This is a genomic window from Achromobacter sp. JD-1 (assembly GCF_038594925.1).
Lineage (GTDB): Bacteria > Pseudomonadota > Gammaproteobacteria > Burkholderiales > Burkholderiaceae_B > Achromobacter > Achromobacter spanius_C.
The window spans coordinates 1-56,125 of the sequence record NZ_JBCGCS010000005.1; the positions used below are offsets into that span (position 1 = coordinate 1).

52 protein-coding genes and 1 pseudogene (1 of these 53 cut by a window edge) are annotated in these 56,125 nt (G+C 65.4%); 28 read left to right on the top strand and 25 right to left on the bottom strand.

Features of this window, described 5'->3' with window-relative positions; translation table 11 throughout:
• A pseudogene (locus tag WBR68_RS09660) lies at window positions 1-296 on the bottom strand (NADP-dependent malic enzyme); the annotation flags it as partial.
• Between the two features lie 118 nt (window positions 297-414).
• Between WBR68_RS09660 and WBR68_RS09665 the strand changes: the two are divergent.
• The 3 genes from WBR68_RS09665 to WBR68_RS09675 all read left to right on the top strand — a co-directional run bounded on the left by WBR68_RS09665 (window position 415) and on the right by WBR68_RS09675 (window position 3,293).
• Complete coding sequence (locus tag WBR68_RS09665) at window positions 415-1,383, top strand: LysR substrate-binding domain-containing protein (RefSeq protein ID WP_050449903.1); 969 nt, start codon at window positions 415-417, stop codon at window positions 1,381-1,383.
• 41 nt (window positions 1,384-1,424) lie between these two features.
• On the top strand, window positions 1,425-2,249 hold the full coding sequence (locus tag WBR68_RS09670) for an AraC family transcriptional regulator (RefSeq protein ID WP_230694066.1): 825 nt from the start codon (window positions 1,425-1,427) through the stop codon (window positions 2,247-2,249).
• Window positions 2,250-2,381: 132 nt separating this feature from the next.
• Window positions 2,382-3,293, top strand: a complete 912-nt coding sequence (locus WBR68_RS09675; RefSeq protein ID WP_230694067.1) for a DMT family transporter — start codon at window positions 2,382-2,384, stop codon at window positions 3,291-3,293.
• A gap of 31 nt (window positions 3,294-3,324) precedes the next feature.
• Here the strand turns inward: WBR68_RS09675 and WBR68_RS09680 are convergent, their stop codons facing one another.
• Complete coding sequence (locus WBR68_RS09680; RefSeq protein ID WP_127185584.1) at window positions 3,325-3,801, bottom strand: MarR family winged helix-turn-helix transcriptional regulator; 477 nt, start codon at window positions 3,799-3,801, stop codon at window positions 3,325-3,327.
• Window positions 3,802-3,989: 188 nt separating this feature from the next.
• On the opposite strand from WBR68_RS09680, the gene WBR68_RS09685 reads away from it, so the two are divergent.
• Entirely contained in the window at window positions 3,990-5,345 is a 1,356-nt protein-coding gene (locus WBR68_RS09685) for an MATE family efflux transporter (RefSeq protein ID WP_050449923.1), read from the top strand.
• Here the strand turns inward: WBR68_RS09685 and WBR68_RS09690 are convergent.
• The gene (locus WBR68_RS09690; protein ID WP_230694068.1) at window positions 5,266-6,228 is read right to left on the bottom strand and encodes a LysR substrate-binding domain-containing protein; all 963 of its coding nucleotides are present in this window, start codon (window positions 6,226-6,228) and stop codon (window positions 5,266-5,268) included. The two genes, WBR68_RS09685 and WBR68_RS09690, sit on opposite strands and share 80 nt — an antisense overlap.
• Window positions 6,229-6,469: 241 nt before the next feature.
• On the opposite strand from WBR68_RS09690, the gene WBR68_RS09695 reads away from it, so the two are divergent.
• Window positions 6,470-7,240, top strand: a complete 771-nt coding sequence (locus WBR68_RS09695) for a sulfite exporter TauE/SafE family protein (protein ID WP_230694069.1) — start codon at window positions 6,470-6,472, stop codon at window positions 7,238-7,240.
• 7 nt (window positions 7,241-7,247) lie between these two features.
• On the opposite strand, the gene WBR68_RS09700 is transcribed toward WBR68_RS09695, so the two are convergent.
• Together WBR68_RS09700 and WBR68_RS09705 are read right to left on the bottom strand one after the other, a co-directional pair.
• Entirely contained in the window at window positions 7,248-8,069 is an 822-nt protein-coding gene (locus WBR68_RS09700) for an SDR family oxidoreductase (RefSeq protein ID WP_050449897.1), read from the bottom strand.
• Between the two features lie 229 nt (window positions 8,070-8,298).
• On the bottom strand, window positions 8,299-9,186 hold the full coding sequence (locus tag WBR68_RS09705) for a LysR family transcriptional regulator (protein ID WP_230694070.1): 888 nt from the start codon (window positions 9,184-9,186) through the stop codon (window positions 8,299-8,301).
• A 113-nt stretch (window positions 9,187-9,299) separates the two neighbouring features.
• On the opposite strand from WBR68_RS09705, the gene WBR68_RS09710 reads away from it, so the two are divergent.
• The 7 genes from WBR68_RS09710 to WBR68_RS09740 all read left to right on the top strand — a co-directional run bounded on the left by WBR68_RS09710 (window position 9,300) and on the right by WBR68_RS09740 (window position 17,699).
• Window positions 9,300-10,232, top strand: coding sequence for an alpha/beta fold hydrolase (locus WBR68_RS09710; RefSeq protein ID WP_230694071.1), 933 nt, complete (start codon window positions 9,300-9,302; stop codon window positions 10,230-10,232).
• 76 nt (window positions 10,233-10,308) lie between these two features.
• Complete coding sequence (locus WBR68_RS09715; RefSeq protein WP_006221349.1) at window positions 10,309-10,641, top strand: hypothetical protein; 333 nt, start codon at window positions 10,309-10,311, stop codon at window positions 10,639-10,641.
• A gap of 386 nt (window positions 10,642-11,027) precedes the next feature.
• Window positions 11,028-13,799 (top strand): toxin VasX, encoded by a 2,772-nt coding sequence (locus WBR68_RS09720; RefSeq protein WP_230694072.1) that lies wholly within the window; start codon window positions 11,028-11,030, stop codon window positions 13,797-13,799.
• On the top strand, window positions 13,796-14,779 hold the full coding sequence (locus tag WBR68_RS09725; RefSeq protein ID WP_230694073.1) for a hypothetical protein: 984 nt from the start codon (window positions 13,796-13,798) through the stop codon (window positions 14,777-14,779). Before WBR68_RS09720 ends, WBR68_RS09725 begins: the two co-directional genes overlap by 4 nt.
• The gene (locus WBR68_RS09730) at window positions 14,757-15,749 is read left to right on the top strand and encodes a hypothetical protein (protein WP_127185592.1); all 993 of its coding nucleotides are present in this window, start codon (window positions 14,757-14,759) and stop codon (window positions 15,747-15,749) included. The genes WBR68_RS09725 and WBR68_RS09730 overlap by 23 nt, the downstream gene beginning before the upstream one ends.
• Entirely contained in the window at window positions 15,746-16,729 is a 984-nt protein-coding gene (locus WBR68_RS09735; RefSeq protein ID WP_230694074.1) for a hypothetical protein, read from the top strand. Before WBR68_RS09730 ends, WBR68_RS09735 begins: the two co-directional genes overlap by 4 nt.
• On the top strand, window positions 16,707-17,699 hold the full coding sequence (locus tag WBR68_RS09740) for a DUF6708 domain-containing protein (protein ID WP_230694075.1): 993 nt from the start codon (window positions 16,707-16,709) through the stop codon (window positions 17,697-17,699). Before WBR68_RS09735 ends, WBR68_RS09740 begins: the two co-directional genes overlap by 23 nt.
• A gap of 65 nt (window positions 17,700-17,764) precedes the next feature.
• On the opposite strand, the gene WBR68_RS09745 is transcribed toward WBR68_RS09740, so the two are convergent.
• Window positions 17,765-18,307: a GNAT family N-acetyltransferase gene (locus WBR68_RS09745; RefSeq protein WP_230694076.1), complete on the bottom strand. Its 543-nt coding sequence runs from the start codon at window positions 18,305-18,307 to the stop codon at window positions 17,765-17,767.
• Between the two features lie 7 nt (window positions 18,308-18,314).
• A complete protein-coding gene (locus tag WBR68_RS09750) occupies window positions 18,315-18,884 on the bottom strand; it encodes a helix-turn-helix domain-containing protein (protein WP_230694077.1) in 570 nt (189 codons plus the stop codon).
• Window positions 18,885-18,956: 72 nt separating this feature from the next.
• Here WBR68_RS09750 and WBR68_RS09755 point away from each other — a divergent pair, with 72 nt between their 5' ends.
• From WBR68_RS09755 to WBR68_RS09785, 7 genes are all read left to right on the top strand, one after another.
• Window positions 18,957-20,501, top strand: a complete 1,545-nt coding sequence (locus WBR68_RS09755; RefSeq protein WP_230694078.1) for a phospholipase D family protein — start codon at window positions 18,957-18,959, stop codon at window positions 20,499-20,501.
• 114 nt (window positions 20,502-20,615) lie between these two features.
• Window positions 20,616-21,326 (top strand): 2OG-Fe(II) oxygenase, encoded by a 711-nt coding sequence (locus tag WBR68_RS09760; protein WP_230694079.1) that lies wholly within the window; start codon window positions 20,616-20,618, stop codon window positions 21,324-21,326.
• A gap of 10 nt (window positions 21,327-21,336) precedes the next feature.
• Window positions 21,337-21,990, top strand: coding sequence for a DNA oxidative demethylase AlkB (gene alkB / locus WBR68_RS09765; protein WP_230694080.1), 654 nt, complete (start codon window positions 21,337-21,339; stop codon window positions 21,988-21,990).
• 118 nt (window positions 21,991-22,108) lie between these two features.
• Complete coding sequence (locus WBR68_RS09770; RefSeq protein ID WP_050450175.1) at window positions 22,109-22,498, top strand: VOC family protein; 390 nt, start codon at window positions 22,109-22,111, stop codon at window positions 22,496-22,498.
• Between the two features lie 25 nt (window positions 22,499-22,523).
• Window positions 22,524-23,333 carry an AraC family transcriptional regulator gene (locus WBR68_RS09775; RefSeq protein ID WP_127185598.1) on the top strand — a complete coding sequence of 270 codons (810 nt, stop codon included), beginning with the start codon at window positions 22,524-22,526 and terminating at the stop codon, window positions 23,331-23,333.
• Between the two features lie 95 nt (window positions 23,334-23,428).
• A complete protein-coding gene (locus WBR68_RS09780) occupies window positions 23,429-23,797 on the top strand; it encodes a cupin domain-containing protein (protein WP_230694081.1) in 369 nt (122 codons plus the stop codon).
• A 43-nt stretch (window positions 23,798-23,840) separates the two neighbouring features.
• Window positions 23,841-24,587 carry an SDR family oxidoreductase gene (locus tag WBR68_RS09785; protein ID WP_050450172.1) on the top strand — a complete coding sequence of 249 codons (747 nt, stop codon included), beginning with the start codon at window positions 23,841-23,843 and terminating at the stop codon, window positions 24,585-24,587.
• Window positions 24,588-24,735: 148 nt separating this feature from the next.
• Here the strand turns inward: WBR68_RS09785 and WBR68_RS09790 are convergent, their stop codons facing one another.
• Entirely contained in the window at window positions 24,736-25,272 is a 537-nt protein-coding gene (locus tag WBR68_RS09790; protein WP_050450171.1) for an MgtC/SapB family protein, read from the bottom strand.
• Between the two features lie 185 nt (window positions 25,273-25,457).
• Between WBR68_RS09790 and WBR68_RS09795 the strand changes: the two genes are divergently transcribed.
• Window positions 25,458-26,231 (top strand): SDR family oxidoreductase, encoded by a 774-nt coding sequence (locus WBR68_RS09795; protein WP_050450170.1) that lies wholly within the window; start codon window positions 25,458-25,460, stop codon window positions 26,229-26,231.
• Window positions 26,232-26,357: 126 nt separating this feature from the next.
• Here WBR68_RS09795 and WBR68_RS09800 read toward each other — a convergent pair whose 3' ends face one another.
• Entirely contained in the window at window positions 26,358-27,050 is a 693-nt protein-coding gene (locus tag WBR68_RS09800; RefSeq protein WP_230694082.1) for an HAD family hydrolase, read from the bottom strand.
• A 243-nt stretch (window positions 27,051-27,293) separates the two neighbouring features.
• Between WBR68_RS09800 and WBR68_RS09805 the strand changes: the two genes are divergently transcribed.
• Window positions 27,294-27,935, top strand: coding sequence for a 2OG-Fe(II) oxygenase (locus WBR68_RS09805; protein ID WP_230694083.1), 642 nt, complete (start codon window positions 27,294-27,296; stop codon window positions 27,933-27,935).
• A gap of 96 nt (window positions 27,936-28,031) precedes the next feature.
• Here WBR68_RS09805 and WBR68_RS09810 read toward each other — a convergent pair whose 3' ends face one another.
• Window positions 28,032-29,018, bottom strand: coding sequence for a Bug family tripartite tricarboxylate transporter substrate binding protein (locus WBR68_RS09810; protein ID WP_050450167.1), 987 nt, complete (start codon window positions 29,016-29,018; stop codon window positions 28,032-28,034).
• A gap of 88 nt (window positions 29,019-29,106) precedes the next feature.
• Here WBR68_RS09810 and acnA point away from each other — a divergent pair, with 88 nt between their 5' ends.
• The 3 genes from acnA to WBR68_RS09825 are packed head-to-tail and all read left to right on the top strand — an operon-like array spanning window position 29,107 to window position 33,749.
• Entirely contained in the window at window positions 29,107-31,758 is a 2,652-nt protein-coding gene (acnA, locus tag WBR68_RS09815; protein ID WP_230694084.1) for an aconitate hydratase AcnA, read from the top strand.
• Window positions 31,755-32,666 carry a GntR family transcriptional regulator gene (locus WBR68_RS09820; protein ID WP_050450165.1) on the top strand — a complete coding sequence of 304 codons (912 nt, stop codon included), beginning with the start codon at window positions 31,755-31,757 and terminating at the stop codon, window positions 32,664-32,666. Before acnA ends, WBR68_RS09820 begins: the two co-directional genes overlap by 4 nt.
• 27 nt (window positions 32,667-32,693) lie before the next feature.
• Window positions 32,694-33,749, top strand: a complete 1,056-nt coding sequence (locus WBR68_RS09825) for a lactonase family protein (RefSeq protein ID WP_050450164.1) — start codon at window positions 32,694-32,696, stop codon at window positions 33,747-33,749.
• A gap of 83 nt (window positions 33,750-33,832) precedes the next feature.
• On the opposite strand, the gene WBR68_RS09830 is transcribed toward WBR68_RS09825, so the two are convergent.
• From WBR68_RS09830 to WBR68_RS09840, 3 genes are all read right to left on the bottom strand, one after another.
• A complete protein-coding gene (locus WBR68_RS09830; protein ID WP_230694085.1) occupies window positions 33,833-36,310 on the bottom strand; it encodes a TonB-dependent receptor in 2,478 nt (825 codons plus the stop codon).
• Window positions 36,311-36,406: 96 nt separating this feature from the next.
• On the bottom strand, window positions 36,407-37,402 hold the full coding sequence (locus WBR68_RS09835; RefSeq protein ID WP_230694086.1) for a FecR domain-containing protein: 996 nt from the start codon (window positions 37,400-37,402) through the stop codon (window positions 36,407-36,409).
• Window positions 37,399-37,917 carry a sigma-70 family RNA polymerase sigma factor gene (locus WBR68_RS09840; RefSeq protein WP_050450117.1) on the bottom strand — a complete coding sequence of 173 codons (519 nt, stop codon included), beginning with the start codon at window positions 37,915-37,917 and terminating at the stop codon, window positions 37,399-37,401. Before WBR68_RS09840 ends, WBR68_RS09835 begins: the two co-directional genes overlap by 4 nt.
• Window positions 37,918-38,104: 187 nt before the next feature.
• Here WBR68_RS09840 and WBR68_RS09845 point away from each other — a divergent pair, with 187 nt between their 5' ends.
• Window positions 38,105-39,754, top strand: a complete 1,650-nt coding sequence (locus WBR68_RS09845) for an ATP-binding protein (RefSeq protein ID WP_083447573.1) — start codon at window positions 38,105-38,107, stop codon at window positions 39,752-39,754.
• A gap of 16 nt (window positions 39,755-39,770) precedes the next feature.
• Here WBR68_RS09845 and WBR68_RS09850 read toward each other — a convergent pair whose 3' ends face one another.
• The 9 genes from WBR68_RS09850 to WBR68_RS09890 all read right to left on the bottom strand — a co-directional run bounded on the left by WBR68_RS09850 (window position 39,771) and on the right by WBR68_RS09890 (window position 50,549).
• Window positions 39,771-42,329, bottom strand: a complete 2,559-nt coding sequence (locus WBR68_RS09850) for a TonB-dependent siderophore receptor (RefSeq protein ID WP_230694087.1) — start codon at window positions 42,327-42,329, stop codon at window positions 39,771-39,773.
• Window positions 42,330-42,474: 145 nt separating this feature from the next.
• A complete protein-coding gene (locus tag WBR68_RS09855) occupies window positions 42,475-43,491 on the bottom strand; it encodes a FecR domain-containing protein (protein ID WP_230694088.1) in 1,017 nt (338 codons plus the stop codon).
• 46 nt (window positions 43,492-43,537) lie between these two features.
• The gene (locus WBR68_RS09860; protein WP_230694089.1) at window positions 43,538-44,047 is read right to left on the bottom strand and encodes a sigma-70 family RNA polymerase sigma factor; all 510 of its coding nucleotides are present in this window, start codon (window positions 44,045-44,047) and stop codon (window positions 43,538-43,540) included.
• 318 nt (window positions 44,048-44,365) lie between these two features.
• Window positions 44,366-45,028, bottom strand: a complete 663-nt coding sequence (locus WBR68_RS09865; RefSeq protein ID WP_230694090.1) for a hypothetical protein — start codon at window positions 45,026-45,028, stop codon at window positions 44,366-44,368.
• Window positions 45,029-45,064: 36 nt separating this feature from the next.
• A complete protein-coding gene (fhuE, locus tag WBR68_RS09870; RefSeq protein ID WP_230694091.1) occupies window positions 45,065-47,428 on the bottom strand; it encodes a ferric-rhodotorulic acid/ferric-coprogen receptor FhuE in 2,364 nt (787 codons plus the stop codon).
• A gap of 188 nt (window positions 47,429-47,616) precedes the next feature.
• Window positions 47,617-48,654, bottom strand: coding sequence for a FecR family protein (locus WBR68_RS09875; protein WP_230694092.1), 1,038 nt, complete (start codon window positions 48,652-48,654; stop codon window positions 47,617-47,619).
• A gap of 11 nt (window positions 48,655-48,665) precedes the next feature.
• Window positions 48,666-49,169, bottom strand: coding sequence for an RNA polymerase sigma factor (locus WBR68_RS09880; protein WP_050450110.1), 504 nt, complete (start codon window positions 49,167-49,169; stop codon window positions 48,666-48,668).
• A 94-nt stretch (window positions 49,170-49,263) separates the two neighbouring features.
• Window positions 49,264-49,506: a hypothetical protein gene (locus WBR68_RS09885; RefSeq protein WP_050450109.1), complete on the bottom strand. Its 243-nt coding sequence runs from the start codon at window positions 49,504-49,506 to the stop codon at window positions 49,264-49,266.
• Window positions 49,507-49,667: 161 nt separating this feature from the next.
• A complete protein-coding gene (locus tag WBR68_RS09890) occupies window positions 49,668-50,549 on the bottom strand; it encodes a prohibitin family protein (protein ID WP_157055536.1) in 882 nt (293 codons plus the stop codon).
• 409 nt (window positions 50,550-50,958) lie between these two features.
• Here WBR68_RS09890 and WBR68_RS09895 point away from each other — a divergent pair, with 409 nt between their 5' ends.
• Both WBR68_RS09895 and WBR68_RS09900 read left to right on the top strand, forming a co-directional pair.
• Entirely contained in the window at window positions 50,959-52,023 is a 1,065-nt protein-coding gene (locus WBR68_RS09895; protein ID WP_230694093.1) for a M4 family metallopeptidase, read from the top strand.
• Window positions 52,020-52,352, top strand: coding sequence for a protealysin inhibitor emfourin (locus tag WBR68_RS09900; RefSeq protein WP_050450106.1), 333 nt, complete (start codon window positions 52,020-52,022; stop codon window positions 52,350-52,352). The genes WBR68_RS09895 and WBR68_RS09900 overlap by 4 nt, the downstream gene beginning before the upstream one ends.
• Here WBR68_RS09900 and WBR68_RS09905 read toward each other — a convergent pair.
• Window positions 52,349-53,593, bottom strand: a complete 1,245-nt coding sequence (locus WBR68_RS09905; RefSeq protein ID WP_164741295.1) for an MFS transporter — start codon at window positions 53,591-53,593, stop codon at window positions 52,349-52,351. The two genes, WBR68_RS09900 and WBR68_RS09905, sit on opposite strands and share 4 nt — an antisense overlap.
• A gap of 125 nt (window positions 53,594-53,718) precedes the next feature.
• Between WBR68_RS09905 and WBR68_RS09910 the strand changes: the two genes are divergently transcribed.
• Window positions 53,719-54,549 (top strand): AraC family transcriptional regulator, encoded by an 831-nt coding sequence (locus WBR68_RS09910; protein ID WP_050450105.1) that lies wholly within the window; start codon window positions 53,719-53,721, stop codon window positions 54,547-54,549.
• Here WBR68_RS09910 and tam read toward each other — a convergent pair.
• The gene (gene tam / locus WBR68_RS09915; protein ID WP_050450104.1) at window positions 54,521-55,312 is read right to left on the bottom strand and encodes a trans-aconitate 2-methyltransferase; all 792 of its coding nucleotides are present in this window, start codon (window positions 55,310-55,312) and stop codon (window positions 54,521-54,523) included. The two genes, WBR68_RS09910 and tam, sit on opposite strands and share 29 nt — an antisense overlap.
• 160 nt (window positions 55,313-55,472) lie before the next feature.
• On the bottom strand, window positions 55,473-56,125 hold the 3' portion of the coding sequence (locus WBR68_RS09920) for a TerC family protein (protein ID WP_050450119.1). 334 nt of this gene lie beyond the right edge of the window; 653 of the gene's 987 nt are visible here — the last part of the coding sequence; its start codon lies beyond the right edge, outside the window — the gene reads right to left on this strand; it ends in the stop codon at window positions 55,473-55,475.

The window sequence follows — 56,125 nt, forward strand, 5'->3', positions numbered from 1 at the left end:
AACAGCACCGCCTTGCCTTCCATGACCGGCTTGGAGGCCAGCGCGCCGATATTGCCCAGGCCCAGCACCGCCGTGCCATTGGTGATCACGCCCACCAGGTTGCCGCGCGCGGTGTAGCGATAGACATTGGCCGGGTCGGCCACGATTTCTTCGCAGGCCGACGCCACGCCCGGCGAATAGGCCAGCGCCAGATCGCGCTGGTTGACGAGCGGCTTGGAGGCCACCACTGAAATCTTCCCCGGGGTGGGGAACTCGTGATAGTCCAGTGCTGCCTGGCGGTCGGAGGGCGAGTTCATGTGGCGGTAGCCTCGTTGGTAGGGGTGATGTGAATATGGGAAAAATTCTAGGCGGACAGGCATAAGGTGATGATTCGGATTTAATATCGTCCCATTACCTTTACCTTATGACCTGTCTATGACGGCCTTTGACCCGGATGCCGTTATCCGGAAATTGACCTCGCGGCTGAAGATGCGCCACCTGATGCTGCTGCTGCAAATCGAGCAGCACGGATCCCTGACCCGGGTGGCCGAGCACATGGCCACCAGCCAGCCAGCCGTAACGAACGCCCTGGCCGAACTGGAAAGCATGTTCGACGTGCCGCTGTTCGACCGCTCTGTCCGGGGCATGACCCCGACGCCTTTGGGCGCGGTGGTGCTGACGCGCGCGCGCGGGCTGGTCCACGACCTGGGTCATCTGGTGCAGGAAATGGAGGCCGTGGCGGCGGGCCATGCCGCCCATCTGCATATCGGCGTCATTCCGTTTGTGTCGGGCCAGATGCTGTCGGCCGCCATCAGCCGTACCCTGCCGCAAGGGCGGCGCATCACCGCCACCATCCACGAAGGCCAGGGCCCCGCCCTGCTGCGCCAACTGCGCGACCACACGCTGGATATCGTGGTGGGCTGGGCGACGCCGTCGGTGGACCTGAGCAATATCGATTTTGAAGTGCTCTACCACCAGCAACCCCGCCTGATCGCCAGCCGGCGCCTGGCGGCGCGGCTGGGGCGTTCGCGACTGGAATGGAACCGGCTGGCGGACCTGGACTGGATTCTGGGCACGCCGGGCAGCCCCATCCGCGAACAGGTGGCCGACATTTTCCTGCGCGCGGGACTGGCGCCGCCCCCGCCTTCGGTGCAAAGCGATTCGTCCAAGCTGATCGGTGAAATGATCGTCGCCAGCGATCGCGCCGTGTCGATTCTGCCGGCCGATATCGCCGATGAACTGGTGCGGATTGCCGGCGCGGCCATCGTGCCCTATTCGTTTGACTGGACCTTGCCGCCGATCTCGCTGTTTACCCGCGCCGACGGCCTGCGGCGCAATGTGGACGCGCTCTTTGCGTCCGCCCTGCGCGAGGTGTATACCAAGGGAGCCCGGCCCGCGACCTGAACCACGCCCCCTTTCAGCCCACGTTTTCCCGTCCCACGCCCATGCCTTCCGGCCAATTCCTGATGCATCGCAGCGCGCTTGCCGGCGTGCAGGCGGTGGCTGCACGCAGCCGCCACGCCTTTGCCCGGCACACGCATGACCAGTTCGGCATTGGCGTGATGCGCCAGGGCGCGCAGGTGTCGCACAGCGGACGCGGCCAGGTCCGCGCCGGCCCGGGCCACGTCATCACCGTCAACCCAGGCGAGGTGCATGACGGCGTGCCCATCGGCGACACGCCGCGTGCCTGGCAGATGCTGTACCTGGACCCGGACGTGGTGGCGCAGGCGGCAAACGACTTGGCCAAGGATGGCTACGCGGGTGCCTGCTACGAATTCGAACACCCCGCGCAACACCAACCCGCCTTGGCGCGCGACGTTCTGGCGTTGTACTCGCACGCCATTGGCGCCGCCGCGCCCTTGGCCTGTGACGCGCTGTTGCTGCGCATTCTGGTGCAAGCGCGCGGCGACGGCGGCCGCTGGCGCGTGGCAGCGGCAGGCCCTGGCATGCCCGCCGGCATCCGCCACGCGCGCAGCCTGATCGACGATGCCCCCGCCGCCACGCTGTCGCTTGCCGACCTGGCGGCCGCCTGCGGGCTTAGCCGATATCAGACGTTGCGCGCCTTTGCCCGCGCCACCGGCATGACGCCGCACGCGTATCAAATTCAACGGCGCCTGCTGCTGGCGCGCCAATTGATCCGGCGCGGCATGACGCTGGCCGACGCCGCCGCCGCCAGCGGCTTTGCCGACCAAAGCCACATGACGCGGCTGTTCGTTCGCACCTACGGCGTATCGCCTGGCTGCTACGCCATGGCGGCGCGCCCGGCCTGAACCTGGGGGCTGGGGCTGGGCTGGGGCTGCGACTGATTTGAAGCGATACCGGCACTGGCCCGCTGCAATTTCGTTCAAGACCGGCTGCGTCCACGCGTCCTACGCTGCGTGTTTTCCACGCAGGGCACGGCAATGGGCACGCACCAACGAATGTGGGGGTATGGCTTTCTGGCGGCAGCCATGGCGCTGGTGGGCAGCACCGTCATCGCCAGCAAGATCATCGGGGCCGGCATACCGCCCTTTACCGCCACCGCACTGCGGTTCGCCATCGCGCTGCCCTGCTTCGCCTTGTTGATGGCGGCCACCGGCGCGCGCCTGCCGCGTCTGCAAAAGCGCGATTGGCTGCTGCTGGCGGCGCAGGCCATTGCCGGCAGCGTGGGCTATACGACGCTGCTGATCGCCGGCTTGCAGCGCGCCTCGGCGGTGGACGGCGGCATCATCCTGGGCACCTTGCCGCTGGTATCCGCGGCCATCGCCGTGCTGGTGCTGGGCGAACGCCCTGGCAAGGGCACGTGGGCCGCCATCGCGATGGCGGCCGCCGGTGTGTGGCTCATGGCGCACGAGGGCGCGCGCGCGGATCGCACCACGTCGTGGACCGGCAATGCCTTGATGCTGGGCGCCGTGGTGTGCGAAGGGCTGTTCATCCTGCTCAACAAGCGCTTGCGCGTGGCCGTGCCGCCGCTGGCGCTGTCAACCGTGATGGCAGGGTTTGGGCTGGCGTTTTCGGCGCTGGCCAGCGTGGCCGAATCGCCTTGGACGTTGAGCTTATCCGCCGACGCGATGCTGGCGGTGGGCTATTACGCGCTGGTGCCCACGGTGGGCGGATTTCTACTTTGGTACGCGGGCGCAGCGCGGGTGCGCGGGTCGGAAGCAGCGCTGTTCACCGCGCTGGCGCCCGTGTGCGCGGTGCTGTTGGCCACCAGCGTATTGGGCGAAACGGTCAGGCTTGTCCAGGCCGTCGGCATGGCTTGCGTGCTGGGCGGCGTGCTGATGCAGGCGCTGGCCGCGCAGCGTGGCCGCCGGCCGCGAATCAATCGACGCTGAACGCCGAGCCCTGCGCCCTACGCACCCGCCGCTAGCCGCGGCTGAAGGCCAGCGCGAACTCGTCAGAGAAAATATCGGCCAGCGCATGCCGCAACGCAGCGGCGCGCTCAGCGCCGTAGGCCGCTTCAAAACGGCGCTGCGCGTCTTTCCACAGGCGTTTGGACTCGGCCAGCTTGGCGCGGCCAGCCTCGGTCAGCGCCACGCGGCGGCTGCGGCGGTCGTGCTCGTCGCGCGACATTGCCACATAACCGTCGCGTTCCAGCGGCTTCAGGTTGTGGGCCAAGGCCGAGCGGTCCAGCACCAGCGCGCGCGCCAGATCGGTCATGGACGGCGTGCCGGCCCGGGCAATGTGAATCAGGATGGAATGCTGCGACACCTTCAAGCCGCAGGGCGCAAGCACCGTGTCATACAACTGCGACACGCGCCGGGTCGCCTTACGCAAGGCGGCGCCGTTGCAGACCAGCGGGTCCGTGACGGTAGCGAGGGCAGAGGGTTGGACGTCGGACATGGCGGCAGGCAAAGGTCAGAGAAGGTCATTACCCTACTGCCGGGGCGGGCGCGCGTCCAGCCCATTATTGACAGATGCTGGCATATGCACGTAAATTTTATCGCACTCCATTCCAGCCTACGCTCATGTCAGCCAGCCCCCCGTCGCCGTCCCCCGCGGCAAGCGCCGCCAACGCGCGTCTGCAAGCCATGCTTGATGCGCCGATTGCGCCCACGCTGGCCCGCCTGGCCTGGCCCAATATATTGATGATGTCGGCGCAGTCCGCCACCAGCTTGATCGAAACCTGGTTTCTGGCGCGCCTGGGCACGTCAGTGCTGGCTGGCGTGGCGCTGGTGGTGCCGGTGGTGTTCCTGATGGGCAATATGTCGCAAGGCGCCATGGGCGGCGGCATTTCGGCGGCGGTGGCGCGGGCGCTGGGCGGCGGGCGCCAACAGGAAGCAGACCAACTGGTGCTGCACGCCGTGGTACTGAACGCCATCTTGGGCATGCTTTTCTGTGTGCTGATGCTGGCGTTCGGGCCGCAACTGTATCGCGCGCTGGGTGCACAAGGCGAAGCGCTAGACGCGGCGCTGGCGTATTCCAACGTGATCTTCGGCGGCATCGTGTTGATGTGGCTGATGAATGCTTTCGCCAGTGTCATCCGGGGCACCGGCAACATGCTGGTGCCGGGCGCGGTGATCTGTGGCGGGGCCTTGCTGCTGGTCCCCTTGTCGCCCTGCCTGATCTTCGGATGGGGGCCGTTTCCGGCATTGGGCGTGGCGGGCGGCGGCTGGGCGCTGGTCATCTATTACGGCGTGGGCGCGCTGATCCTGGGCATCTACTGCGCCAGCGGCCGCAACCCCGCGCGGCTGGTCGCCAGCCGCCTGCACGGGAACCTGATGCGCAGCATTCTTAGCGTGGGTGCACTGGCAACGCTGAACCCGCTGTTGACCAATGCCCTGGTGGCGCTGACGGCGGCTTTGGTCGGCGCCTATGCCGGCACCGCGGCGGTGGCGGGTTACGGCATCGCCGTGCGCCTGGAATATCTGCTGATGCCCATTGCCTTCGGCCTGGGTGCGCCCATGGTCGCGATGGTGGCGTCCAACATCGGCGCGGGGCGGCCCGAACGCGCCATGCGCATTGCCTTGACCGGCGGCGCCATGGCCTTCGTGCTGGCTGAAACCATCGGGATCGCGGCGGCGTGCTTTCCCGAGGCATGGTTGCGGCTTTTCGGCGCCGAAGACCACATGCTGCAAGCCGGCGCCGACTACCTGCGTACCGTCGGTCCGGTGTATGGATTTTTTGCGCTGGGGTTTTCGATGTACTTCGCCTCGCAAGGCGCGGGGCGCTTGAAGTGGCCCCTGGTGGCCGGATGCCTGCGCCTTGTGACGGCGGTGGGCGCGGGCGCCATCGCGCTGCACTTGACCGGATCGCTGACGGTATTCTTTTTAGTCGCGGCCGTGGCGATGTGTCTGTATGGCCTGATCATTCTGGCCGCGGTCGCTTCCGGCTCGTGGTTCGCGCCGGCGCGTCAGCCCCAGGCCCACCCCGTGGCGCGCTCCTAGGCGGGGCATCACGCAGCGCGTACGCCACCAGTTCGGCGGCATACGCCGGCAGCGCGTCGCGCACGCATAGCACCAGGTCGCGCGCGGCCCAGGCATCAGCCAACGCCACGCGTTGCACGCCCGCTGCCCGCCCCAGGCGCATGGCCGCCACGCGCGGCACGATGGCGATGCCCACGCCCTGCCCCACCATCCGGCACACCGCATCAAAGCCGCGCAAGCGCACCCGGTACGACAAGGTCTTGCCGCCGCGCCGCGCATGATGCGCAATGTGGTCCTGCAAGGCGCTGCCCTCGGTCAGCCCCACGAAGTCCTCGTGCGCCACCTCACTTAGCGTGACAGCCGGCCGCCGCGCCAACGCATGGCCGCGCGGCACGATCACCGCCAGCGGATCATGGCGAAACGTCTGGGTATGCAGGCCGTGCAGGTCGGCCGAGTCCGCCAGCACGCCGATATCGCAGATGCCCGCGCGCAAGGCATCGGCAATATCCAGGCTGGACTTTTCTTCCAGGTCCACCGACACGCGGGGATGGTCACGCAGAAATTCGCCCAGCACGGGCGGCAGGTATTCGCTGAGGGCGGTGGTGTTGCACAGCACGCGCACATGCCCTTTCAGGCCGTGGCCAAAGTGGTCGAGTTCGCCGCGCATGCGGTCGATCTGCGCCAGCACCACGCGCGCATGGTGCGCCAGCGTCTGCCCGGCAGGCGTGAGTTCGACGCCGCGAGGCGCGCGCAGCAAGAGCGGCACGCCCAGTTCCCCTTCCATGCCCCGGATGCGTTCGCTGGCCGAGGCCAGCGTCATATGCGTGCGTCTGGCGCCCGCCGTGATGGAACCCGCTTCCTGCACATGGAGAAAGAGACGAAGGTCGGTCAGGTCGAATCGCATGCGGCCAGCGTAGCACGCCACCCTATGGCACAGCCATAGGATTCCTATGCAATATCCCGATGCCGCTGGGGCCGCGAACCCGCGCAGAATTCGTCTATCGATAACTTCAAACACCCTATCCAATGACGAATCCCACTCCATGCCGGCATTTCAGCGCGCTGCACTCTTGCCGTGCCGAGCACAAGCTATTCGTCGCCACTATCAGGCCAGACCATAGCCTGGGCGCGCACGGGGTGGCGCCATGACGGCGATGGATCTCTTGCCTGGCGGCACCCCGGCAATACTGGCCGCCACCGTAGCCGTGTTCATCCTGGCCGGCGTGGTCAAGGGCGTGGTGGGCTTGGGGCTGCCCACCATTTCGATGGCGATGCTGGCCTTGGTGATGGCGCCCGCGCAAGCCGCCGCCTTGCTGATCGTGCCGTCCTTGGTCACCAACCTGTGGCAGGCGCGGCCCTGGCCCACGCTGCCGCCTACCCTGCGCCGCATCGGCGCCCTGCAGCTTGGTGTCTGCGTGGGCACGCTGGCGGGTGCGATGTGGCTGGGCGCGCCCAGCGGGCGTTGGGCCGGTGTGTGCCTGGGGCTGGCGCTTATCGCCTATGCCGGCTGGGGCCTGTTCGGCTCGCCGCCCAAGGTGCCACGCCGGCACGAACACGTGCTGGGCGCGTTGGTGGGCGCGATCACCGGCGTGATCACGGCGGCCACCGGGGTGTTCGTGATTCCCGCCGTGCCCTTCCTGCAAGCCTTGAACCTGGGCAGGGACGGCTTGATCCAGGCCATGGGCGTGTCATTCACGGTGTCCACCGTGGCGCTGGCGGCGGGCCTGTGGCTCAACGGCGGCTATAGCCCGGCCGCCGCTGGCGCCTCCGTGCTGATGCTGCTGCCCGCGTTGGCCGGCATGGCGCTGGGGCAGTGGCTGCGGGGCAAACTGTCGGCCAGAACGTTCAAGCTTTGCTTCATGATCAGCCTGGCCTTGTTGGGCGGCTGGCAAGTGGCGCAAGGCTTGACGGGGTAGGCCCGCATCATGCCGCCAGACGCCGCTCGTCCACGAAGCCGATGGATACCGACATTTCGCGCCAGCGCGCCAGCTCCTGTTGCACCGACTGGATCTTGCCGCGCGCCTGATCAAAGGCGTCACGCCCCAGGAACAGGTGCAGCGGTGCGTACTGGGCCTCCGCCGCCTGAATCAGCGCCTGCGCCGCTTTGCCCGCGTCGCCGCCATCGTGCGCCTGGATAGCGCGCGCGGCGCGTTCGGGCGAGCCCCCGCCATCACGCGGCGACACGGCCCGCATGGCGCCCGGGTACACCAGCGACACCCGCACGCCCCACGGCGCGGCTTGCGCCGCCAACGCCTCGGTCAAGCCGCACACCGCGAACTTGGCGGCGCTGTACGCCCCCCACTCGGCATGCCTGCCATCAAACCCCAGGATGGACGACACATTGAGCACATGCCCGCTGCCCTGCGCCCGCATGTGCGGCAACACCGCGCGGATCATGTTCAGCGTGCCGAAGACGTTGATGTCGAACGCGGCGCGCACGTCGGCGTCGGACAGTTCGGCCAACGAGCCGGGGCACGCCGCCCGCGCGTTGTTCACCAGCACGTCCACGCGGCCAAAGGCGGCCATCGTGGCGTCCACCGCGCGGCGCACATTGCGTTCGTCCGCCACGTCGACCGTCAGCGGCAGAAACTGGCCTTCCAGCTTGGCCCCCACTGCATCCAGCAATGCATCGCCGTCCCGCGACGTTGCCGCCACCTTGTGCCCCAGGTCCAGCAGCATCCGCACCAATGCCAGGCCCAGGCCCGTTGATGCGCCCGTCACCAACCAGATTTTTTCGGAGTTCATGCGATTCCCTTCCCTTGCTTGTCATGCTTGCGCCCCCCGGCAAGATGCCTGGCGGCCGGCTCGGGGCAACGCCTTCCTGGTCGGAAACATCAGCCCCAAGCCTGAAAGGGATATTAAGAATCGGGCGCAGGCGCGTACAGGCTCGTTCTTGCTGGAAACCTGCCTATTCCTCCGTTGCTGCCACGTCGCGGGGGCAATGCCAAAACCAGCACCGCAGCCAGCAACAACGTCAGCGCAAGAAGCGCCGCCGTTGTCCGGTTTGCCTGACCGCCGCCACCAAGCCTTGCACCGCGGATTCGGCTGAACGCAGATAGGCGTAGAAGCGAGCCGCCGGCAGATCCGGCATGCCGTCTTCGTGCAACAACGCCCGCATGCCCTCGCGCAACTGGCTGCGGGCAACCGGCGCCACCGCAAAGCCCGCCTGCGCCGCGGCCAGGCAGCCCGCCATACTGCCGCTTTCGAACGCCGGCAGCCACGCCTTGCCGGCCTGCGCCAAGGCCGTGATGGCCGCTTCGCGGTACACGCACGGCTCCGGAAACACCGCCAGCGGCACGGGCGCATCGGGGTCCCAGGGCTGATCCTCCCCCCAGGCCCATACCAAATCCTCTTCCCACAGCAGTTCGCCCTCGTCGTGCACGCGCGAACATTGCTTGCCGAAAACCACGTCCAGCTTGCCGCGCGCCTGCAGACGCAGCAGGTCGGCGGTGATACCCACCTTCAGTTCGATCGACGCATCCGGATGCGCCCGATGAAAGGCTTGCAGCACCTGCGCCAGCCAGGCGCCCGCGAAGTCTTCGGACGACCCGATCCGCAAGCGGCCTTTCAACCGCGCGCCGCTCAGCCGGGCGCGCGCTTCGCGTTCCAGATCGACGATGTTGCGGGCGTAGGCGTACAGCGTCTGGCCGGCGGGCGTGAGCTCGAAGCTGCGTGTGGTGCGCGCAAGCAGCGTGGCGCCTGCCAACAATTCCAGACGCTTGATGTGGCCGCTGACCGCTGACGGCGTCAGTGCCAGCGCATCGGCGGCCAGCGCAAACCCGCCGCAATCGACCACCTCGATAAAGGTGCGCAACAAGGTCAGGTCCAGCACCGCGCCTGCCGTGTCGTTGGGGGTGTCCATGGCTAATGTCCGTTAATTCATGAGGTATTGATAATAATCTTCTATTCATCACGAATCATGACAAGCGCAGCCAGTATCGTGACGACATCACCGCAACCGAAGGAACCACCACCATGCCCGCCTACGCCCAGGTACAAACGCCCTTGCTGGATATCGCCTATCTGGAATGGAACCCCGCCGGGTCGCGCACCGCCGTGCTGGTGCACGGCTGGCCAGACAGCCCGGAAAGCTGGACCCTGGTTGCGGAACGCTTGGCCGCCCATGGCTACCGCGTAATGTGCCCCGCGCTGCGCGGCTTCGGCCCGACCCGCTTTCGGCACGCCTGCACGCCGCGCAGCGGTGAGCTGGCTGCGTTGGGACGCGATCTGCTGGACTTCATCGACGCGCTGTCCCTGGATCGCCCCACCCTGGTCGGCCACGATTGGGGCGCGCGCGCCGCCGCCAACGCCTGCGGTCTGCGGCCCGACGTGGCGGCGCAACTGATCTTGCTGTCGGTCGGCTACGGCACCAATGACCCCAATCAGGCGCTGCCGCTCGCACAGGCGCGCAATTATTGGTACCACTGGTACATGGCAACCCCCCGAGGCGCAGCCACCGTACGCGACGACCGCCTGGCCTTTGCCCGCATGATGTGGGACACCTGGTCGCCCGCCGGCTGGTATGCCCCCGCCGATTTCGACGAGGCCGCGCGCGCGTTCGACAACCCTGACTGGGCCGACGTCGTGCTGCATTCCTACCGGCACCGCTGGGGACATGCAGAAGGCGATCCGGTCTACGCGGCCGACACGGCCCAACTCACACCCGCGCCCGTCTTGACGGCGCCAACCCTGGTACTGCACGGGGGCGCCGACGCCTGCAACCACCCCGCCACGTCCGAGGGCAAGGAAGGCTTTTTCAGTGGCGCTTACGAACGCCTAGTGTTGGACGGCGTGGGCCATTTCCCGCAGCGGGAGGCCCCGCAGGCCGTGGCCGACGCCATCCTGCGGTTCTGCGCGACACCCGGCAATGACGCCCCGCCGGGCAGCCCGCCACGGAATGGCGGATAATTCGTCTGTTTCCCGCCGCGCAACGCGGCGGATTTTTGTGGGCGCGTGGCGCGCCCGACAGCATTCGGAGTCAACTATGCATCGCGGCATTCAGGCGATTGAACAATTCATGGAATCCATCGGCCTGACCTGGCGCCCCGGCTCGACCGAAAGCGCCGAGCTGCGCGTCAGCTACCGCATCGGCAATACCCGTCCGCTGGGCATTGACCGCACCCTGGTCGAATTCCATTGCGACGCCAAGCGTCCCAAGGTATGGGTGCCCGAGTTCTCGCGCACCAGCTTTCACCAGTGGTTTGAAGTGCCGTTCCAGGAATTCGAGTTCACCCCCGGCGGCTCGATGCTGAAGATCAAAGCCCCCGCGCGCGGTAATGCGCCCCCGTACAGCGTGGGGATCAAGCCGCTGGCTTGATGGATGAAGACCCCTGCCTGCGGTGAGCCGCAAGGCGAGCGGGCCAGATTTGACTCGACCGGGTCAAATCTGGCCCGTTTTTATTGTTGCTTATCAATGACTTATAAAAATTGGGTCAAAACTGGCCCGATTTCTCGTGAAAAACCCCGGTTTTTAGGGGGGCAACGAAGAAATCCGCGCACACATCGGGTTTTGTTTTTCACAAGGCATTGATTCAAAAAGGATAATTTTTAATTCCTTAACCTGGCACCGTTCTTGCATAGGAGGGCATGGCGGCCGTTTCGGCCTGCCATCCGGCTTTTCCAGCCGCGACGACAAGAACGGAGCCCGTCATGCCCCCCCGCGCCTGCCCGAAAGCCCTGCAAGCCCCGCATCCCAGTTCCAAGTTGTTGGGCAAGGCGATATCTCCCCCGGCCTGCGAAGCCGCCATTCCCCTGTACCCCTTGCGCTATGGCATTGCCGATTCGCCTTATCGCAACGATATCCATCAGACGCTGGCGACACCGGGCTATCCCGCCCTGACAGGCGGCAAGGCTTATGGCCTGCGCGTGCTGCGGCCGGGAACCTATGTGTACCTGTGCTACTTCCGGGATGGAAGGATGTGGAATCGCCACTATCAGGTCACCGAAGACATCCGCTTTGCGCCAATCTGGTGGGGCGAGGCGGACTACGCCCATTCGACGCCGGGTTCACAGGTGCAGCCAGACACCACCGGCGCGGCGCCTTGCGTATGGGTGCCGCCCGCCGCGCGTGACAGCCTGGTCTATCTGCTGGTCAGCGACACGATCCTGACGCATGAAGCCCTATGGGACGTGGAGACGAACGCGGATGGGCGGCGCGATGCGCTGGCCACTGTCGTCGCCCCGTTCAACGGCCCCGAGCAGCCCCACGTATTCAAGGCGGTGCTGTTGGCGCTTGCCACGCCGGAACTGATGCGCCCCATACCAGGCGACGTGCCCATGTACCACGCCTGGAGCGAGATCACACCCGCGGAACACTATCCGGATGTGAACGACATCGTCAGCCGGATGTATGCCGTTCTGCATTTCCACGGAGATGTCGTGCCGCTGGCGGTCGTGCTGCACGACCCCGTAGGCATCGCCAGCGAGCTCAACTACCTGTGCGCCGCCCAGGTCAAAAAGCGCGACGACTATCAGGCGCAAAGCAAGCACCGGCTGCACAGCGCCGGCCTGATCGACGCCTACTTCAAACAAGCCGAAGCCGCCAGCAAGACCCCACCAGCCTTGACCGCGCTCGCCCGGCAACGGGCGCTGGTGAACCTGGCCGGCGCGCGGGATTTTCCTTCCACGTATCAAGACCGCGTCACCGCGTTTCAGGCCGACATCACCCGCGCCTGCGCGGACGTGGTCGCCTGGCTGAAATTTGTGCAAAAGGCGGGGTTACTGGAGCAAGCGTTCGGCCTCTTCGACCTGCGCTGCCCGCATAACGCCAGCAACTTTGAAGCGGTTGTCCTGCATTGCTTTGGCGCCACGGTCCATTCAGACGACGGGCTAGCGGAACTTGCCAGGCACATCGAAGCCGCGCCCCGCATCAGCCCCCTGTGGCTCGCGCTGGGCGTGGGCGACGAGCCGTTGATGGCGCGGCTGGCCGAGCCAATGACCATCGGCAAGGGCGTGTACGACGCAGTGGACCGCGTGCTGGAAGAACGGCCCGGCACGCCGATTACCGATCTGCTGACACGGCTGCTGTGGCCCTACCTTGGAAGCGCTTCCGTGCAGGCCGCGGATATTCAGGTCAGGCGATTGCGGCATATCGGCGAAATGCGCTTTGGCATAACGGTCGGACGCCGACTGGTGACCCCGCAACAGTATTTGGCGTATAGCGGGGAATTACAGGGGTATGTGGCGATGGGGCGCGAGGTGCAAGTGCGATGGCCTGGCTCGTTTTTGCCGGCGGCAGGCACGGGCACGGGCACGGGCACGACCACGCGCGTGCAGGCGGCGAGCGTTGAAATTTGGGAATGGGAGACGGTGGGGACGACGACGGTTATTGATAAGACGAAGAAGGCGATGGATCCGGAGGGAAATCCGCTGATCAGAAATTTGAATCGCTTGCGTGCGACGGCCGGGGCGGTGGCGACGGGTGTGGGGGGTGGGCTGGCGATTTGGGGGATGAGGAATGCGGTTGGTGGGCTTAACCGCGATGTCTACAGCTCATCAAACTGGAGCATTTTTCTTGGAGCGGGTTCGGCGTTAGTCGGTGCGTCCATTGAAAGCGCCGCCCTCGCTATATCTGCCCACTCTAAACGCAAAGGAAACAGCGCCTTGGCCCACGCTGCGAGGACCTACGGATTGAAATGGGGTACCACGGTAGCTGGCTCAATCGCCGCTGGCCTACTGGCCATTGCCGATCTTATAAAAGCAGCCAACTCCTACAAAACCGCAAATGCTGAACAAGCACGCATGCATTTGTATTCCGCAATGTCTGGCGGCGTACTTGCTATTGCGACAGTTGGAGGTGGTTCGGCAGCCCTCGCCACATTAGCTGGCGGAGGTTCGGCCGTAGCCGCCCTCGGACTCACCCCCGCTGGCTGGGCAGTCATTGCCCTTCTAGCAATAGGCGCCGTCGTCTACTTCACCCTTCAAGCCGATCAAGCCCAACACAACCCCCTGGAAATCTGGCTCAAGCACTCCGCCTGGGGCGTAGCCACGCCGCGCTTCACGCTGGCGCAAGAACTGCATGCCTGGCACAGCTTGCACTTCAGCCCCCGCATCACCCCGCAATGGCAGTCCCTGCGCGGTGTTGCAGGCACCCTGCGTATCAGTTGCACGCTGCCCGAGACGTCCGGGCAAGACGACTTTCAAGCCAAACTCAAAGTCACCCTATACGGGATGCCTCTGGAAGCCGTGGACACCTCCACCGCTTTCTGCACGCCCGGCGCTTGCGTGGATCTCAGCAGGCAATACGTTATCGGCCCGTTGAACAATGGCCCAGGCGCGGAGCGCGGATGGCGGATCAGCATGCACGAGGATGCCAAGGTCGAGTTGACGTACCTGTACCGACCCGATACCCAGAACTTGCCCTCAATCGGCCTGGAACAACCAGGTGCGCCCGAACCGCTGGTGTTCACTTCATCGGGTTTCTTCTCTGACTCCATCGACCCCGCCAAGCTGGCTCCCGTCAAGGCGCCGACATGAGCCAGAGCAACGACACCGTCAAGCGGCTTCCTCGCAGCCTTCTATTTGGGGCCAAGCGATTCACACGCGGCCCGCTTACGCGCGAGAACCTTCCCACCGAAGCAGTGGAAGTACAGGCAGCACTCGGCGTTCGTCGACTAAATGAACAGTGCATAGAGCTGGAACCATATGGAAATCAAGTGCGCAGCGGATATGCGATGGCCATTGGGTTTCTATTCGTATTCGGCACGGGCATTTCAGTGTTCATGTGGTCCTTCATCCCCGCTCCCATCACGGCCGAAATATGGCTCATGTTGTTCCTGGGGCCGTTGCTTTCGGCGGCTTCTGGCGTGGCCTGGTATCTCTTCACCCGCCTCTATTTAGGCAAGTTTCGTGGCGGCTTCATTCGCATTCATCGGGGCACCGGGAAGCTCTATTTCGTTACTCCAAGAGACGAGCACCTTCTGACGCTGGATTGGACTCAACTCACCGCCCTAGCCGGGTACATTCCCGTCCTCGGCGCGGGGGGCTACACCAGTTTTTATCCCCTATATCTGACCGCTATCGATTGGGAATCGAGTCCACCGAGGGAGATCTGCATCGCCTGCGGCAACCTGGGCTGGCGTGATGATGGACGTTCCGCCAAGCAATTGTGGGATTACCTGCGGGTCTTCATGGAGGACGGCCCGAAGTTCTTATCCAGTCCGCCGCCGATTCCCCCCCGTCTCTCACGCAAAAAGACCTTCTTTCGCTTCTACCAAGATTGGGCTGAAAAATTCCGCCGCGACCTCTCCACGCCAAAAGGCAAGCGATGGGCGCCGCTGTGGATTCCCGCGAAAATCATCTGGTTGATCTGCATCGTGTTCCCCGACAGCCTCGCAGAGTTCATTGAATACAACGTGCCCTACACGTCCTTCCCGAAAGAGATCGATGCGCTCTGCGGCTTCCAAGAAAAGCGTGTTCCCATCATGCGGCTGAATGGTGAACGCATTGACTCGTGATCAACCTCGAACAGTAGAACGCCTTTCTCCAGCTCTACTAGTCGGTGCAAAAAACCTGGTTCGTGGCCGAGCAGCAAAAAGCGGAATTCCGGGCGACCCGACGCTAATCAGCGGTCAGCTCGGGGTGCGCAGGATGAATGAACACTGCGTGGAACTTGAGCCATTTGGAAATACAGTTCGCAATGTTTATGCCAGCGGCATAGGCATAACCATCGTGATGATGTGCGGCATTTCCATTGTTGGCCTCAGCATTGTTTCTGAGCCGATATCCTGGCGAGTCGCCATCATGCCTATTGGCCTGTCATTGGTTGCCGTCGTCCTTTCAACGCTGCTGTACCTCTGTACACGCCACCTCTCCGGAAAATTCCGCGGCGGTTTCATCCGCATCCATCGCGGCACCCGAAAGCTCTATTTCGTCACCCCTCGAGACCAACGCCTGCTGACGCTCGAATGGGACCAAATTCAAGCCTTGGCTGGCTATATTCCCATCATCAGTGCGGGCGGCTACACCAGTCGGTATCCGCTATACCTGATCGCAATCGATTGGCGCCAGGCGCCCCCCCAGGAAATGTGCGTCGCCTGCGGGAATCTGGGTTGGCGAGACGATGGCGATTCCGCCAGGCAGCTATGGGACTACCTGCAGATCTTCATGGAGCATGGGCCTGCGTCTCTGACGGTTCCAACATCAATCCCTCCCCGTCTGCCACGCAAGCACACCTTCCTACGCTGTTACCGCGACTGGATGGCCTCGCTTCGCCGCGATCTTGCCACGCCGCGAGGCAGGCGATGGGCATTATTGCTGGTCCCGGCCAAGATCCTTTGGCTGATCTGTATGGTGTTTCCCGACAGCTTGGCCGAATTCATTGAGTACAACGTTCCCTACACCTCGTTCCCGAAGGAGATCGACGAACTCTGCGGCCTCTTGGAAAAGGGCGCTCCCGCAGAAAGCCATGTCAAGGCACCGAAATGAGCAGGCACAACGACATCGTCAAGCGGCTTCCTCGTAGCCTTCTATTTGGGGCCAAGCGATTCACACGCGGCCCGCTTACGCGCGAAAACCTTCCCACCGAAGCAGTGGAAGTACAGGCAGCACTCGGCGTTCGTCGACTAAATGAACAGTGTATTGAGCTGGAACCGTATGGAAATCAAGTGCGCAGCGGATATGCGATGGCCATTGGGTTTCTATTCGTATTCGGCACGGGCATTTCAGTGTTCATGTGGCCCTTCATCCCCGCTCCCATCACGGCCGAAATATGGCTCATGTTGTTCCTGGGGCCGTTGCTTGCGGCGGCTTCTGGCGTGGCCTGGTATCTCTTCACCCGCCTCTATTTGGGCAAGTTTCGTGGCGGCTTCATTCGCATTCATCGGGGCACCGGGAAGCTCTATTTCGTTACTCCACGAGACGAGCACCTTCTGACGCTGGATTGGACTCAACTCACAGCCCTAGCCGGGTACATTCCCGTCATCGGCGCGGGGGGCTACACCAGTTTTTATCCCCTATATCTGACCGCTATCGATTGGGAATCGAGTCCACCGAGGGAGATCTGCATCGCCTGCGGCAACCTGGGCTGGCGTGATGATGAACGTTCCGCCAAGCAACTGTGGGATTACCTGCGGGTCTTCATGGAGGACGGCCCGAAGTTCTTATCCAGTCCGCCGCCGATTCCCCCCCGTCTCTCACGCAAAAAGACCTTCTTTCGCTTCTACCAAGATTGGGCTGAAAAATTCCGCCGCGACCTCTCCACGCCAAAAGGCAAGCGATTGGCGGCATTGTTGATTCCCGCGAAAATCATCTGGTTGATCTGCATCGTGTTCCCCGACAGCCTCGCAGAGTTCATTGAATACAACGTGCCCTACACCTCCTTGCCCAAAGAGATCGACGAACTCTGCGGCTTCAAGGACCAGCGCGCTCCGATCATGCGGCTGAATGGTGAACGCATTGACTCGTGATCACACCGACATCGTCCAGCGACTTCCTCGATCGCTTTTGATCGGTGCAAAACGACTTCCTCAAGGCCCAATTCGCCGGCCAAAGAGCATCGACGTCGAAGGCGAAGGCATGTTCGCAATACGGCGAATTAGCGAAAAAGCCATTGAATTGGAACCTTTCGGCAATCTGATGCGCAACGTGTTTGCCAGTGGCATCGGGGTGAGCTTGGTAATGGGCACAGGAATTTCGATACTCTTCTCGATCTTCGCCCCCGCTCCACTCCCCCCCTTGATGTTGCTATTGATGTTTCTGAATCCATGGATGGGCGCAGCGTTCGTTTGCATTCCTTACTTCCTCACCCGCCACTATTCAGGAAAATTCCGTGGCGGCTTCATCCGCATTCATCGCGGCACGCGCAGGCTCTACGTGGTCACTCCTCGCGACCAGCAATTGCGGATACTTGAATGGGACCAAATTCAAGCCCTGGCCGGCTACGTACCCATGGTCGGCGCAGCCGGGTATAGCAGCCAATATCCCCTTTATCTGATCGCCGTTGACTGGAATCAAACGCCTCCCGCGGAAGTCTGCGTGTCCTGCGGCAACCTCGGCTGGCGCGACGGGGGAAGCTCCGCCAAGGAGTTATGGGACTGCCTCCGGATATTCATGGAACACGGGGCCGACGCGTTGCCGCAACCGCCCCCCATCCCTCCCCGCCTACCACGCAAAGAAACCTTCCTGCGTTTCTACCGCGACTGGGCGGACAAGTACCGCCGTGACCTCGCCACTCCAAAAGGAAAGCGATGGGCGGTCCTGGTGATCCCCGCCAAGATCCTGGCACTGATCTGCATCGTGTTCCCCGACAGCCTTGCAGAGTTCATCGAATACAACGTGCCCTACACGTCCTTCCCCAAAGAGATCGACGCGCTCTGCGGCTTCCAAGAAAAGCGCGTTCCCATCATGCGGCTGAATGGTGAACGCATTGACTCGTGATCAAACTCGAACGCTAGAACGCCTTTCTACAACGCTCTGCGGCTTCGTGGATCCGCCTGTTCCCATTACACCCGCTTGTACATGATCGTCGTCGCATCCACCTTGCCCGGGTCATGCGGGTCGCGGCTGAATCCGGGGATTTGTCCTATCGCGATATAACCGGCCGACGTATACAGGGGTTCGGCGCTATCGCCCGTGCGGGTGTCCAGGGTGATGAGGCTGCGGCCCAGCTTCACGGCGTGCGCTTCGGCTTCGTTAAGCAGGCGGCGGGCGATGCCTCGGCGGCGGAAGTCCGGGTGGACCAGCAGCTTGCGGATCTCGGCCCGATGCGCTTGATTGGGTGGCGTGTCGCAGTCCAGTTGCACGGCGCCGGCCAGCCGACCGCCCTGGCGCGCGATCCACAACGACAGACCGCCTTGCGCCACCACAGGCAGCACTTTGACTCGCCAGAAGGCATTGGCGTCGTCCATCGAAAACGGCAGGACGAAGCTGACGCTGGCCCCATTCTGCACGCAGGCGTGCAGCAGACCGCTCAGTTCGGCCAGGCAGGCTTCTGCGGCGTCGGCCGTCAGCAGGGTCAGTTCAACGCGGTTGTTGTCGTGGGACATGTTGGGCTCAGACGATGAATAGCAGATAACGGGCGCCGCGTTGCGGCGGGGTCACGAACAGGCTGGCGCCGAACAGTTGGTAGCGCAGACAATCGCCCGGCGCCAAGGTGTACGACTGCCCGTCAACGGTGAGGCTCAGTTCGCCTTCCAGCATCAGCAGGTGATGTTCCAGGCCGGCCCGTGGCGACTGGTCGTAAGCAATGCGCGAGCCAGGCGCCAGTTCGCATGCCAGGACTTCGCCGGCCAGTTGCTGCGCGGGTGGGGACACCGAACGGCGGCGAAAACCCGCGCTGTCGTCGACCCAGACGGCTTGGGCGTGTTCGGGCACGAGCGGCGCGAAGTCGTCTTCCACCATCATCATCAGGCGCGACATGGTCAGGCCGTGCGCGGCGCATAGCTTGCCGAGCACCGCTGCGGTGGGGCTGACATCGGCGTTTTCCAGGCGCGACAAGGTGGCGCGACTCACGCCCGCCAAACCGGCAAGCTCGTCCAAAGACCAACCGCGCTCTTGCCGCAGCGCCCTCAGCCGCTGGGCGATGCGGCGATCCAGATCAGTATCGATGGTCGTGTTTTCCATATATGGGAATTTATCTCACATAAGAAAACACAGCAAGATCGGATCTTGAATAAAACTTCGGCACAATACGGCATGCCTTTGGCCAGAGTCCTACTCATGTCTCTCCTTTGCCTATCGCTTTTGGGCGGCTGCGCCCTGCCGCCGCTGGACAAGCGCAGCGAATCGCAGGCCTTGACGCCTGACGAGTCGCTCGCCACGCCGTTGGGGCGCGGCATTGCGCCGCGAGCGGCAGCCCACCCCGGTAAATCCGGCATCCATCCCTTGAGCGACGCCCACGACGCCTTTGCCGCCCGCATGATGCTGGCGCGCGCGGCCGAGCGCAGCCTGGATGTGCAGTACTACATCTGGCACAACGACATGACGGGCACCCTGCTGCTGGAAACACTGCACGAGGCAGCCGACCGGGGCGTGCGCGTGCGCCTGCTGCTGGACGACAACGGCACGGCCGGCCTGGACAAGGTGCTGGCGGCGCTGGATACGCACCCCAATATTGAAGTGCGGCTGTACAACCCTTTTGCGCTGCGCTGGCCGAAGCCCTTGGGCTACCTCACGGATTTCAGCCGCTTGAACCGGCGCATGCACAACAAGTCGTTCACCGCCGACAACCAGGCCACCATCATTGGCGGCCGCAATATCGGCGACGAATACTTTGGCGCGGGCAGCGGCGTGTTGTTCACCGACCTGGACGTGTTGGCGATTGGCGCGGTGGTGAATGATGTGTCGACGGACTTCGACCGCTATTGGGCCAGCGATTCCGCCTACCCCGTGGACCGCTTGCTGAAACCGGCCCTGCCTGGCGAACTGGACGCGCTGGAGGAACAGGCCGCCAAGGTCGAGCGGTCGCCCGAGGCCGCCACGTATGCCCAGGCCCTGAAGCAGTTGCCCTTCATCCGGCAACTGTTGCAAGGCGAGCTGGAGCTGGAATGGGCCGACACCCGCATGGTCAGCGACGATCCGCGCAAGACGCTGGGCACCGCGCCGCGCGAGGCCACGCTGCCGCACCAGCTCTACGACATCATCGGCACGCCCACCCAAGACATGGAACTGGTGTCGCCCTATTTCGTGCCAACGGCCGAGGGCACCCAGTCCTTCGCGAAGCTGGCCCGAAACGGGGTGAAGGTGCGGGTGCTGACCAATGCGCTGGAGGCGACCGACGTGGCGGTGGTGCATTCCGGCTACGCCAAGCGCCGCAAGGACCTGCTGGTCAGCGGCGTCGAGCTGTATGAAATGAAGCGCAAAGCGGGCGGAGCCGCGCGCAACAAAAGCATGGGGCCGTTTGGCAGTTCGGGCTCCAGCCTGCACGCCAAGACCTTTGCGGTGGACGGGCAACGAATCTTTGTCGGCTCGTTCAACTTTGATCCGCGATCGGCCGGGCTGAACACCGAACTGGGCTTTGTGATCGACAGCCCGACGCTGGCGGGCCGTATTGCCGACGCCTTTGAAGACGAGGTTCCCAAGGTGGCTTACCGTGTATGCCTGGACGACCAGGGCGGCTTGTACTGGCTGGAACAGCGCGACGGCAAGACGCTGCGGCATGATACCGAGCCGGGCACGTCGGTGTGGAAGCGGTTCTCGGTGTGGTTCGTGTCGCTGTTGCCGCTGGAATCCATGCTGTGACGCCGCCGCAACAAGCGGAGTTCACCGGCAAGGCGTCGGACGTAGACTGGTTGTTTTGAACCCCGTTTTGCTGCCCCTGCATTGCTGCCCCTGCGTTTCTGCCCCCTGCCCGCCATGACCGCCCCGCCCCACCCTGCTTTGCCCGACCTGGACTGGACCGCCATCACGCAGTCCCTGGACGCGCACGGCCATGCGATTCTGCCCGTCCTGTTGACTCCTGCCCAATGTGCCGAGCTGGCTGATGCCTATTGCGCCACGGACCGCTACCGCAGCCGTATCGTGATGGCGCGACATGGCTTTGGGCGCGGCGAATATCAGTACTTTGCCTACCCGCTGCCGCCCTTGCTGCAGGCGCTGCGCACGGCGCTGTACCCTCGCCTGGCGCCGGTTGCCAACCGCTGGAACCGGCAGATGGGCTTTGCCGTGCAATACCCCGACGATCACGCCGCCTTCCTGCAACGCTGCCACGACGCGGGGCAACGGCGGCCCACGCCCTTGATCCTGCAATACGGCCCCGGCGACTACAACTGCCTGCATCAGGACCTGTACGGCGAACATGTGTTTCCCCTGCAAGTGGCGGTGCTGTTGTCGCGCCCGGGCGTGGATTTCACGGGCGGTGAATTCGTCATGCTGGAAACGAGCAGCCGCGAGCAGCGCGCCGATGTGCTGCCGCTGCAACAAGGCGACGCGCTGATCTTCACCGTGAACCAGCGGCCCGTGCCGGGTACGCGCAGTTGGCGCAAGGTGGCGATGCGGCACGGGGTGAGCGCCCTGCGCAGCGGCCGGCGCCATACGCTGGGCCTGATCTTCCACGACGCGCAGTAGCCGAAAATCCATGACGCTGAACCTGTTCAATGATGAAGACACCGCCCAGCATGGCCGCGAGCAGATCGGCCCCCAGTCTTACGTGCTGCGCGGATTTGCACTGCCCTATGCCGATGCGTTGCTGCAAGGGGTGGACGCGGTGGCCGCGCAGTCGCCGTTTCGGCACATGCACACGCCGGGCGGCTACACCATGTCGGTGGCGCTGACCAATTGCGGGCCGCTGGGTTGGGCGTCGGACGCGCAGGGCTACCGGTATACACGCATCGATCCGTTGTCCGGCCAACCCTGGCCCGATCTGCCCGACGCCTTTCTGCAACTGGCCCAGGCCGCCGCCGCCGAGGCGGGTTTTCCCGGTTTCACGCCCGATGCCTGCCTGGTGAACCGCTACGAACCCGGCTCGCGCCTGTCACTGCACCAGGACAAGAACGAACGCGATTACGACGCCCCTATCGTGTCGGTGTCGCTGGGCATGCCCGCCCTGTTCCTGTTCGGCGGCCACGCGCGCCCGGACCCGGCGGCGCGGGTGCCCTTGTTTCATGGCGACGTTGTCGTCTGGGGCGGGGTGGACCGGCTGCGCTATCACGGCGTGATGCCGATGAAGGACGCGCCCCACTCGCGGCTGGGCAGCCAGCGGATCAATTTCACCCTGCGCAAGGCGGGCTGAGCCGGGCGACCCACCCGACGCGCGCACGCCTCACAACCACTGCACAGGGCCAATTGAGGGAAAAGCGCCCCGGTCGGGTTAGCATAGCCGCACGCTTAACCTCAAAGAGAGTCCTGACATGCATTCGCTGGGCCGTCTCGTCCTTCTTGTGAACGACTACGACACCGCCATTTCCTTCTATCAAGACAAGCTGGGCATGGAGGTGTTCGCAGATATGCCCGTGGGCCAGCAGCGCTACGTGCACCTGCGCCTGCCGTCCCAGCCCGCCGTGGGCGTCTGGCTGCTGCAAGCCATGACCCAGGCGCAGCGCGACCGCGTCGGCGACCAGACCGGCGGCCAGCCGGTGGGGGTGTTCTACACCGACGACGTCATGCGCGACCACAGCAGCTTCACCGCGCGCGGGGTGCGCTTCACCAAGGAGCCCGTCCATGACGACACCACCATTTATGCCCACTTCATTGACCTGTATGGCAATGAATTCATACTGGTGCAAATGAAGCGCCCCTAGCGCTCCTGGCACCCGCAAGACCGCCATGACCCTGGCCAAGTCGAAACAGGACTGGATTCTCCGCGCGGCCACCTCCGGCCACGTGGAGCGCATCGAAGCCTATTTCGGCGGTCATGGCTACGACATGCACCGCCATGACACCTACGCCATCGGGCGCACCTTGTCGGGCGTGCAGAGCTTTCATTACCGCCGGGACTTCCGCCACAGCCTGCCCGGCGGCACCATCGTGCTGCACCCCGACGAGCCGCACGACGGCCAGGCCGGCACCGAGGCCGGCTTCCACTACCGCATGATCTACGTCGAACCCGCGCTGATCCAGCAGATTCTGGGGGGCCGGCCGCTGCCGTTCATTGCGGGCGGCCTCTCTGGCGACGCCCGGCTGCACGCCGCCAGCGGCGCCTTGTTGCAGAACACGCAGGACGCGCTGGACCCACTACTGGAAGACGACGCGCTGTACGACCTGGCCCATGCGCTTTGCGCCGCGGCGGGCCGGCCCCACCGCGGGCGCACCGCCGACTACGTGGCCGCCGAACGCGCCCGACATTACATCCATGCCTCGCTGGACACAACGATCACCTTGGACGCGTTGGCGGCGGCGGCCGGGACAGACCGTTGGAGCCTGTCGCGCGATTTCCGCGCGCTGTACGGCACCAGCCCCTATCGCTATGTGATGTTGCGCCGGCTGGACCTGGCACGCCGGCTGATCGCCACCGGCATGGCCTTGGCCGACGCCGCGGCCCATGCCGGCTTCACCGACCAAAGCCACCTGACCCGCCGCCATGTCCAGACCTACGGCATGCCGCCCGACCGGTGGCGGCGCATGCTGCACGCCTAGCCCGCACCCGCCCACCAAAACCTGCAAGAACGTACAAGACGCAGAGCCCCGGTGCGCCCTACGCTGTACGCCTGTTTTCTTGTCCAGGTTCCCCCATGCCCCCCATTTCCGCCATCAATATCGCCAGCAAGCTTGCGCTGTTTTCCGAACACTGGCGCCCCAAGGTCATCGCACAGATGAACGACTACCAATTCAAGGTGGTCAAGGTGCAAGGCGACTTCGTCTGGCACAGCCACGCCGACACCGACGAAACCTTCATCGTGATCAGCGGCCGATTGCGCATCGACCTGCGCGACGGCCACATCGACCTGGGGCCTGGCGAAATGGCCGTCATCCCCAAGGGCGTGGAACACAAACCCTGTGCCGTCGAAGAAGCGCATCTGATGCTGGTTGAACCCTGCGGCGTACCCAATACGGGCGACCGGGGCGGCGAGCGCCAAGCGCCAAATGATGTCTGGATCTGATCGGCTTGATTCTGCTACCGTAAATTCCCCCCAGGAGGACACCATGCCCAAAGTCATGCTCGTAACCGGAGGCAGCCGTGGCATCGGCGCCGCCGTCGCCAAGCTGGCCGCGCGCCGCGGCTACGCCGTTGGCATCAACTACCGCACCCACTCTGATGCCGCCGACGCCGTGGTCGCCGAGATCCAGCAGGCGGGCGGCGCCGCGCTGGCCATTCAGGCCGACGTGTCGCAAGAAGAGGACGTGCTGCGCATGTTCCGCACGCTGGACGAGCGCCTGGGCCGCATCGATGCCCTGGTGAACAATGCCGGCATCCTGGAAACGCAGATGCGCCTGGACCAGATGGAAGCCGACCGCCTGATGCGCGTGCTGTCCACCAACGTGATCGGCGCGTTCCTGTGCGCCCGCGAGGCCGTGCGCCGGATGTCGCCGCGCCATGGCGGTCAGGGTGGCGCCATCGTCAACGTGTCGTCGGCGGCGGCGCGCCTGGGCTCACCCAATGAATACGTGGACTATGCAGCGTCCAAGGGGGCGCTGGACACGATGACCATCGGCCTGTCCAAAGAGGTGGCGCCCGAAGGCATCCGCGTGAACGGCGTGCGCCCGGGCACCATCTACACCGACATGCACGCAAGCGGCGGCGAGCCGGGCCGGGTCGACCGCCTGAAAAGCGTGATCCCGCTGCGGCGCGGCGGCTCGGTGGAAGAAGTGGCGGGCGCCGTCATGTGGCTGTTTTCTGAAGAAGCCGGCTATACCAGCGGCTCGTTCATCGACGTGTCCGGCGGTAGTTGAGAGGGTCGATGGAAGGATGGCGGGAGGGGCTGCGGAAGGGGCGGCACACGGAGTGGCACATGAGGCGGCACATGAGGCGGCACATGAGGCGGAAAATGCAGCGGCCAAGGAAGCAGCCAGGCCGGCCTGCCTGCCGGCTGGCCGAGGCTCAGCCGTTGCCGTGGGGCTTGTCTTCGGTGGTGATGACGCCCTTGTTTTCCGGGCCATCGGAAATGCGCGCTTCCACGCGGCGCAGCACCGCCAGCACAAACAGCGCCAGCAAGGTGCTGACCAACGCCGTGGCTTCGCGGCCCATGCCGGCCGCCACGCCGATGGCGGCGGTCATCCAGATGCTGGCCGAGGTGGTCAGCCCGTGGATCTCGCGTTCATCGCTGAGCTTGATGATGGCGCCCGCACCCAGAAAGCCGATGCCGGCGATCACGCCCTGCAGCACCCGGCTAAGGTCACTGATTTCCATGCCGCCCTGCAAGGGCACCAGCACAAAAATAGCCGCGCCCAGCGCCACCAGCATGTGAGTGCGCAAGCCCGCGGCCTTGCCGCTGCGCTCGCGTTCCAAACCCAGCATGCCGCCCAGTATCACCGCCATGCCCAAGCGCAAAACAATGCGCGTGGCTTCGCTTACATCCGGAATATCAGCGAACTCGCTACGCACGGTGGACCAGATTTCAAACCAGACTTCCGCCATCTGTCGCATCCTGAAAGGCACGGGTTGAAGGGAACGGGGTGAAGGTGATCAGGTGAATCGAGCATAGCAGGCGTGGCCTCGTCCGCGCCATGTCGGCGCCATGTCCGTGCTGGCACCGGCCGCGCAACTGGTTTACAACCAATGCGTGTCCCGCGCGTGCGGGCGTGAAACCACAGGAGCCACACATGGACTTGCAGCTAGGCGGAAAGCGCGTGCTGATCACGGGTGCGTCCAAAGGCATCGGCCTGGCCTGCGCCGTCGCCTTTGCGCGCGAGGGTGCCGACCCGATTCTGGTGGCGCGCGATGATGCGGCGTTGCATCACGCCACGGCCGCCATCCGCGAACAAAGCGGCCGCGCGGCACATGCCATCACGCTGGACCTGGCCCTGCCTGGCGCGGCGGAAAAGCTGGCCAAGGAAACCGGCCCCATCGACATACTGGTCAACAACGCGGGCGCGGTGCCCGGCGGCGCGCTGGACCAGGTGCAAGACGAACGCTGGCGCGCGGGCTGGGAATTGAAAGTGCACGGCTACATCAGCCTGGCGCGCTGCTACTACCCGCACATGCGCGACGCGGGCGCGGGCGTCATCGCCAACATCATCGGCATGGCGGGCGCGGCGCCCCGCGCCGACTACATCTGCGGCGCGGCGGCCAATGCCTCATTGATTGCGTTTACCCGCGCCCTGGGGGGCGAGGCGCCCCGCCACGGCGTGCGCGTCTTTGGCGTCAACCCCTCGCGCACACGAACCGACCGCGTGCTGACGCTGGCCCGGCAACGCGCGCAGGCACGTTGGGGCGATGAAAGCCGGTGGCAGGAAACGCTGTCGGACCTGCCCTTCAACCGGTTGATGGAACCCGAAGAAGTGGCCGACATGATTGTGTTCGGCGCCTCGCCACGCGCGGGTTACCTGAGCGGCACCGTCATCGACCTGGACGGCGGCGAGCAATACGCGAAATAATGCGGCGGCCGGCGTGTAGGCTGAAGCTAAGGCTCACATCAGGCCGCGCTTGGGGCTGCACTTAGGGCTGCGCTTAGGGCTGCGCTTAGGGCTGCGCTTGGGTCACCTTCGGACCGGCCAGGTGTCTCAGCGCGCGGCGGCTTGCCAGCCGGCCAGCAGCGCGGGCAGTTGCGTCATGTCGGTGAACACGTGGGCCACGCCCACATTGCGCAGCGCCTCGGCGCCGCTGTGGCCGTTGGCGTCGGGGCTGTAGCCGAACACCGTGGCGCCCGCCGCTACGCCGGCGGTCGCGCCGGTAACCGTGTCTTCCACGACGGCGCAGCGCTTGGGGTCCACGCCCAGCGCTTGGGCAGCCGCCAGGTACACGTCGGGAAACGGCTTGCTGCGTGGCATCTCGTGACCGCTGAAGACGCGGCCGTCGAAGCATCCGGCGATGCCCACCTTGGCCAATTGCAGTTCCACCTTGTGGCGGTCGGCGCCAGACGCCACGGCGATGCGGCCGTCCAGCGTGCGGTGCAAGGCGCGCACCGCGTCGGGCGCACCGGGAATTTCAAGCAGGTCGCGGTCCAGCGCGGCGTTGCGGCGCTGGCGAAATTCACCGAACCAGTCCGGCCCCAGCTTGGCGCCGGTGCGCGCTTCGATCATCTGCTGTTCGTCCTTGACGGCCTTGCCCGTGAAGATACGCATGGTTTCTTCGTGGGTGATGTCCCAACCCAACTCGTTCAGCATCTGGCTCAGCACGTGGCTGGTGATGGGTTCGGAATCAACCAGCACGCCGTCACAATCGAACAACACGGCGTCAAAGGGAAAATCAGTCATGGGGCGGGCGGATGAAGGGGGTTCATGAAGCGGGTAAGCATACTTCATGGCATGGGGCCAACATGGCTGGCCTGCCCCGGCCGCAAACTTCGGAGTGACGCGCGCGGCAGCGCGTGATTAACCTGTATGACTGGATACGCCGCCATTCCTGCCGTCATGTCCGACACCCTTCTCGCGTCCCTATCGCCCTCTTTTTCGCCGCCCTTTTCGCAATGAGTTCCCTCTGTCGCGACTACTCCCGCCATGACTAACCCCCTGCTCGCGCCGCCACACCAGCCGCTGGACCGCTACGACTGGAACCTTATCAAGCAGCCGCTGGATGCCGAAGGCTGGGCGCTGCTGCCCGGCTTTTTTCCACCGGAGGCCGCCCGCCAACTTGCGCAAACAGACAGCACCGCCAAGCTGGAAACGCTGCGGCCGCTGTTGTACCGCCGCCTGCTGCCAATCGCCCGCGCCTGGGCGAACGCGCTGCAACAAGACGCGCCCTACCCCGATGACTTCGCCACCTGGATCCAGCACAACCACGACGCGGGCCAGGCCCGCCCCTTGTCCGCCATCCATCGGCTAGGGCAAGACGACTATCAGCCGCTGACGCAGCACGCGGACGGCGATGCCGTCTTTCCGTTGCAGCTTGTCGCCCTATTGTCTGATCCGGACACAGCATTTACCGGCGGCGAATTCGTCATGACCGAACAACGCCCTCGCATGCAGTCGCGCCCGATGGTGCTGCCCTTGCGATACGGCGACGCGGCAGTTATCGCGGTGTCGCACCGCCCCGTGCAAGGCGCGCATAACGTCTATCGGGTCACCGCCCGGCATGCCATCAGCCGGGTGCGCACCGGGCAACGCGTTGGGCTGGAGATGCTGCTGCACGACGGGCGTTGATGTCGCGACCCGGATGACGCCATCCGGATGACGTCATCCGAATGAGGCAAGCCAAATCCCACCATCCGAATCGCGACATCTGATCGCGCCTTGCGCTTAGTATTCCGCCGTGATGTGGCCATCGGCGACCACCTTCGCATACACCGCCGTCTGCGCCTTGATGAAGGCGCGGAATTCATCTTGGCTCATCGGCTGCACTTCACCGCCCAGATCGCGGATGCTGGCCACGAACTTCTGGTCACGCAGGGCATTGCCGATGGCGCTGGCCAGCTTCTGCTGCGTTTCGGGCGGCGTGCCGGCCGCCACGAACACGCCGAACCAGTTCTCCAACGCGTAATCCTTCAAGGGCGCGTATTCGGCCACGGCCGGGATGTCGGGTGCAAACGACGCGCGCTTGGCCGACGTCACCGCCAGCGGCTTGACCTTGCCGCTCTTGATGAAGGGCAAGGCGCCGGCCAGGCTGACGAAGGTCAGGTCCACGTTGCCCGAGGCCACGTCTACCAATTGCGCGGACGCGCCCTTGTAAGGCACGTGAACCATCTTGATGCCCGCCAGCGACTGCAGCAACTCGCCGTTCAGGTGCTGCGGGTTGCCCACGCCGCTGGTGGCGTAGGTAAGCTTGCCGGGATGCGCGCGGCCATAAGCCACCAGTTGCTCCACATTGGCCACCGGCAACGCAGGGGTGGCGAGCAGCACATTCGGCACCCTCGCAATCAAGGCGATCGGCACCAGATCCTTCTCCGGCTGGTATTGCATCTTGCTTTTGAACACCAGCGGGTTGATGGCGGTTTCGCCCGCCGATCCCAGCAGCAAGGTCGTGCCATCCGGCGCCGAGCGCACCACCGCCTGCGCGCCCAGCATGCCGCTGGCGCCCGGCTTGTTTTCCACCACCACTCCCTGCGGCATGTCGCCGCGCAGCTGTTCGGCCAACAAGCGCCCCATGCCATCCACGCCGCCGCCCGCGGCGAAGGGCACGATCAGGGTGATGGGTCGGCCGGCGTCGGCTGCGTGGGCGGAGCTGAAGGGCGCGGCCAAGGTCAGCGCCAAGGTCAGGGCAGCGCTAAGAAGTCGAGGGTGGGGCATGGTTAGTCTCCTGAGGTGGCCTGTTCATATGGCGGCCGGGTTTTTACTTAATTGCATTTTATATGTGCAATATGCAAAACTTGCAGCTATGGAAAACACCAATCCCCCGTTGCGCCACGTCCGCTTCACGCTGAAGGGGGTCGCCCAAACCTGCGTCGACCTGCCCGCGATGTTCGGCGCGGACTACTTTCGCCTGCCCGTCGTGCTGCGCCTGCTGCTGGAAAACGCCTTGCGCAACATGCAAGGCGACGAGCGCGACGCCGCCATATCCGCGCTGTTGCGCTGGCTGGACCACGGCACCAGCGACGCCGAGATCGCGTTTCAACCGGGCCGCGTGCTGATGCACGACACCACCAGCACCCCCGCCTTGGTGGACATTGCCGCCATGCGCGACGCGCTGGCCGAGGCCGGCCGCGACCCCGCCGTGCTGAACCCCGTGCTGCCCGTGGACGTCTCGATAGACCATTCGCTGGCGGTCGAAGCCTATGCGCAAGCCGACGCCGCCGCGCTGAACCTGAACCTGGAACTGCGCCGCAACGCCGAGCGCTACCGCTTCCTGCGTTGGGCCTCCAAGGCGCTGTCCAACGTGCGCATACACCCGCCGGGCACCGGCATCATGCACACCATCAACCTGGAACAACTGGCCACCGTGGTCTGCCTGGGCGCCGACGGCGCACTGTTCCCCGACATGATGATCGGCACCGACAGCCACACGCCCATGATCAACGGCATCGGCGTGCTGGGCTGGGGCGTGGGCGGGCTGGAAGCACAAACCGTGATGTTCGGCATGCCTACCCTGTTGCGCATACCGGATGTGATCGGCGTGCGCCTTACCGGCGCGCTAGCCCCGGGCGTGACGGCCACCGACCTGGCGCTGACCGTCACGCAACGCTTGCGCGCCATCGGCGTATCAGGTGAATTCGTGGAGTTCTTTGGCCCCGGCGTCAGCACGCTGTCGGCCGGCAGCCGTTGCGTGGTCGCCAACATGGCGCCCGAATACGGCGCCACCACTGGCTACTTTCCCATCGACGGCGCCACGCTGGACTACCTGCGCCAAACGGGTCGCAGCCAGGCGCACATCGAGCGCGTGGCCGCCTATGCGGAACACGCCGGCATCGCGTTCGACCCGCAAGCCGCGCCCCGCTACACCCGCGTGGTCGAAATCGCCCTGGACCAGGTCGGCATGCACGTGGCCGGCCCCAAGCGGCCGCAAGACCTGCACCCCTATGGGCAGACCAAAGCGATTCTGTCTGCGCTGAACTTCCAGCCGGCCGCGCCCGCGCAAGACGGCCTGCCGCGCTACCCCGTCGCCATCGCGGCCATTACCAGTTGCACCAATACGTCGGACCCGCGCCTGCTGATGGCGGCGGGGCTGCTGGCTCGCAAGGCGCGCCAAGCCGGGTTGCGCGTGCCCGCCTGGGTCAAGACATCGTTAGGCCCGGGCTCGCCCGCCGCCGCCGACTACCTGGCGCGCGCCGGTTTGCTGGACGACCTGGCGGCGGTGGGTTTTGACATCGTGGGCTATGGCTGCACCACCTGTATCGGCAATTCCGGCGCCCTGCCCGGCACGGTGCGCGACGCCATGGCAACCGGCGCGGTCCACCCGGTGGCGGTGCTGTCGGGCAATCGCAACTTCACCGGCCGCATCCATCCCGACCTGGACCTGGGCTTTCTGATGTCGCCGTCGCTGGTCATCGCCTTTGCGCTTGCGGGCGACGCCGAGCGCGACTTGAGCCAGGAGCCCGTGCAGAGCACGGCCGACGGCCGCGCCGTTCACCTGCGCGACCTATGGCCGGATGAGGCCGAGATCGACGCCGCGCTGGCGCAAGGCCTGCGGCCGGACGACTACCGCGCCGCCTTCAGGATCGCCAGCGCCAACCCCGCGTGGCAGGCCTTGCAATCGCCGGACAGCCCGCGCTTTCCGTGGGACCCCGCGTCTACGGCGCTGCGGCGTCCGCCCTTTGCATCGGTGGACGAAGCCGGCCAATTGGGCCGGTACATTGCCCACCCGCTGCTGGTGTTGGGCGACGACGTCACCACCGACCACCTGTCGCCCGCCAGCGCCATTCCGCCCGACAGCCTGATTGCCGACTTTCTCGTGGCGCGAGGCGACGACCGCAACGACCTGAACGTATTCGCGTCCCGCCGGGGCAATTGGGAAGTGATGATGCGCGCGGCGTTCTACAGCAAGAGCCTGGTGAACCGGCTTTGCCCCGACACGCCCGCGGGCCACACGCGGCATGCGCCCAGCGGCCGCGTGGAACCCATCTGGGAAGCCGCCGCGCAGTACCGTCAGGACCAGCAGCCGGTGGTGCTGCTGGCCGGTGCGCGCTTTGGCACGGGCTCATCGCGTGACTGGGCCGCCAAGGGCCAGCGGCTGCTGGGCATCCGCGCCGTGCTGGCGGTAAGCGTTGAACGTATCCACCGTTCGAATTTGATCGGCATGGGCATCCTGCCGCTGCGCCTGCCGGACGGCGTCACGCCCGACACGCTGGCCGTGCAGTCCGGTGACCGCATTGAAATCGACGCACCGGCTGATGCGCTGGCGCCACGGATCCCGGTGCCCGTACGCATACTGCGGGCCAACGGCACCGTGGACGCGTTGTGCGCTACGGCCGCCGTGGAAACGCAGTTGGAGGTGCGCCTGTTGCGGATGGGCGGCGTCATTCCCGCTATCCTGTCGGATATTCTTCGGCCAACAACCCGGCCAGCCACGCCCCCGACAGCCACGCCCCCATGAGCGCGCAAACCAATACCGTCACCAAAATCCTGGAATTGATCCGGCAAGACCGCCTGCCCGGCGGCGCCCACTTGACCGCACAAAAGCTGGCCGACCGGCTGCGCCTGTCGCGCTCGCCGGTCAACGATGCGCTGGGCGTGCTGGAGCAGCACGGCATCGTGGCGCGCAAGCCCAACCGTGGCTACTTCCTGCAGCAAGACTTCGACGCCCTGCCCGACGCCCCCGCCGACCTGGCCGAACTGGCGCCGCCTTCGGCCGATGACATCGTCACGCAAAGCTACTTCAAGCTGGCCGACGAGCTGCTGCGCGGCCAGCTGCCCATGCAATGCAGCGAAGCGCAATTGCGTGTGCGCTATGCGCTGACCAATGCGCAGACGCAGGCGTTGCTGGCGCGCGTATCGCAGGAAGGTTGGGCGCAGCGCCGGCCCGGGTACGGCTGGGAATTTTCGTCCATGATGACGACGCCTGACAGCCTCTTGCAGTCGTACCGCCTGCGCTTGGCGCTGGAGCCGGCCGCCCTGCTGGAACCTACGTTCCGCATCGAGAAAAGCGTGATCGAACGCTGCCGCGCCGCTGAGCGGCATCTGCTGGATGGCGGTATCGCCACCGACACGGCCGACCAATTGCATGAGCGTGGCGTACGTTTTCATGAGTCGCTGGTGGAAGCGTCCGGCAACCCGTTTTTCATCGACACGATCAAGCGCGTCAACCGCGTGCGCCGGTTGCTGTCGTACCGCTCCATGCAGGACCGCAGCCGCTATCAGCAGCATTGCGATCAGCATCTGGCCATTCTTGATTTGCTGGAACGTGAACGCAACGACGAGGCCGCGGCCGCCTTGTCCAGCCATTTGCGCAGCACGCTGGACAACCTGGCGCGCATCAGCGGCATCCTGGTTTCCCCGGCCTGAAACGCGAAGATTTTCAAAGGCAAGCCCATGCACGTCTATATCGGCTCTCGCACCACACGTGAACGCAATGCGCGCGGCGACGGCATCAGCGTCTACGCCTACGCCGCGGACACCGGCGCGCTGACGCTCACGCAGGTGGTCGGCGGCTTGGTCAATCCGTCATATCTGCTGCCCCATCCGGCGCTGCCCGTGCTGTACACCGTACACGGCGACAGCCAGGAAGTCAGCGCGCTGCACCGCGATCCGCAAAGCGGCGCGCTTACCCCCTGGCATCAACAACCGTGCCAAGGCCGCAATCCGGTGCATCTGGCCCTGGGTCCGTCCGGGCACTTTCTGATGGTGTCAAACCACTTGAGCGGTGCCTTGGCCGTGCTGCCCGTGGCGCACGATGGCGCGCTTGGCGCCGTGACGCAAACCGTTTCCATGCCGGGCGAACCCGGCCCGCACCGCAAAGAGCAGCCGTTCGCCAAACCGCACTACAACGTGGTGGACCCCACCGGACGCTACGTGGCGGTGCCCGACAAGGGGCTGGACCGCGTGTTCCTCTTTGCGCTGGACGAGCACGGCATCGGCGCGCAGCCGCACAGCGTGGCAAGCAGCCGCGAAGGCGCCGGCCCGCGCCATGCGGTGTTCCACCCCACCGGCCGCTGGCTGTATGGGGTGAACGAACTGGACAACACCGTGGCCGCCTACACGCTTGCGGGCGGCGCGTTACAGCCCTTCCAGGTGCTGCCCACGCTGCCGGACACCTACACCAGCAACAGCCGCGCGGCCGGCATCGCTCTGGACGCGCACGGCCATCACCTGTACGTGTCGAACCGGGGCGACGACAGCATCGCCGTGTTTCGCGCGGACCCGGCCAATGGCCGCCTGGCGCTGGTGCAGCACGTGCCGTCGGGCGGCAAGACGCCACGCTTTTTCACGCTGTCGCCCGACGGCCGCTTCCTGTTTGCCTTGAACGAAGACAGCGACACGCTGGTGCGTTTTCGGGTCGATGCGCAAGACGGCACGCTGACGCGCGACGGTCACGAACTTCGCATCGGCAGCCCGGTGTGCATGGTGTTCGCCCACCCGCAGGCCTGATGCCACGCGGCGGGCCTGGCGTTTGCGGATATGAAGTTCGTGACTCCGAGTTCGTGGCTCCGGGTTCGTGGCTCCAGCGCCCGTCAGAAATCCATCGACGCCGACAGCATCAGCGTGCGCGGCACGCCTTGCGAGATCGTGCCGTAGGACGCCACGCCGGACCAGTACGCGCGGTTGGTCACGTTGACGAGGTTGGCCCGCAAGGTCACGTCCTTGCCCTGGATGCGGGTGGCGTAGCGCGCGCCCAGATCGAAGGTGGTCCATGACGGCACCGATTGCGTGTTGGCCTGATTGATGTACTCGCGCCCGGTGTAGACCATGCCGCCCGTCAGCGTCAGGCCCGCCACCCACGGCGTGTCCCATTCGGCGCTGAGGTTGGCCGAGAACCTGGGCACGCCCACCGGCTGATTGCCCAGCGTGGCGGCGCTGTTGGTGCGCGTGAGTTCGGCGTCCAGCCAGGTCACGCCCCCCAACAGGCGCAGGCCGCGCAGCGGCTCGCCGGACAGATTCATTTCCAGGCCTCGGTTGCGCTGTTCGCTGTCCGCGCCGTACACGCCGTTGGTCAACTGACCGCTGGGCTTGGTGATTTCAAAGGCGCTGACGCTCAGCATCGCGCTGTCGAATTCCATCTTCACGCCCACTTCCTTCTGGCGGGCCTTGTAGGGCTTGAACACCTGCCCGGCGTTGGACGCCGTGGCGGGCGCCACGTCGCCTTTGCTCAGCCCTTCGATGTAGTTGGCGTACAGCGACACATGGCTCCACGGTTTGACGACCAGGCCAGCCAGCGGGGTGGTGGCGCTTTCGTCGTAGCTGACGGTGCGCACGCCCGTCACCGCATTGAAGTTGCGCGATTCGATACGCTGCTGGCGCAGGCCCAGCGTCAGTTGCGCGCGTTCGTCCAGGATGCTCATCGTGTCCGCCAGCGCCACGCCGGACAGGTCCGACGACGATACCTTGGGCACGTTGCGCGGCGCGGGGATGTGCTGCTCGGGGCGCGTAATGGGTTGATAGATGTTGGACGTAAGCGGCGTGCCCGACACGCTGGCCTGCGAGTTGCGGTCGCTGTACAGACTGCCCATGACGCTGATGGCGTGGCGCACGGGCCCCGTGTCCAGCTTGGCGCGCAGGCCGGCGTTGTACGTGCTGCGTTCCACCTTGAAGCGGAAGTTGTTTGGCGTCACCACCGTGTCGCCCGCGCCGTTCACGATGGTGGGCGTCTGGTCCGACAGACGCGACACATCCGTGTCCGAGCCGCCGGCATCGGCGAACACGGTCAGGCGGTCGCTGATGTCGTATTCCACGCGCAGCAGCGCCGACTGGCCGTCGGACTTCCACCAGCCCCAGGGCTGCGTGGCGTTGCGGCGGCCATCGGCGGCGCGCGGCACGTCAATGCCCGCAGCCACCAGGAAGGGGCGCGTAGGCGCATCCACTTTTTCGTGTTGCGTCAACAGATCCAGCGACGCACGCAGGCGTTCGCCCTGGTAGTCCAGCGACAAGGCGCCGATGTCGGTGCGCGAATACAGATTGTCCAGCGGCGTGTCGCCCTGACGATGCATGCCGTTGATGCGCACGCCCCATTCACCGTCGTTGCCGAAGCGCCGGCTCAGGTCTACCCGGCCGCCAAACTGCGAGCTGCCCACGTAGTCAGCGGACAGCCGCGTCAGGTCTTGCGGCAGCGAACGCTTGGGCACCATGTTGATCACCCCGCCCACGCCGCTGTTGGGCGACATGCCATACAGCAAGGCGGCGGGCCCTTTCAGGACTTCCACACGTTCGATGTAGTCGGTAAAGACGTGGTAGTTCGGCGCCACGCCATACACGCCGTCGAACGCGATTTCGCCCAGGTTGCCTTCGCCGATGGGAAAGCCGCGGATATAGAACGAATCGGTCACGCCGCCGATCTGTCCGGTAAAGCGCACGGACGGCTCGGCGTTCAGCGCGTCGGCCAAGGTCACCGCCTGGCGGTTGGCCAGCAATTCCGAGGTGTAGCTGGTGATGTTGAACGGCGTGTCCATAACGTCGCGATTGCCCAGGAAACCCATGCGGCCGCCTCGCGCCACCTGCCCGCCCGCGAATTCCGGCGGCAAGCTGGACGCGCTGATGCCCGATCCCGCCACCGTGATGCTGGGCAGCAGCGTGGCCACGCCGCCGTCTGCCTGGGGCAGCTTCTGCAAGGAATACGCGCCCGCGCCCTGTTCCGCCACGGCGTAGCCGGAGCCGCCCAGCAAGCGCGCGAACCCTTCCTGCACGGTATACGACCCGGACAGGCCGTCACTGCGCTGACCCGCCAGCAACGCGGGGTCAAACGACAGCGGCACGCCCGCCGCCGCCGCGAATTGCGCCAGCACATCGCCCAATGGGCCTGGGCCGATGGCGTAGGGCTTGCGCCCATCGGCGGCGGCCGACGCGCCCGCGGCTTCGGCCGCGGTGGCCGGCGCGGGCGCGCCCGCCACGGCCAATAGCATCACGCTGATGCCGGCGGCCTGCCTCATTGCCGCCCGGGGCGACAGGGTGGCCGCGCCACGGGGCAGGCGCTGCGAACGGGAATTTCGGGAAACCATGAAACGATCCTTCGTAGGGGACGGGGTGGCTCGCGTGTCGCGACGATTCACCCGGTACACCGGACGAGGCGCAGAAAAGGCTCAATCAGAAGGCGATTAATTTGTAACGCCCGCGCGGGGCGCGATCGTGGTCCAGTAGGGAGTCACGCGGCTGATGCGTACCGGCAACGTTTTTTCCAGCAGGCGCAGGCTGCCGTCGATATCGGCCAGCGGGAACGCGCCCGATACGCGCAGCCCGGCCACCGCCGGATCGCAACGCAACACGCCCCGGCGATAACGGCCCAACTCAGCCGCCAGATCAGCCAAGCGCCAATTGCGCACGGCCAGCATGCCCTGCTCCCACGACGCTGATGCAGCGTCCACCGTCGACAAGGCTTGCACGGCGCTCGCGGTGAACACCGTGTGCTGTCCGGCGGGAAGGGTCACCGCGGCAACGCCCGCGTCTTGCGGCTGAATCTGGACGGCGCCTTCGAAGACGGCCACGCGGATGCTGCCGCCATCGTCGCGCACCATGAAGCGGGTGCCCAGCGCGCGTATCGTCCCTTGCGAGGTGCGCACGATAAAGGGCCGATACACGGGCGAAGGATCCCGGCCAGTGGTCAGCAGGATCTCGCCCGCGCGCAGCCACAGCACACGCGCGCTGGGGCTGTATTCGATATCGACCGCGCTGGCCGTGTTCAGCAGCAGGCGCGTGCCGTCGGCCAGATCCATCTGCCGCCGTTCGCCCGTGGCGGTGCGCGCGTCTGCCGCCCATTCGCGCCAGGGCAGCGTGCGCCAGCCAGCCAGCGCCGCTGGCCCCAGCACCAGCAGCGCGCCCAGCGCCCGCACGGCTTGTCGGCGGCCGACGCGGCTGCAATGCTGATCGGCCCGGCGCAAGGTATCGCGCACGACCTCGGGCGGCACCTGCCCAAAGCCGCGCAACATGGCTTCCACCCGCGTCCAGGCCGCGCCATGCGCCGCGCTGCGGGTGCGCCAGCGGTCGAAGTCCGCGCGGTCGGCGGCGGACAAGGTTTCGGATTGAAAGCGCACCAGCCAGCCGGCTGCCTGTTCCAGGATGATGGGGTCGATGGCGGAGTCCATGGCGACGCTCATGCCGCGTGCACCTGGTAGGCAATCAGGCAGGCCGTCAATGCACGCTGCATATGGCGCTTGACGGTGGCCAGCGACACCCGTTCCCGCACCGCGATGTCGGCATACGCCATGCCCTCGAACTGCGACAGCAGGAAGATATTGCGGGTCTTTGCGGGCAGGGTCCGCAAGGTGGCGTCGATGGCGTGCAGGGTCTCAAGAATTTGCGCACGCACTTCGGGCGACGGCGCCTCGCGAGCGGGCAGATGGGCAATGGCGGCCAGATAAGCGTCTTCCAGCGCGCGGCGGCGCCAGTGGTCCACGACCAGGCCTTTGGCGATGTGGGTCAGCAGGGCCCGCGGTTCGGGTCCCGCATCCTGGCGACGCGCGCTGATCAAGCGTACGAAGGTATCGTGCGCCAGGTCGGCGGCGTCAAACGAGTTGCCCAGCTTCTTGCGCAACCACATCGACAGCCAGCCGTGGTGGTCACGATAGAGCTTCGTGACGGACTCGGCGGTAGGGGATTCGGAGGCAGACAAGACGCACCTGACGCAATATCGTAAATGGGAACGATTTTTATTTTATTCTTTTTTTCCCGCTGGCTTCCAGCCTGCGCCGCATGCCGTTGGCGCCCTGCTGTCCGGCCCGTCGTATCGCTTAACTTCATAGAGGCGCTCGGATAGAATCAAGCACCTCTCAAGCCCCTATCCCACCGTAGACGTCGCCATGCAGAACCCACCTTTCGAGCCCTCTTTTCTTGCTGGCGGCGGCGAGATGGGCAAACGGGTAGCGGCCTACGATTGGGCCGCCACGCCGCTCGGGCCCTTGGCCGCCTGGCCCCCCTCTTTATGCGTGGCCGTCGGCATGGTGATGTCGTCCCGCTTTCCGTGCTGTCTGGTCTGGGGCCGCGAACTCATCACCCTCTACAACGACGCCTTCCGGCCGATTCTGGGCGCCAAGCCCGAAGCGCTGGGCCGTCCTTTCAGCGATGTCTGGAGCGAGGCCTGGCCCATGATCGGCCCCATCGCCGACCGCGCGTTCGCGGGCGAGGCCACCTTCATCGAAGACTACCCGGTGGTCATCCAGCGGTTTGGCCAAGCCGAAGAAGCCACCTTCACCTTTTGCTACAGCCCGGTGCGCGATGAGCATGGGGTGGTGGTCGGCATGATGGACACCGTCATCGAAACCACGTCGCGGGTGCAAGCCGAACGCGCGCAGGCGGAAGCCTTGCGGCAGGCCGAAGACACGCTGCGCCAAAGCCAGAAGATGGAAGCCGTGGGCCAACTGGCGGGCGGGCTGGCGCACGATTTCAACAACTTGCTGATGGGCATCGCGGGCAGCCTTGAGCTGATCCGACTGCGTCTTGCGCAGCAGCGTCTGGACGAGCTGGAACGCCACATTGACGTCGCGCAGCGCGGCACGGAAAAGGCCGCCGCCCTGACCCACCGGCTGCTGGTGTTCTCGCGCAATCAGCCGCTGTCGCCGCAAGCGGTGGACATCAACCACCTGGTGCACGGCATGGAAGACCTGGTGCGCCGCAGCGTGGGGCCGGGGATTGCGCTGGACCTGGCCTGCGAACCACGGCTTTGGCCCGCCTGGGTTGACCCGCACCAATTCGAAAACGCCCTGCTCAACCTGTGCCTGAACGCGCGCGACGCCATGCAAGGACAGGGGCGGCTGGGCATCGAGACGGCCAAGGTCGCGCTGGACGCCGGGGCCGCGCGCGAACGCGACCTGCCCCCGGGCGACTACCTGCGCCTGACCGTCACGGACACCGGCTGCGGCATGACGCCGCAAACCGTGCAGCGCATTTTCGAACCCTTCTACACCACCAAATCGCCCGGCGAAGGCACCGGCCTGGGCTTGTCGATGATGTATGGCTTTGTGCGGCAGTCCGGCGGTCAGGTGCAGGTTGTATCGCGCCCGGGCGAAGGCACGGCGATGAGCCTGTACTTCCCGCGTTTCGACGGGGCGCTGACGCCGATGGAGTTGGCGGCGCGCCTGGAACCGCCACGCGCCGCCGCGGGCGCGACCGTATTGATCGCCGAAGACGACACCGCGGTACGCGCCGTCATGGTGGAAACGCTGGCCGAACTGGGTTATGCCGTGATCCAGGCCACCGACGGGGCCAGCGCGCTGCGCGCCTTGTCGGCCCCGGGCCAGATTGATCTGCTGATCTGCGATCTGGGCCTGCCCGGCCGCATGGATGGCCGCCAGGTCGTTGACGCGGGCCGGCTGTTGCGGCCCGCGCTGAAGGTGCTGTTCATTACGGGTTCCGGCTCGCAGACGCTGGCCGAAGCCGGCGTCCCCACCCTGCCCAAGCCTTTCGCGCTGGACGAGCTGGCGCGCAAGGTGCACCTGCTGATGGGGGCTTAGCCGGGCGCCCGCCTCCTTATAGCTTGGGTGCGTAGCGGAACGTCAGCATGAAGTTGCGCGGCTGGCCGTAGTAGTTGTTGCCGCCCAGCGTGTTGTACGACGGCACGTAGTACTTCTTGTCGAACACGTTGTTGACGTTCAGGCCGATGCTGAGTTCCGGCGTGGCCTGATAGCCCACACGCGCGTTCCAGACGGTAAAGCCGGCCAACTTGAATTCGCGGTCCGAGCTGATGGTGGCGGTTTGCGTGTTGACGCCCGCGCCCACGCTCAGGCGGTTCATCATGCCCGGCAGCTTGTAGTTGGCCCACAGGCGCAGCATGTGCTTGGGCGTCCAGGTGTTGAAGACCTGGCCTTTGTTGTCGGGGTCTTCCAGGTACTTGGTGGTGTTGTAGGTATAGCCCGCGTACAGCTCCAGGCCCTTCACCACTTCACCCGACACTTCCGCTTCCACGCCCTGGCTGCGCACCTTGCCCGACGCGCGCGAGCAATACCAGCCGTCGCACGCGAAGCCGGCGTCGTAGTCATTGACGGCGCGGTTCTTGTGGTCGTAGCGGAACAGCGCCAGCAGGGTGTTGACGCGGCCGTCGGCCAGTTCGCCCTTGATGCCCACTTCGTAGTTGTTACCTTCGATGGGCTTGAGCAGGCTGCCGTCCAGATTGCGTTGGGTTTGCGGTTCGAACACCGTGGTGTAGCTGGTGTAGGCCGACCAGTTATCCGTCAGCGAATAGACGATGCCGGCATAGGGAATGAACTTGCCCGATGTGTTGGACGTGGAAGTGCTGCCCGAGCCGGTGTAGGAATAGTCAAACCAGCCAACCCGGCCGCCGCCGATCAGCGCCAGGGACTCGGTGGGCTTCACACGCCAGGTGCCGTAGATGCCCTTCTGGCGGATGTCGTAGGCGCTGCGCGAATCGTAGCCGCTGGCCTCGACGATGGAATCGATGTCCTGCCAGGGGCGATGGTTATCGATGTCAAAGATATTGCCGCCCGTTTGCCAGGCGCGCGTGAAGCGGTCCTGCGTGGTCAGCTTGGAATAGTTGGCGCCCAGCACCACTTCCTGCTCCATGCCCAGCGCCGTGAAGTTGCCGCTGACCGACATGTCCAGCCCGCGCTGCTTGCTGGCGAAATCCACACCGAAGTTGCCGTAGGACAAGCCGCTGCCGTCGGGCTGCACTTCGCCCGCCACACGCTGGTGCACCGTCGTGTTCTTTTCGTTCATGGCCACGCCGGCCAGGCGGAAGCGCCAGGCGTCGTTGAAGCGATGCGTGACGTCGGCGTTGAAGATGGTCTGGTCGTTCTTGGCGCGGTTCCAGGTAGAGCCGGTAAAGGTGGAACGCGGCAGGTCGATGTCGCCGCCGTCCGCATAGCGTGGGTAGCCCACGATCATCGGGCGCGAACGGCTGTAGCGGTTGCTGATGCCGATACCCACCGTGGTGTCTTCGGTCACGTCGAAGTCCAGCGCGGCATACAGGTTGCGCGTCTTGTCCCACACGTAGTCGATGTAGGAATGGCTTTGGTCTTCATCGACCACGACGCGGCCGCGCAGCGTGCCCGCGTCGTTCAGCGGGCCGCCCGCGTCCAGCGTCAGGCCGTAGTGGTCCCAAGAGCCGGCCTTGCCCGACAGCACCACCGACGGTTCGGCGCCGCCGCGCTTGCGCACCAGGTTGATCGCGCCGCCAGGGCTGCCCGCGCCTTGCAGCAGGCCGGCCGCGCCGCGCAGGATTTCCACGCGGTCGTAGAACACCAGCGAGTCCTGCTCCCAGTTGCCCAGGCTGTAGCTGTTGCGCAGCAAGGCCACGCCGTCGTATTGCAGCTGGTCCACCGGAAAGCCGCGTGCATTGATCGACACGCCCGGCCCCACGCCTTGCACGCCCACCATGCCGGCCGTGTTGTTGACGGCGTCGGGCAGGCTGGTCATGATCTGATCGTCCATGCGCTGGCGCGTCAGCACGGTGACCGATTGCGGAATGTCCTTGAGCGCCTGCGTGGTCTTGCCGATGGTGATGGCGGGCGAGGTATACGAGCCGGTGCCGTCGGTGGTGGGGTTGTAGCTGCCCGTGACCGTTACCGGCGCCAGCGTCGCGGCCTGCCCGGCGGCCGGCGCCTGCTGCAAGCGGTATCCGCCTTCGGCCCGGGCAACGGCCTGCAAGCCGGTGCCGGCCAGCAACTGGGCCAGCGCCGCGTCCACCGGGTACGTGCCGGACACGCCACCGGTGCGCGCGCCCGCCGCCAGCGCCGGGTCAGACGCCACCATGACACCGGCCTGCATGCCGAACGCGCCGAGGGCCGCGCCCAGCGGGCCGGGCGGGATATCAAACGTGATCGATTGGCGCAGGGGCGCTGTCGGTTGGGATTGGGATTGGGGCTGGGCTTGGGCTTGGGCCTGCACTGCCGACGACCACGGCGCGGCCAGCATGACCACGGGCAAGGCCACACGCAAGGCCAGGCTCAGGCGGGTGCGCGGCGACAAGCGGCGATGCGGCGAAGAGAGCTTGGCAAGTGACGCGTGGTCGGCACGCAGACGGACAAGCGACGGGCGGGCAAGCCACTCTGCGCGGGCAGGACGAGAAGACATGTAGAGATTTCCTGGCTCATGAAGGAAGAACGCAGACTCGGCGGGGAGAGGCATCCGGGCTGCTTTCCTTACATGACGCGCTGATTCGGGACTTACGCCGTTCCGGTTACAAATCAATCGCGGGCGGGCGAACGGGACGGCGGGCTCAGGCCAACCCCACCGTGACCCAATAGCGGGTGTATTGCCGCACGCGCACGGGCAACACCTCTTGCAGCATGGCCAGCACCTTGTCACTGTCGGCCAAGGGGAATGCCCCGACCACGCGCAATGCGCCGGCCTCGTCCGAACAGCTCAGCCGGCCGGGCCGATAGCGCGCCAGTTCTTGCAAGAACGCGGCCAGCGGCATCTCGTTGGCAATCAACATGCCGTTGATCCAGGCGGAGGTGGCCGGTTCCAACTTCTGCAACGCAAAGACGCCCGTGGCCGACACCTCGGCCTGTTCCCCCGCATGCACGCGTCGGGGCGGATCGGCCGGGTCCAGGCCGCGCACATCCACCGCGCCTTCCAGCACCGCAACGCGCACCCCTGCCCTGCCTCCCTGGCTGTCGTCCAGGTCGCGCACCAGAAACCGCGTGCCCACCGGCGTCAGGATACCGCCGCGCGTGCGCACCGCGAACGGTCGGCCTCGTGGGTCTTGCGCGGTCGTTACCAGGATTTCGCCTTCCAGCAGCACCACTTCGCGTTGGCTGGCGGTGTAGCGCAGGTCCACGGCGCTGGCGGTGTTCAGTTCCAGCCGCGTGCCGTCCGGCAAGGTCAGCGCGCGCCGTTCACCGGTGCCGGTACGCAGGTCGGCGGCCAGGCGAACAATGGCGCCGCGTTCACCCACCACCCACGCGCCCAAGCCTAAGGCCGCGGCCGACACCATCCAGCGCATGGCGTTGCGGCGCGACTGGATCAGCGGCGCCTGCCGTAGCGTGCGGGCGGCAACCTCGTGACCCGCTTCAGCCACGCCCAGGTCCACATCGCGCGTCAAGGCCACCAGCCGCAGCCAGGCCAGTTCATGCGCGGGCTGAGCCTGCCGCCACCGTTCGAACCGCAGGCGGGTGTCGTCGCAGGCGCCTTCGCGCAACCGCGCCCACCAGTCAGCGGCCTCACGCACGATCTTGGGATCGATACGGCCCGCTTCCGGCGCATGCGGGCGCAGCAACTTGGCGCTGTCCATGGGTTCTGGGTTTACACAGGGGTTCACACGTTGGTTCACCGTTTGTTCACCCGTACACCGCCGTGTAGCAATGCACCAAGGCGCGCGCCAGCGACTTCTGCACGGCGTTGACCGTCAGGCCCAATTGCTGGCCTATGTCGGCGTACGACATGCCATCGACCTGCGCCATCAGGAAAATGCGGCGGCTGGTCATGGGTAGCGTGTCCAGCAATTCGCAGATTTGCTCCAGCGCTTCCAAAATCAAGGCGCGCGATTCCACCGACGGCTCCACCGCCACCGGCTGCAACGCCAGCGATTCCATGTAGGCCGTCTTGATCGCCGCGCGACGGGCGCGGCCGATCAACAGGCGCGTGGCGATGGTGCGCAAGTAGGCACGCGGCTCGCTTAGCGGTTCCCGCACATTGGCGCGTATCAGCCGTTCAAAGGTGTCGTGCGCCACATCGGCCGCATCGGACGCATTGCCCAGCTTGCGCAGCAGCACGCCGCGCAACCACTGGTGGTGCGCCTGATAGACGGATTGCACTTCGGCATGAGGAGCGAAGGATGAGGATGGCATGGCGGCGCCCCGGCGTCACCGCCAGAATCCCAAACAAAATGAAAATGATTCGCAATTATAAGTATCTTTGAATCGTTTTCAAGATGGGGAATCCGGGCGCGGGCGGAACGCGTCCCGAGGGCGTGGCGGAATGATCGTGCCGACGTGCGGCGTGTGGCGGAATGTAGGATGGGTGCAGCGCGGGTTGGCGTCGGCAAGAAGATAGCGCCGATCGCGCGAAACCCATCACGCGCCTTCTGGCTGATTCCGTTGCGAATTCAACGTTGCTTGATGGGTTTGCGCGTTGTGCGATCTCTTTCTTCTTCAGACAATCTCGCGCTACACCCATCCTACGATCGTGCCTGCACACGGCGGAACGATCGTGTCGGCATAAGGCGGAATGATCGCGTCGGCACGCGACGGAATGATCGTGCCGGCACATGGCGGAATGATCGCGTCGGCACGCGACGGAATGATCGTGTCGGCACATGGCGGAATGATCGCGTCGGCACGCGACGGAATGGTCGTGCCGGCATGTGGCGGCATGATCGTGTCTGCATGCGGCGGAACAACCGCGTCGGCATACGGCGCAATGATCGCGTCGACACGCAACGGGATGGTCGGGTCGGCACGCGGCGGAACGACCACGTCGGCACGTGGGGGAACGATCGTTTCGGTACACGGCAGAATGATCGTGCCGGCGCACGGCGGAACGATCGTGTCGGCATACGGTGGAATGATCGCGTCGGCACGCGACGGAATGGTCGTGCCGGCACGTGGCGGCATGATCGTGTCTGCATACGGCGAAACAACCGCGTCGGCATGCGGCGCAATGATCGCGTCGACACGCAACGGAATGGTCGTGTCGGCACGCGACGGAATGATCGTGCCTACACGCGACGGAATGATGTACCGACTCGCGCCGGCACTCGGAATGTAGGATGGGTGCAGCGCGGGTTGGCCTGGGCAAGAAGATTGCGCCGATCGCGCGGAACCCATCATCCCGCCCCATCACCCCATCCCCCCATCCCCGCCTTGTCAGAACTTCGCCGTCAGGTTCACGAACACGCTTCTGGGTTCGCCGTAATACACCTGACTCGCCACGCCGCCCAGGTAGTACTTCTTGTCGAACAAATTATTCACGTTCAACTGCGCCGACAAGGCCGAGCTGAAGTCATACCGCGCCATCAGGTTGTAAATCGCATAGGCCTTTTGCTTGGCGGTGACCGTATCGCTGCCCGCGCTGACCTGGCTATACGTTGAAATCTGCCAGTTGACGCCGCCGCCTACGGTCAGTTTGTTCCAGTCGCCGGGCAAGCGGTAGGTGGTGAACAGCTTGGCCATTGCTCTCGGGCGCTCGGTGTTCACGGACACGCCCCGGGCATCGCGGCTGGTGTAATACGTGCCGCCCGCGTAGGCGTTCCAGCCGGGCGCCAGCATGCCGCTCACTTCCAATTCCACGCCCTTGGTCGTGACGCCGTCGGCGGTGGTGTAGGCCTGCTCGAACGATCCCGGCACCAGCGCGTCGCCGTCCAGCACCGCGACCTTGCTCTGCTTGACCTTGAACAGCGCAATCGACGTGTTCAACCTGCCGTCCAGGTATTCGCCCTTCACGCCCACTTCGTAGTTCTGGCCTTGCACCGGGTCCAGGTAATTGCCGTTGCGGTCGCGGTTCTCCTGCGGCTGGAAGATATCCGTATAGCTGACGTAGGTGGAATACGTGTCGTTGATGTCGTAGACCACGCCCGCGTAGGGAATGAACTGCGAATCTTTCTGGTCTCGCGTGTCGGACTTGGATTGCCAGGTGGCGTAGCGCCCGCCCGTAATGGCGGTAAGGCGGTCGGTCAGCGACCAGCGGACGGCGGCATACACGCCCTTTTGATGCGTAACCGTGCCGCGCAGGGTCGCGTCTGTCCACGCGGGTTGGGCGAACGAGCCGTCCCATTGGTAGAAGTTGCCGGTGCTGGCGAGCGACGCGCTATCGAAGCCGTAGCGGTAGAAGTCTTCGCCATAGCGGCTGCGCATGGCGCCCACCACCGCTTCGTGCTTGCGGCCCAGCAGGCTGAACGGGCCCTTGGCCTGCACGTCCAGCGAGGTCTGCTGCGCGTAGGAATTCCAGTAGCCCGGCAGCGCCCGCAGGCCCGTGCCCGTCTCGCGGTCCAGCGCGCCGTACAGGTACAGCAGCTTGGCGTCGTACTTGCTCTTGCGCTGCGACCAGTCCGCGCGCACTTCCCAGTCGCTGTCAAAGCGGTGCGACAGCGTGGCGAACATGGTCTGGTTGGTGGTGTGCCAATACGTCCAGTCCGCCGCCGTGGTCTTGGAGCGCCGCCAGTCGGTGGCGGTACCGTCGCTGAACACCACGGGCAGGCTGCCCCAGGTCGAGCCGCGCGGACGCTTGTCCTGGTAGTCCGCGCCCACGCTCAAGGTGGTGTTGGGTGTGAGGTCGGCGTCGATCACGCCGTAGAACACCTTCTTGTTGGCCTGGTAGAGGTCGATATAGGAATCGCGGCCCTGGTACAGCGCGACCATGCGGGCGCGCACTGTGCCTGCCTCGTTCAGCGGCGTGGTCATGTCCAGCGTGCCGCGATACTGGTTCCACGATCCAAAGCCCGCGCTGACCGAGCCCGTGAAGGTCTTGCTGTTGGCGTGCTTGCGCACCAGGTTGATCGACGCGCCGGGGTTGCCCGCGCCGGTCATCAAGCCCGTTGCGCCGCGCACCACTTCAATGCGGTCGTAGATGAAGGAATCGTTATCGGATTCGCCATACATCGACAGGCCGATGGTAGTGGGCACGCCGTCGTATTGCAGGCTGTCGATGTAGAAACCGCGCGACCAGAAGTCGGTGCGGTCGGTGTCTTCGCTGACCACCTGCACGCCCACCACGTTGCCCATCACCTCATCCAGCGAACGCATGTTCTGATCATCGATGCGCTGGCGCGTCACCACGCTGACGGACTGCGGCGTCTCGCGCAGCGACAGCGTCAGGCCGGTGGCCGCCGACGAGGCCGGCGTGGTGTAGGAACCCGTGCCCTCGGTCACTGCCGGATCTGAATTGCCCAGCACCGTCACCGGCGCCAGGCTGGCCACGCCAGCGTCGCGCGCCAGGATGATGCTGTCGCCTTGCCAGCGGTACGTCACGCCCGTGCCTTGCAGCAGACCGCGCAAGGCTTCTTCGGGCGCCAGGCTGCCGCGCAGCCCACGGGTGTTCAGGCCGGCGACCACGTCGGGCGCGTAGAACACGCGCACCTTGGTCTGGGCCGCCCATTGCAGCAGCGCGTCGCCCAAGGGTTGCGCGCCGATGTTGATCGACACCGGCGCGTTCTGCGCCTGCGCGGAATCCGGCATCACGCCCAGCCCCACTCCCAGCGCCAGGCTCAACGCCACCACCAGGGAAGAATGCATGAAGCGCGGGGCTGCGCTGGCGCGGCGCGGCGCCGCATGGGAATACCTGTGTGCAAAGAGAGTCACGACTACCTGCTGTTTCGGTTCAACGAGGGACGGGGGTGGCGGTGCCGGTCAAAGAAGCCTGGCGGCAGCGCCTTCCTTCGTAGAACGAATCAAACGCGGATAAACCTGAATCTCATTCCCATTTATTTTGTAACCGTGGCGGCGTCGCCAGGATTGGCGTGGCTGTTGGCATAGATGTCGATCGGCCCGCCGGGGCGCGGCATCAGCCGCACGGGCGCCACCGCGGGCAAGGCGTCGACCAGCGCCTCGGGCCGGTCCAGCGTAAACGAGGCTGACACCCGCAGGCGCCCCGCCTTATCGTCGGCGAGCCGCAGCGGCGTCGCCAGATAGCGGTTCATTTCCTGCACCACGTCGGCCAGCGGCGCGTTTTTGAACACCACGCGGCCATCGCGCCAAGCCGTGGCGGTCGACACATCGGCGGGCGCGGGCACGCCGATCGCGCCGCTGCCCGGCACGCGGATGCCATGGCCCGCCCGCAGCACCGCGTGGCCCAGGTTCCACCAATGGCCGCCCGACACCTGCACCGTGCCCGACTCCACCAGCACCCGCACCTGATCGGCGTCGCGGCGCACGTCGAACACCGTGCCCGTCACACGCACAACGCCGCTGCCGGCATCCACGGTAAACGGACGCGCCGCATCGGCGGCAACGGTGAAATTGATTTCGCCTTGGTCCAGCACCACGTCGCGGCGTTCGGCATACAGCCTGACCTGGGCGCGCGTGCCGCCGTTGACCTCCAGCACGGAGCCATCAGGCAAGCTCAGTTGGCGGCGTTCACCGCGTTCGGTGCTGACCAGGGTGGTAAACGTGGGCGCCTGCACCGGCATGCTCCACCACACGCCCAAGGCCGCCACGGCCACGGCCGCACAGGCCAGGGCAACGCGCAGGGAAAACAGGCGTTGGGATGGCGCTTGCCGCCGCCCCGCGCCCGGCCGCGCCGGCACCGGTCCGCCAAGCAGGGATTCCACCTGGCTGCGCGACAGGCCCGCCGCCGCGCTTCCCAACTGCTGCATGCGGTCGAACTCACGCGCCCCCTCGGGGTGTTCGCGCCGCCAACGGGCAAACGCGCGCCGGTCGCGGCGCGTCAGATCGCCCGAATGCCAGCGCGCGAACCACCACGCGGCGGTGGCGGGTTCGCGCGGTTCATCGCGGTTGTTCATGAAAGACATCGTCATGGGGTGTGGTCACGCAGCCGGTCGCGCACATGCTCGATGGCGCGCATGACGTAGCGCTCGATCATATTCTTGGACAGGCCCATGTGTTGCGCCACTTCGGCCTGCGTCCAGCCTTCGATGCGGTTCAGCACGAAAGCCTGGCGGCACTTGGGCGGCAATTCCGCCAGCACATTGGCCAGGTCGTCGGCCAGCCGCGATGCGCGCAAGGACGCCTCGGGGTCATCCACCCTCAGCTGATCAGCCTCGTCCAGTTCGTCCCACGGCACGTGTTCGGCGCGGTCCTGCCGCCGCCAGCGATCAATCAGCCGATGCCCCGCCGCCTGGAACAGATACCCGCGCGCCTTGAGCGCCACGCTGGCGTCGGCCTTCAGCAAGCGTTCGATGGCGTCGTGGGCGGCATCTTCGGCGTCGTGTCGGTTGCCCGTGCGCCGGCTCCATACGCCTACCAGCTCGTCGTAATAGGCGAGCCAGCCGGTGCGGGGGGAGGAAGAGCGGGACATGAGCCGGACGGGGACGGTCAAAAAAACAGGGTGGCGAATTTTACAAATAATTCTCATTATCGCAACCACTGATTTCAAGCGCCCGATGGTCCGGCTAGTAATCCATCGGGATATGGGCCTGCGCCGCGCGTATTTCCTGAATGTGGCGTTCGGCCTCTTCCCGCTCGGCCGCTGGCGGCAATGGCCGCCAACTCACCATATTGCCGGGCGTCTTCACCGGCATCCAGCCCAGCACGCTGTACAGCGTGATGGCGGTGCGTCCCGTGTCAAAGCGTGTCTCGTAGTAGCCCTGCCGGTCCGGCGCGGTATCACCGGACGTCCAATCCAACTGCGACATCCACGTCTCCTTTGCTGAAGCGGTTAGGCAAGCGCGCCGGCCCCTTCATGGCCCGACGCCGCTTCATCGTAAAGCGTGCGTCGAGCGCCCATGAAGCCACCTTGCGCCCGCTTTGCAATTCTTGACAGAGGGATATCCCTAGGATTACGCCAGGTACACCTTTATTTAATGCCGATGAACGGCAGGGCCGAGCCGGGCACCTGCGTGGCGGGCAGCACGCCGTCCCATTTCTCAACGGCGTTCAGGCTCACCAGATTGGTGTTGGCCGCCAAGGCCTCGGCCTTGGCGCGAATCGACGCCGCCTCGGCTTCGCCGCGCATGCGGATGCCGTCGGCCTCTGCCGTGAACTGCTGGCGGCGCGCATCGGCTTCGGCACGGGCTTTGACCACCTGGATCTCAGCGTTGATCATGGCCGTTTCCTTCTGCTGGCGCGTGGTCTCGATCTGCACCTGGGCCAGCATGCGCTGTTCGATGGAATGCTCGTAGGCCTGCGAGAAACCCACTTCCTCGATCTGCACGCCCACCACCTGCACCGGTGCGCCTTCCATCGTCTTGAGCACGGCGTTGTTCACGTCCAGGCCCAGCTTCTGACGTTCCTGGATGGCGCGCACGGCGGTGTACTGGCCGAACACGTTCTTCACGGCATCGGGCGTCTTGCGTTCCAGCACACGCATCTGCAGATTGCTGATGGTGCCGTATTCCGAATAGAGCTCGGCCACGTGCTCGGGCGGCACGCGATAGGTCACGGACACGCGCAGTTGCGCCGGCTGCTGGTCGTAGCTATAGGCTTCCAGTTTCTCGAACACAAACGTGTGGTCGCGCACCGACACCATCATCACGTTGTCGATGAAAGGCGTCTTGAAATCCAGCCCCGGTTCCGATACGCGCACCAGCTTGCCGTTGCGCAGCACCACGCCGCGCTCGCCCTGGTCCACCTGGAACCACGAACCGAAAGCGATGAAAAGGATCAGCAGGAAAAGAATGCCGGTAATGAGGGCGACCTTGATGTTGCGCGGCTTGACCGCGCCGATCGTCTTGACCATCTGGATATCTGTCGGCTTCACTTCGAGTCCCTTTCTGATTTTGAACGTTTACGGTCCGAGAGCACGGCCGCGATGCCGCGCGCGAGCAAATAAGCGACCACGGCCGCTCCCACCAAGATCAGGAAATACCTCATCGCGCCCCCCCCGGGAAAGAAGCACCGGATTCTAGCCGGTGAAAGGGACGGATTAAACCTCCAATGCGCCAGCAATGTTGCTAGACATTTCTAGACGTTGCGACCCTGCAAATCGCGGCGATGACAGGGACGGAAACGGCTGCGCGCCGCCCCGCACGCTTGCTCGCATCAGGCCGCAGACTGTTACGGCATCGGCTTGGGGCGATCTGCTACCGTGAACATTCACCCCGAGTTCTGCCGGTCGGCAAGCGGCCGGCACTGAAGATGGAGACCGAATGCCACGTCCTTCCGAGTCCGCTCCCTTGATCGGCGTGATTCCCCCTTACATGCTGGACCGCCTGGCGCAACACAGCGACGCGCGCGTCAGCATGCCCGCCGTCAAAACCTTGATCATCGATCAGCAGCAGCGCAGCCTGCGCGAAATGTCCGCGCAACCGTCGCGCGCCACGCTGGCCCCCGCTTCCCCCCCGTCGCCCCCCGGTGTGCCGGAACGCGCGGTGCATGACGCGCACAACACCACCACGCTGCCCGGCACGCTGGTGCGCGCCGAAGGCCGCCCGGCCAGTGGCGACGTGGCGGTGGACGAGGCCTATGCGCACCTGGGCGCCACCTACAAACTGTTCTGGGAGGTATACAAGCGCCATTCCATCGACGGCCACGGGCTGCCGCTGGTGGGCACCGTGCACTACGGCGACGACTACGACAACGCTTTCTGGAACGGCGCGCAGATGGTGTTTGGCGATGGCGACGGCGAAATCTTCAACCGCTTCACCGTGGCCGTGGACATCATCGGCCATGAACTCACACACGGCGTGATCGACTCCGAAGCCGCCTTGCTTTACCAAGGCCAGTCCGGCGCCTTGAATGAATCGCTGTGCGACGTGTTCGGTGCCCTAGTCAAGCAGTACGCGCTGGGTCAGACCGCCACGCAGGCGGATTGGCTGGTGGGCGCGGGTTTGTTCACCGAGCAGGTCAACGCCCGCGCGCTGCGGTCCATGGCGGAACCCGGCAGCGCCTACGACGACCCGGTGCTGGGCAAAGACCCGCAGCCCGCCCACATGCGCGACTACGTCGATACCCCGCGCGACAACGGCGGGGTACATATCAATTCCGGCATTCCCAACCGCGCGTTTTTCCTGGCGGCCACCTCGCTGGACGGTCCAGCGTGGAAAGGTGCTGGCCGCGTCTGGTACGACACGCTGTGCGACAAGCGCCTGCGCCACGACGCCGACTTCAAGGCCTTCGCCGCTCTGACGTCAACCGTGGCCGCCGAACGCCACGACTCGGACGTCCAAAACGCGGTGTCACAAGCCTGGGCCGCCGTAGGAGTCCTGCCATGATCGAACTGCCTCCTCTGGACCTGGTGCTACTGGTACGGCTGACCCGCGAAGGCGGCGTGGCGTACCTGCCCGCGCTGACGCAGCCGCGCAGCATCAACCTGGCCACCTGCGCCCCCGAGGTGCGCCAGGAAGTCGGCGACGCGCTGCAACGCGCGGCCCCGCGTGCCGTGGCGGACTGCGCCCAAGCGGGTGGCGACCAACGCTATTTCCACGTCGAAATCGTGCTGGACCGCGACGAGCAAAGCGCCATCAGCTTCGACGTGCCTGAAGCCGACGCGCCCGACACGCTGATGCAACTATGGAAGGCGCACGCGGCATCCCCCGGCTAGCGGGCCGTGGACACCGGTTGCGGCCTCGGCACGCGCGGCCCGCCAATCTGAATGGCGCGGCCCGCATACAGGCCGATGACCGCCATCGCCACGCACAGGATCGCGCACAGCGCCAAGGCGACGCTCCACCCGCCAAGCCGGTCATGCAGCGCGCCCATCAAGGCGGGGCCGCTGGCGGCGAACAGATAGCCAACGCATTGCGCCATGCCTGACAAGGCCGCCGCCTGCTGCGCATGGCGCGCGCGCAGCCCCACAAAGGCCAAGCCCAGAATGATGCCGCCGCCCGTGCCCAGCCCCAGCAGCACGATCCAGGCCGTGGCCCAGCCGGGCGCCGTGATCAGACCCACGAACGCCACGAAGGACGACGCAGCCGAGCAGAACGCCGCGCCGCGCTGGTCTTTCATCCGGCGCACCACCGGCGCCAGGAACAGGGCGGGGCCGGCGGACATCAGTTGCAGCAGTCCATGCAAGGAACCCGCGCGCTCGGCGGAATAGCCGGCGTCGCGCAAGATGGCGGGCAGCCAGCTCACGCCCACGTAGAACACAAAGGAATTGATGCCGAGGTACAAGGTCACCTGCCACGCCAGTGGCGAATGCCACAGGCGGCCGCCGTGCGGCGCGTGCGCGGTGGTTGACGCCGGCGGCGTGTGCCGCGCCAACTGCGGTAGCCACAGCAGCATGCTGGCCAGCGGCAAGACCAGCAGGCACAGCGTGGAAAAGTGCCAACCGTTTACCGACAGCCCTGTCGACCACCCCGCCAGGGGAATCGCAATGGCCGAGGCCACGCCCGCCACGATGCTCATCGTCAACACATAGGCCGAGGTCAGCCCGGCAACGTGCTGCGGAAAGTCGCGCTTGACCAGGCTGGGCAACAGCACATTGCCGATGGCAATGCCCGCCCCGATGATGGCCGTGCCCCCATACAGGCCCCAGGCCGCGCCCTGTGTGCGCACCACGATGCCGACAGCAATCAGCACCATGGCGCCGAACAGCGTGCGTTCCAGGCCATGACGGCGCGCCAGGCCCGCGGCAAACAAGGACACCACGGCAAACGCCAGCAAAGGCAAGGTGATCAGCATGCCGGCCGCCGTGGACGTCAGGCCCAGTTGTTCACGGATCATGCCAATCAGCGGCGGCACCCCCGTTACTGGCGCGCGCAGGGCCATGGCAATGCAAAGAATGCCCAGGATGAGCCACACCGGACGGCTGCCGGTGCGTAGAGAAACGGGAAGAGGATTCATGCCGCAAGCTTACGCAGGCGCGCCTTTACCGAATTTCGAGACAATGACAAACTATCCCGAAATTCAGCCAAACCGCGCCGGGCCGTCCCGTCGGGTCGTCGTCCGCCGCTCCCTGCCCCGCCCGCATGCACCCTTTCCCACCCACGCCCTTCGATCCCGACTCAAGCTCGCAGCCCGCCTTCGCGATGCCGGTGGACGCCCCGGATCGGGACAACGAATCCCCCGCGCACCGCCACCACATGGGCCAGCTTGTGCTGGCCTTGCGCGGCGGCGTCACCTGCTCGGTACCGCAAGGGCTATGGATGGTGCCGCCCCAATGCGGCGTATGGATTCCGGGCGGCGTGCCGCACAGCAACCGCGTCACCGCCAATGCCCGCGTCTGTTTTTTGTTCGTGCCGGCCGCTGCCTCGGGCCTGCCGAATGAATGCTGCACGCTGGCCATCACGCCCTTGGTGCGCGAACTGATCGTGCACCTGGCCGCGCTGCCCGCGGCCGAGGCGCAAACGGAAGCCAACCAGCAACTGGCGGAGGTCCTGATCGAACAATTGCGCCGCATGCCCACCGAACGCCTGCATCTGCCGCTGTCAGACCACCCTCGCCTGCGCGAGATCGCCAACGCGCTGAACGCGGACCCCGCCGACCGCAGCACGGTCGCCCAGTGGAGCAAGCGCGTGGCGATGAGCGAACGCACGCTGGCGCGCCTGGTGCAGCAGGAAGTCGGCATGAGCTTTGGCCGCTGGCGCCAGCAACTGCACATCATCGTGGCCTTGCAGCGCCTGTCGGCGGGCGTGTCCGTGCAGCGCACCGCCGAAGACCTGGGCTATGAATCCGTCAGCGCCTTCATCACCATGTTCAAGAAGACGCTGGGCAAAACCCCGGCACGATACTTCGCCGACAAATCGCAGGGGCCGGCTTCGCCCGACGCGCCTAGTCCTGCTTGGGGCCGGCAACGATGAACAAGCGGGGGAACGGCAGCAGCACCGTGCCGTCGGCCAGCGCGGGATAGGCCTCGGCGATCAGCGCCTGATAGCGCGCCAGAAAGCTCGCCTGTTCGGCCGCGTCCAGCTTGTCCAGATACGGCCGCAGCGCCGTGCCCTTGAACCATTCCACCACCGCCGCCGCGCCAGCCAGCGGATGATGATAGGTGGTGCGCCACACATCCAGCATGCCGCAATGCGGCTTCAGCAACTCGTAGTACCAGGACGCGCTGTGACGCGGCGGGTGCTTCACACTGCCCGTCTTCGCGGCCCACGGCGTCTCGCCCGCCACTTGCCGCGCCAGGCGGTGCGCGGGCTCTTCCATGTTGTCGGGCGTTTGCACGGCCAGGCTGCCGCCGGGCGCCAGCTTGCCGACCAGGCGCGGATACAGCGTGGCGTGGTCAGGCACCCATTGCAGCGCCGCGTTCGCCAGGATCACGTCGTACTGCCGAGGCGGATTCCAGGTGGCGATATCGGCCAGCTCGAACTGCAGGGACGGCAGGCGCTTGCGCGCGGCTTCAATCATGTCTTGCGAACTGTCCATGCCGGTGACCTCGGCGTCGGGATAGCGCGCAGCCAGCACTTCGGTGGAATTGCCCGGCCCGCAGCCCAGGTCCACCGCCAGCCCGACCGCTTGGTTTGGCAAGGCGGCGACCAGGTCGCGCACGGGTCGGGTGCGTTCGTTTTCAAAGGCGGAATATTGCTTGGCGGACCAACTGTTGTGGTTTGCGGTGTGGCTCATGGCGGCTCCTTGCTGAAGGACGGATACGCGGGGACTCTACGCCTGGCCGCGTCATATTACAAATATGTAGCCACGCCATTTTTCATATCGAACGCCTATGGCAGAGCCCAAAGAAAAACCGCCGGGCAAAGCCGGCGGCTGGGGACAGCAACGCTGAGGATTACTGCGTCGTCAACGTATCCGAGCGGGTTTTCCACAACGAGAACAACACACCGCCCAGGATCAGGCTGAAGGTCACGCCCAACGACACCGCCGCGGGCACCTTGCCGATGAAGCCGACCAGGAAGATCTTCGTACCGATGAACACCAGCACCAGGGCCAACGCGTACTTCAGGTAGTGGAAACGGTGGATCATGGCAGCCAGGGCAAAGTACAGCGCACGCAAGCCCAGGATGGCGAAGATGTTGCTGGTGTAGACAATGAACGGGTCCGTCGTGATGGCGAAGATGGCAGGCACCGAATCCACCGCGAACACCAGGTCAACAAACTCGATCAGCACCAGGGCCAGCAGCAGCGGGGTCGCAAAGCGCACCTTCTTGTTGGAGGCCGGGTCCGTCTCGGTGACCACGAACGCGTTGCCGCGCAGGCCTTCCGTGACACGCATATGGCGCTTCAGGAACTTCAGGATCGGGTTGGTGGCGATGTCCGGCGTCTGGTCGGCAATCATCCACATCTTGATGCCCGTGAACACCAGGAACGCGCCGAACAAATACAGCAGCCAGCCAAAGTTACTGACCAACGCGGCGCCCAGGCCAATCATGATGGCGCGCAGCACGATCACGCCCAAGATGCCCCAGAACAGCACGCGATGCT

Coding starts and splice junctions, on each gene's coding strand:
- WBR68_RS09665 (WP_050449903.1), top strand. CDS start 415: ATGACGGCCTTTGACCCGGATGCCGTTATCCGGAAATTGACCTCGCGG.
- WBR68_RS09670 (WP_230694066.1), top strand. CDS start 1,425: ATGCCTTCCGGCCAATTCCTGATGCATCGCAGCGCGCTTGCCGGCGTG.
- WBR68_RS09675 (WP_230694067.1), top strand. CDS start 2,382: ATGGGCACGCACCAACGAATGTGGGGGTATGGCTTTCTGGCGGCAGCC.
- WBR68_RS09680 (WP_127185584.1), bottom strand. CDS start 3,801: ATGTCCGACGTCCAACCCTCTGCCCTCGCTACCGTCACGGACCCGCTG.
- WBR68_RS09685 (WP_050449923.1), top strand. CDS start 3,990: ATGCTTGATGCGCCGATTGCGCCCACGCTGGCCCGCCTGGCCTGGCCC.
- WBR68_RS09690 (WP_230694068.1), bottom strand. CDS start 6,228: ATGCGATTCGACCTGACCGACCTTCGTCTCTTTCTCCATGTGCAGGAA.
- WBR68_RS09695 (WP_230694069.1), top strand. CDS start 6,470: ATGACGGCGATGGATCTCTTGCCTGGCGGCACCCCGGCAATACTGGCC.
- WBR68_RS09700 (WP_050449897.1), bottom strand. CDS start 8,069: ATGAACTCCGAAAAAATCTGGTTGGTGACGGGCGCATCAACGGGCCTG.
- WBR68_RS09705 (WP_230694070.1), bottom strand. CDS start 9,186: ATGGACACCCCCAACGACACGGCAGGCGCGGTGCTGGACCTGACCTTG.
- WBR68_RS09710 (WP_230694071.1), top strand. CDS start 9,300: ATGCCCGCCTACGCCCAGGTACAAACGCCCTTGCTGGATATCGCCTAT.
- WBR68_RS09715 (WP_006221349.1), top strand. CDS start 10,309: ATGCATCGCGGCATTCAGGCGATTGAACAATTCATGGAATCCATCGGC.
- WBR68_RS09725 (WP_230694073.1), top strand. CDS start 13,796: ATGAGCCAGAGCAACGACACCGTCAAGCGGCTTCCTCGCAGCCTTCTA.
- WBR68_RS09730 (WP_127185592.1), top strand. CDS start 14,757: ATGGTGAACGCATTGACTCGTGATCAACCTCGAACAGTAGAACGCCTT.
- WBR68_RS09735 (WP_230694074.1), top strand. CDS start 15,746: ATGAGCAGGCACAACGACATCGTCAAGCGGCTTCCTCGTAGCCTTCTA.
- WBR68_RS09740 (WP_230694075.1), top strand. CDS start 16,707: ATGGTGAACGCATTGACTCGTGATCACACCGACATCGTCCAGCGACTT.
- WBR68_RS09745 (WP_230694076.1), bottom strand. CDS start 18,307: ATGTCCCACGACAACAACCGCGTTGAACTGACCCTGCTGACGGCCGAC.
- WBR68_RS09750 (WP_230694077.1), bottom strand. CDS start 18,884: ATGGAAAACACGACCATCGATACTGATCTGGATCGCCGCATCGCCCAG.
- WBR68_RS09755 (WP_230694078.1), top strand. CDS start 18,957: ATGCCTTTGGCCAGAGTCCTACTCATGTCTCTCCTTTGCCTATCGCTT.
- WBR68_RS09760 (WP_230694079.1), top strand. CDS start 20,616: ATGACCGCCCCGCCCCACCCTGCTTTGCCCGACCTGGACTGGACCGCC.
- alkB (WP_230694080.1), top strand. CDS start 21,337: ATGACGCTGAACCTGTTCAATGATGAAGACACCGCCCAGCATGGCCGC.
- WBR68_RS09770 (WP_050450175.1), top strand. CDS start 22,109: ATGCATTCGCTGGGCCGTCTCGTCCTTCTTGTGAACGACTACGACACC.
- WBR68_RS09775 (WP_127185598.1), top strand. CDS start 22,524: ATGACCCTGGCCAAGTCGAAACAGGACTGGATTCTCCGCGCGGCCACC.
- WBR68_RS09780 (WP_230694081.1), top strand. CDS start 23,429: ATGCCCCCCATTTCCGCCATCAATATCGCCAGCAAGCTTGCGCTGTTT.
- WBR68_RS09785 (WP_050450172.1), top strand. CDS start 23,841: ATGCCCAAAGTCATGCTCGTAACCGGAGGCAGCCGTGGCATCGGCGCC.
- WBR68_RS09790 (WP_050450171.1), bottom strand. CDS start 25,272: ATGGCGGAAGTCTGGTTTGAAATCTGGTCCACCGTGCGTAGCGAGTTC.
- WBR68_RS09795 (WP_050450170.1), top strand. CDS start 25,458: ATGGACTTGCAGCTAGGCGGAAAGCGCGTGCTGATCACGGGTGCGTCC.
- WBR68_RS09800 (WP_230694082.1), bottom strand. CDS start 27,050: ATGACTGATTTTCCCTTTGACGCCGTGTTGTTCGATTGTGACGGCGTG.
- WBR68_RS09805 (WP_230694083.1), top strand. CDS start 27,294: ATGACTAACCCCCTGCTCGCGCCGCCACACCAGCCGCTGGACCGCTAC.
- WBR68_RS09810 (WP_050450167.1), bottom strand. CDS start 29,018: ATGCCCCACCCTCGACTTCTTAGCGCTGCCCTGACCTTGGCGCTGACC.
- acnA (WP_230694084.1), top strand. CDS start 29,107: ATGGAAAACACCAATCCCCCGTTGCGCCACGTCCGCTTCACGCTGAAG.
- WBR68_RS09820 (WP_050450165.1), top strand. CDS start 31,755: ATGAGCGCGCAAACCAATACCGTCACCAAAATCCTGGAATTGATCCGG.
- WBR68_RS09825 (WP_050450164.1), top strand. CDS start 32,694: ATGCACGTCTATATCGGCTCTCGCACCACACGTGAACGCAATGCGCGC.
- WBR68_RS09830 (WP_230694085.1), bottom strand. CDS start 36,310: ATGGTTTCCCGAAATTCCCGTTCGCAGCGCCTGCCCCGTGGCGCGGCC.
- WBR68_RS09835 (WP_230694086.1), bottom strand. CDS start 37,402: ATGAGCGTCGCCATGGACTCCGCCATCGACCCCATCATCCTGGAACAG.
- WBR68_RS09845 (WP_083447573.1), top strand. CDS start 38,105: ATGCAGAACCCACCTTTCGAGCCCTCTTTTCTTGCTGGCGGCGGCGAG.
- WBR68_RS09850 (WP_230694087.1), bottom strand. CDS start 42,329: ATGTCTTCTCGTCCTGCCCGCGCAGAGTGGCTTGCCCGCCCGTCGCTT.
- WBR68_RS09855 (WP_230694088.1), bottom strand. CDS start 43,491: ATGGACAGCGCCAAGTTGCTGCGCCCGCATGCGCCGGAAGCGGGCCGT.
- WBR68_RS09860 (WP_230694089.1), bottom strand. CDS start 44,047: ATGCCATCCTCATCCTTCGCTCCTCATGCCGAAGTGCAATCCGTCTAT.
- WBR68_RS09865 (WP_230694090.1), bottom strand. CDS start 45,028: ATGATGGGTTCCGCGCGATCGGCGCAATCTTCTTGCCCAGGCCAACCC.
- fhuE (WP_230694091.1), bottom strand. CDS start 47,428: ATGCATTCTTCCCTGGTGGTGGCGTTGAGCCTGGCGCTGGGAGTGGGG.
- WBR68_RS09875 (WP_230694092.1), bottom strand. CDS start 48,654: ATGAACAACCGCGATGAACCGCGCGAACCCGCCACCGCCGCGTGGTGG.
- WBR68_RS09880 (WP_050450110.1), bottom strand. CDS start 49,169: ATGTCCCGCTCTTCCTCCCCCCGCACCGGCTGGCTCGCCTATTACGAC.
- WBR68_RS09885 (WP_050450109.1), bottom strand. CDS start 49,506: ATGTCGCAGTTGGATTGGACGTCCGGTGATACCGCGCCGGACCGGCAG.
- WBR68_RS09890 (WP_157055536.1), bottom strand. CDS start 50,549: ATGGTCAAGACGATCGGCGCGGTCAAGCCGCGCAACATCAAGGTCGCC.
- WBR68_RS09895 (WP_230694093.1), top strand. CDS start 50,959: ATGCCACGTCCTTCCGAGTCCGCTCCCTTGATCGGCGTGATTCCCCCT.
- WBR68_RS09900 (WP_050450106.1), top strand. CDS start 52,020: ATGATCGAACTGCCTCCTCTGGACCTGGTGCTACTGGTACGGCTGACC.
- WBR68_RS09905 (WP_164741295.1), bottom strand. CDS start 53,593: ATGAATCCTCTTCCCGTTTCTCTACGCACCGGCAGCCGTCCGGTGTGG.
- WBR68_RS09910 (WP_050450105.1), top strand. CDS start 53,719: ATGCACCCTTTCCCACCCACGCCCTTCGATCCCGACTCAAGCTCGCAG.
- tam (WP_050450104.1), bottom strand. CDS start 55,312: ATGAGCCACACCGCAAACCACAACAGTTGGTCCGCCAAGCAATATTCC.